General features: G+C 50.1%; 50 protein-coding genes (2 of these 50 running past the window's edge). 14 read left to right on the forward strand and 36 right to left on the reverse strand.

Annotation, left to right across the window (positions count from 1 at the left end; all coding sequences use genetic code 11):
- From carB to VC28_RS09805, 7 genes are all read right to left on the reverse strand, one after another.
- Positions 1-97, reverse strand: the beginning of a protein-coding gene (gene carB, locus VC28_RS09775) for a carbamoyl-phosphate synthase large subunit (protein ID WP_049630471.1). 3,125 nt of this gene lie to the left of the window's left edge; the window shows 97 of its 3,222 coding nt (coding positions 1-97); the start codon lies at positions 95-97; its stop codon lies off the left edge, out of view.
- Between the two features lie 11 nt (positions 98-108).
- Positions 109-1,323 carry a glutamine-hydrolyzing carbamoyl-phosphate synthase small subunit gene (gene carA / locus VC28_RS09780; RefSeq protein ID WP_231591700.1) on the reverse strand — a complete coding sequence of 405 codons (1,215 nt, stop codon included), beginning with the start codon at positions 1,321-1,323 and terminating at the stop codon, positions 109-111.
- 294 nt (positions 1,324-1,617) lie between these two features.
- Positions 1,618-2,583 carry an L-threonylcarbamoyladenylate synthase gene (locus VC28_RS09785; protein ID WP_049630472.1) on the reverse strand — a complete coding sequence of 322 codons (966 nt, stop codon included), beginning with the start codon at positions 2,581-2,583 and terminating at the stop codon, positions 1,618-1,620.
- Positions 2,584-2,597: 14 nt separating this feature from the next.
- Positions 2,598-3,437 (reverse strand): DUF6671 family protein, encoded by an 840-nt coding sequence (locus tag VC28_RS09790; protein ID WP_049630473.1) that lies wholly within the window; start codon positions 3,435-3,437, stop codon positions 2,598-2,600.
- Positions 3,437-4,360, reverse strand: coding sequence for a sulfate adenylyltransferase subunit CysD (gene cysD, locus VC28_RS09795; protein WP_049630474.1), 924 nt, complete (start codon positions 4,358-4,360; stop codon positions 3,437-3,439). Before cysD ends, VC28_RS09790 begins: the two co-directional genes overlap by 1 nt.
- Positions 4,357-6,894, reverse strand: a complete 2,538-nt coding sequence (locus VC28_RS09800; protein WP_049630475.1) for a DUF2309 domain-containing protein — start codon at positions 6,892-6,894, stop codon at positions 4,357-4,359. The genes cysD and VC28_RS09800 overlap by 4 nt, the downstream gene beginning before the upstream one ends.
- Positions 6,891-8,501 carry an NADH-quinone oxidoreductase subunit L gene (locus VC28_RS09805; protein ID WP_082191483.1) on the reverse strand — a complete coding sequence of 537 codons (1,611 nt, stop codon included), beginning with the start codon at positions 8,499-8,501 and terminating at the stop codon, positions 6,891-6,893. Before VC28_RS09805 ends, VC28_RS09800 begins: the two co-directional genes overlap by 4 nt.
- Positions 8,502-8,619: 118 nt before the next feature.
- Between VC28_RS09805 and VC28_RS09810 the strand changes: the two genes are divergently transcribed.
- The gene (locus VC28_RS09810; RefSeq protein ID WP_049630476.1) at positions 8,620-9,501 is read left to right on the forward strand and encodes a LysR family transcriptional regulator; all 882 of its coding nucleotides are present in this window, start codon (positions 8,620-8,622) and stop codon (positions 9,499-9,501) included.
- On the opposite strand, the gene VC28_RS09815 is transcribed toward VC28_RS09810, so the two are convergent.
- The 12 genes from VC28_RS09815 to nrdR all read right to left on the reverse strand — a co-directional run bounded on the left by VC28_RS09815 (position 9,491) and on the right by nrdR (position 18,718).
- On the reverse strand, positions 9,491-10,411 hold the full coding sequence (locus VC28_RS09815) for a DUF808 domain-containing protein (protein WP_049630477.1): 921 nt from the start codon (positions 10,409-10,411) through the stop codon (positions 9,491-9,493). The genes VC28_RS09810 and VC28_RS09815 overlap by 11 nt on opposite strands.
- A 55-nt stretch (positions 10,412-10,466) precedes the next feature.
- The gene (dapB, locus tag VC28_RS09820; RefSeq protein ID WP_049630478.1) at positions 10,467-11,270 is read right to left on the reverse strand and encodes a 4-hydroxy-tetrahydrodipicolinate reductase; all 804 of its coding nucleotides are present in this window, start codon (positions 11,268-11,270) and stop codon (positions 10,467-10,469) included.
- A gap of 47 nt (positions 11,271-11,317) precedes the next feature.
- Positions 11,318-11,920 (reverse strand): GTP cyclohydrolase II, encoded by a 603-nt coding sequence (ribA, locus tag VC28_RS09825; protein WP_049630479.1) that lies wholly within the window; start codon positions 11,918-11,920, stop codon positions 11,318-11,320.
- Positions 11,917-12,405, reverse strand: a complete 489-nt coding sequence (locus tag VC28_RS09830; protein ID WP_049630480.1) for a phosphatidylglycerophosphatase A family protein — start codon at positions 12,403-12,405, stop codon at positions 11,917-11,919. Before VC28_RS09830 ends, ribA begins: the two co-directional genes overlap by 4 nt.
- Before the next feature lie 67 nt (positions 12,406-12,472).
- Entirely contained in the window at positions 12,473-13,438 is a 966-nt protein-coding gene (gene thiL, locus VC28_RS09835) for a thiamine-phosphate kinase (RefSeq protein WP_049630481.1), read from the reverse strand.
- A 48-nt stretch (positions 13,439-13,486) separates the two neighbouring features.
- A complete protein-coding gene (gene nusB / locus VC28_RS09840) occupies positions 13,487-13,972 on the reverse strand; it encodes a transcription antitermination factor NusB (RefSeq protein WP_049630482.1) in 486 nt (161 codons plus the stop codon).
- An 82-nt stretch (positions 13,973-14,054) separates the two neighbouring features.
- Positions 14,055-14,525: a 6,7-dimethyl-8-ribityllumazine synthase gene (gene ribE, locus VC28_RS09845; RefSeq protein WP_049630483.1), complete on the reverse strand. Its 471-nt coding sequence runs from the start codon at positions 14,523-14,525 to the stop codon at positions 14,055-14,057.
- Between the two features lie 59 nt (positions 14,526-14,584).
- Positions 14,585-15,700 carry a bifunctional 3,4-dihydroxy-2-butanone-4-phosphate synthase/GTP cyclohydrolase II gene (gene ribBA / locus VC28_RS09850; protein WP_049630484.1) on the reverse strand — a complete coding sequence of 372 codons (1,116 nt, stop codon included), beginning with the start codon at positions 15,698-15,700 and terminating at the stop codon, positions 14,585-14,587.
- Between the two features lie 20 nt (positions 15,701-15,720).
- The gene (locus tag VC28_RS09855) at positions 15,721-16,377 is read right to left on the reverse strand and encodes a riboflavin synthase (RefSeq protein ID WP_049630485.1); all 657 of its coding nucleotides are present in this window, start codon (positions 16,375-16,377) and stop codon (positions 15,721-15,723) included.
- Between the two features lie 100 nt (positions 16,378-16,477).
- The gene (locus VC28_RS09860) at positions 16,478-17,053 is read right to left on the reverse strand and encodes an RDD family protein (RefSeq protein WP_049630486.1); all 576 of its coding nucleotides are present in this window, start codon (positions 17,051-17,053) and stop codon (positions 16,478-16,480) included.
- A gap of 16 nt (positions 17,054-17,069) precedes the next feature.
- Positions 17,070-18,194, reverse strand: a complete 1,125-nt coding sequence (gene ribD, locus VC28_RS09865) for a bifunctional diaminohydroxyphosphoribosylaminopyrimidine deaminase/5-amino-6-(5-phosphoribosylamino)uracil reductase RibD (protein WP_049630487.1) — start codon at positions 18,192-18,194, stop codon at positions 17,070-17,072.
- Between the two features lie 47 nt (positions 18,195-18,241).
- Positions 18,242-18,718, reverse strand: coding sequence for a transcriptional regulator NrdR (gene nrdR, locus VC28_RS09870; protein WP_049630488.1), 477 nt, complete (start codon positions 18,716-18,718; stop codon positions 18,242-18,244).
- Positions 18,719-18,868: 150 nt separating this feature from the next.
- Between nrdR and VC28_RS09875 the strand changes: the two genes are divergently transcribed.
- Complete coding sequence (locus VC28_RS09875; protein ID WP_049630489.1) at positions 18,869-19,906, forward strand: LacI family DNA-binding transcriptional regulator; 1,038 nt, start codon at positions 18,869-18,871, stop codon at positions 19,904-19,906.
- Positions 19,907-19,929: 23 nt separating this feature from the next.
- Here the strand turns inward: VC28_RS09875 and VC28_RS09880 are convergent, their stop codons facing one another.
- Both VC28_RS09880 and VC28_RS09885 read right to left on the reverse strand, forming a co-directional pair.
- On the reverse strand, positions 19,930-20,508 hold the full coding sequence (locus tag VC28_RS09880; protein WP_049630490.1) for a hypothetical protein: 579 nt from the start codon (positions 20,506-20,508) through the stop codon (positions 19,930-19,932).
- A 59-nt stretch (positions 20,509-20,567) separates the two neighbouring features.
- On the reverse strand, positions 20,568-21,020 hold the full coding sequence (locus VC28_RS09885) for a hypothetical protein (protein WP_049630491.1): 453 nt from the start codon (positions 21,018-21,020) through the stop codon (positions 20,568-20,570).
- A 135-nt stretch (positions 21,021-21,155) separates the two neighbouring features.
- Between VC28_RS09885 and VC28_RS09890 the strand changes: the two genes are divergently transcribed.
- Complete coding sequence (locus VC28_RS09890) at positions 21,156-21,452, forward strand: hypothetical protein (protein WP_156184315.1); 297 nt, start codon at positions 21,156-21,158, stop codon at positions 21,450-21,452.
- A 12-nt stretch (positions 21,453-21,464) separates the two neighbouring features.
- On the opposite strand, the gene VC28_RS09895 is transcribed toward VC28_RS09890, so the two are convergent.
- From VC28_RS09895 to VC28_RS09935, 9 genes are all read right to left on the reverse strand, one after another.
- Positions 21,465-21,899, reverse strand: a complete 435-nt coding sequence (locus VC28_RS09895) for a DUF3592 domain-containing protein (RefSeq protein WP_049630493.1) — start codon at positions 21,897-21,899, stop codon at positions 21,465-21,467.
- Positions 21,900-21,911: 12 nt separating this feature from the next.
- Positions 21,912-22,424 (reverse strand): hypothetical protein, encoded by a 513-nt coding sequence (locus tag VC28_RS09900; protein ID WP_049630494.1) that lies wholly within the window; start codon positions 22,422-22,424, stop codon positions 21,912-21,914.
- Between the two features lie 90 nt (positions 22,425-22,514).
- Positions 22,515-23,714 carry a glycoside hydrolase family 88/105 protein gene (locus tag VC28_RS09905; RefSeq protein ID WP_082191485.1) on the reverse strand — a complete coding sequence of 400 codons (1,200 nt, stop codon included), beginning with the start codon at positions 23,712-23,714 and terminating at the stop codon, positions 22,515-22,517.
- 207 nt (positions 23,715-23,921) lie between these two features.
- Complete coding sequence (locus VC28_RS09910) at positions 23,922-26,342, reverse strand: di-heme oxidoredictase family protein (protein ID WP_049630496.1); 2,421 nt, start codon at positions 26,340-26,342, stop codon at positions 23,922-23,924.
- A 309-nt stretch (positions 26,343-26,651) separates the two neighbouring features.
- Positions 26,652-28,952 (reverse strand): family 31 carbohydrate-binding protein, encoded by a 2,301-nt coding sequence (locus VC28_RS09915; protein WP_049630497.1) that lies wholly within the window; start codon positions 28,950-28,952, stop codon positions 26,652-26,654.
- Between the two features lie 120 nt (positions 28,953-29,072).
- On the reverse strand, positions 29,073-29,615 hold the full coding sequence (locus VC28_RS09920) for a helix-turn-helix domain-containing protein (RefSeq protein WP_049630498.1): 543 nt from the start codon (positions 29,613-29,615) through the stop codon (positions 29,073-29,075).
- Positions 29,616-29,736: 121 nt separating this feature from the next.
- Positions 29,737-31,062, reverse strand: coding sequence for a glycoside hydrolase family 26 protein (locus VC28_RS09925; protein WP_049630499.1), 1,326 nt, complete (start codon positions 31,060-31,062; stop codon positions 29,737-29,739).
- Positions 31,059-32,762, reverse strand: coding sequence for a glycoside hydrolase family 43 protein (locus VC28_RS09930; RefSeq protein WP_049630500.1), 1,704 nt, complete (start codon positions 32,760-32,762; stop codon positions 31,059-31,061). Before VC28_RS09930 ends, VC28_RS09925 begins: the two co-directional genes overlap by 4 nt.
- 153 nt (positions 32,763-32,915) lie before the next feature.
- On the reverse strand, positions 32,916-34,769 hold the full coding sequence (locus tag VC28_RS09935) for a sugar porter family MFS transporter (RefSeq protein ID WP_049630501.1): 1,854 nt from the start codon (positions 34,767-34,769) through the stop codon (positions 32,916-32,918).
- Positions 34,770-35,146: 377 nt separating this feature from the next.
- Between VC28_RS09935 and VC28_RS09940 the strand changes: the two genes are divergently transcribed.
- Both VC28_RS09940 and VC28_RS09945 read left to right on the forward strand, forming a co-directional pair.
- On the forward strand, positions 35,147-36,004 hold the full coding sequence (locus tag VC28_RS09940) for a transporter substrate-binding domain-containing protein (protein WP_231591704.1): 858 nt from the start codon (positions 35,147-35,149) through the stop codon (positions 36,002-36,004).
- A 151-nt stretch (positions 36,005-36,155) separates the two neighbouring features.
- Complete coding sequence (locus VC28_RS09945) at positions 36,156-36,887, forward strand: NHL repeat-containing protein (protein ID WP_049630502.1); 732 nt, start codon at positions 36,156-36,158, stop codon at positions 36,885-36,887.
- Here VC28_RS09945 and VC28_RS09950 read toward each other — a convergent pair.
- The 6 genes from VC28_RS09950 to glyA form a co-directional block, all read right to left on the reverse strand.
- The gene (locus tag VC28_RS09950; protein WP_049630503.1) at positions 36,875-38,344 is read right to left on the reverse strand and encodes a tryptophan halogenase family protein; all 1,470 of its coding nucleotides are present in this window, start codon (positions 38,342-38,344) and stop codon (positions 36,875-36,877) included. The genes VC28_RS09945 and VC28_RS09950 overlap by 13 nt on opposite strands.
- A gap of 94 nt (positions 38,345-38,438) precedes the next feature.
- Positions 38,439-41,393: a TonB-dependent receptor gene (locus VC28_RS09955; RefSeq protein WP_049630504.1), complete on the reverse strand. Its 2,955-nt coding sequence runs from the start codon at positions 41,391-41,393 to the stop codon at positions 38,439-38,441.
- A 222-nt stretch (positions 41,394-41,615) separates the two neighbouring features.
- Entirely contained in the window at positions 41,616-43,073 is a 1,458-nt protein-coding gene (locus VC28_RS09960; protein WP_049630505.1) for a sensor domain-containing diguanylate cyclase, read from the reverse strand.
- Between the two features lie 161 nt (positions 43,074-43,234).
- Positions 43,235-44,716: a M12 family metallo-peptidase gene (locus VC28_RS19305; protein WP_053094183.1), complete on the reverse strand. Its 1,482-nt coding sequence runs from the start codon at positions 44,714-44,716 to the stop codon at positions 43,235-43,237.
- Positions 44,717-44,875: 159 nt separating this feature from the next.
- The gene (locus VC28_RS09970; protein WP_049630506.1) at positions 44,876-45,589 is read right to left on the reverse strand and encodes a hypothetical protein; all 714 of its coding nucleotides are present in this window, start codon (positions 45,587-45,589) and stop codon (positions 44,876-44,878) included.
- 259 nt (positions 45,590-45,848) lie between these two features.
- A complete protein-coding gene (gene glyA, locus VC28_RS09975) occupies positions 45,849-47,114 on the reverse strand; it encodes a serine hydroxymethyltransferase (protein WP_049630507.1) in 1,266 nt (421 codons plus the stop codon).
- Positions 47,115-47,546: 432 nt separating this feature from the next.
- Between glyA and VC28_RS09980 the strand changes: the two genes are divergently transcribed.
- The 9 genes in view from VC28_RS09980 to VC28_RS10020 are tightly spaced (at most 43 nt apart) and all read left to right on the forward strand, a layout consistent with a single transcriptional unit that may run on beyond the window.
- The gene (locus VC28_RS09980; RefSeq protein WP_082191486.1) at positions 47,547-48,371 is read left to right on the forward strand and encodes a polysaccharide biosynthesis/export family protein; all 825 of its coding nucleotides are present in this window, start codon (positions 47,547-47,549) and stop codon (positions 48,369-48,371) included.
- Positions 48,372-48,401: 30 nt separating this feature from the next.
- A complete protein-coding gene (locus tag VC28_RS09985) occupies positions 48,402-49,814 on the forward strand; it encodes a Wzz/FepE/Etk N-terminal domain-containing protein (protein ID WP_082191487.1) in 1,413 nt (470 codons plus the stop codon).
- Positions 49,811-50,704, forward strand: a complete 894-nt coding sequence (locus VC28_RS09990; protein WP_082191488.1) for a polysaccharide biosynthesis tyrosine autokinase — start codon at positions 49,811-49,813, stop codon at positions 50,702-50,704. The genes VC28_RS09985 and VC28_RS09990 overlap by 4 nt, the downstream gene beginning before the upstream one ends.
- A 42-nt stretch (positions 50,705-50,746) precedes the next feature.
- Positions 50,747-52,066, forward strand: a complete 1,320-nt coding sequence (locus tag VC28_RS09995; RefSeq protein WP_053094184.1) for a hypothetical protein — start codon at positions 50,747-50,749, stop codon at positions 52,064-52,066.
- A gap of 3 nt (positions 52,067-52,069) precedes the next feature.
- A complete protein-coding gene (locus VC28_RS10000) occupies positions 52,070-53,200 on the forward strand; it encodes a glycosyltransferase family 4 protein (RefSeq protein WP_049630508.1) in 1,131 nt (376 codons plus the stop codon).
- Complete coding sequence (locus tag VC28_RS10005; RefSeq protein WP_049630509.1) at positions 53,197-54,252, forward strand: glycoside hydrolase family 5 protein; 1,056 nt, start codon at positions 53,197-53,199, stop codon at positions 54,250-54,252. The genes VC28_RS10000 and VC28_RS10005 overlap by 4 nt, the downstream gene beginning before the upstream one ends.
- A gap of 43 nt (positions 54,253-54,295) precedes the next feature.
- Positions 54,296-55,441 carry a GumK N-terminal domain-containing glycosyltransferase gene (locus VC28_RS10010; protein ID WP_049630510.1) on the forward strand — a complete coding sequence of 382 codons (1,146 nt, stop codon included), beginning with the start codon at positions 54,296-54,298 and terminating at the stop codon, positions 55,439-55,441.
- Complete coding sequence (locus VC28_RS10015; protein ID WP_049630511.1) at positions 55,441-56,205, forward strand: WecB/TagA/CpsF family glycosyltransferase; 765 nt, start codon at positions 55,441-55,443, stop codon at positions 56,203-56,205. Before VC28_RS10010 ends, VC28_RS10015 begins: the two co-directional genes overlap by 1 nt.
- 29 nt (positions 56,206-56,234) lie before the next feature.
- A protein-coding gene (locus VC28_RS10020; RefSeq protein WP_049630512.1) for a lipopolysaccharide biosynthesis protein crosses the window boundary here: on the forward strand, positions 56,235-57,671 show its 5' portion. The gene runs 57 nt beyond the window's last position; the window shows 1,437 of its 1,494 coding nt (coding positions 1-1,437); the start codon lies at positions 56,235-56,237; its stop codon lies off the right edge, out of view.

A 57,671-nucleotide genomic window follows, 5' to 3' on the forward strand; every position in this document is an offset into this window, starting at 1 on the left:
CTTGGGCGCCAGAGTAGTCGAACTCACAGGCCTGGCCGATAACAATCGGGCCGGCGCCGAGAATCAAAATACTGTTTATGTCGGTACGTTTTGGCATGTCGGCTCCGATTAAGACTTGCGGGCTTGCATCAATTCAATAAAGTGATCGAACAAAGTGTCGGCTTCGTGCGGGCCGGGGCTCGCTTCAGGGTGCCCCTGGAAGCTGAACGCAGGCTTGTCGGTGCGATGGATACCTTGCAGGGAACCATCAAACAGCGACTTGTGGGTCGCACGCAGATTGGCAGGCAAGCTGCTCTCTTCTACCGCAAAACCGTGGTTTTGTGCGGTGATCAATACACGCTGGGTGTCGAGATTTTGTACCGGATGGTTACCGCCATGGTGACCAAATTTCATCTTGATGGTTTTGGCACCCGATGCCAGCGCCAGCAATTGGTGACCGAGACAGATACCAAATACCGGAATATCGGTTTCAAGGAATGATTTGATCGCCTCGATGGCATAGGTACATGGCTCAGGATCGCCAGGGCCGTTAGAGAGGAAAATACCGTCTGGATTCATGGCCAATACTTCAGCCGCCGTCGTTTTAGCGGGAACGACGGTCAGGTCGCAACCGCGATCAGCCAACATGCGCAGGATGTTGCGCTTAACGCCGAAATCGTAAGCGACAACTTTGAATTTCTTAGTGCCCGTCAGAGCAGTGTGCCCCTCACCCAATTTCCAAGTACTTTCATTCCACTGGTAGGCTTTGCTTACTGTCACTTCTTTAGCTAGATCAAGACCTTTCAAACCGCCAAATGCTTTCGCCGCAGCCAAGGCTTTGGCCTCATCCACATCATCGCCCGCCATCAAGCAGCCGTTTTGCGCACCCTTGTCGCGCAACAAACGCGTCAGGCGACGGGTATCAATATCAGCGATACCAATTAGATTGCGTGCTTTAAGATAATCGGAAAGGTTTTCTGTGTTGCGGAAGTTGCTTGCCAGCAGTGGCAAATCGCGAATAACCAAACCAGTTGCCCAAATGCGTTCGCATTCTTCGTCTTCAGGGTTGGTACCGGTATTGCCGATATGGGGGTAAGTGAGAGTAACGATCTGTTGGGCATAGGATGGATCGGTAAGGATTTCCTGATAACCGGTGATGGCAGTGTTAAACACTACTTCACCAACAGATAAACCCTCGGCACCTATAGCGGTACCACGAAACACACTACCGTCGGCGAGGACCAGAATGGCCTTCTTCGGGGCGGATTCCTGAGTAGTCAAAACAACCTCCTGGGCTGGCTGGGTTTTGGCTTGAAAGCGGCTAGCTGCCAAACGTATTTCCATCAGACCTTTATATCTACGCCCGGTTCGAATTCACTTTCTTTGGGCTCAACAATCCGGTCGCATTGCTCCTTTATTAAGGGAATCAGCGCGATAAGTCGTTGTATATAAAGGCAAAATTAATCTGAATGCAAAACGTTTGGTTGTAAAAAAGCGAGATGAAACCCAAATCTCATCTCGCCTTTTTATGTTCTTGTGCGAACCATTTTGTATTTTTCTGCTGCCTGCCTTTTGGCTCGGCGCAATCTGGCTGCGAATTCTACGGGACTCACGCCAGCATGTCTATCAGAATTGCCATCAACTACGGCTCGCTCGCATCAGTCTGTCTGCAACATCGGACCACTCCTCTGTTGAGGGCGGCAGCTCGACCCATATCTCACGCACATTCAATTGGTCCGCCTCATACAGTGCGCGATACAGTAGCCGCGCATAAGAAGGCTTGTCGCTCGGCATAACCCGCGTCAGAGCAAAACTGAAATTTTCCCGATCTGCGTTCAGCGTCAGCAACATACGCGCAACAGGGTAGTTGGCATCTTGTTGTATCTCCTGTGCGGTTTTAAGACGCAGAGGTGTGCGGGGGCGATAGTGTTCCGGCATGTTACCAGGTACCGCGATGCTGTGCTGAAGCGGACAGGCGACCGGGCAACCAAGCGTTTCTGCCAGCTGCGTTGGGGTGATTGGCCCGGAGCGAAGTACACGTGGTTCATCGCCGGTCAAATCAACAATGGTGGACTCAATCCCCAATACGCATTCACCTCCGTCCAATACCGCGGCCAATTTCCCACCCATGGTAGCCATGACATGGGCAGCACTGGTTGGACTCAAGTGCTTGTGGGGATTTGCCGAAGGGGCGGCAAGCGAGAGATCACCGTATCTGAGCAGATTTAACAAAGCAGGATGTGCGGGCATCCGCAGGGCGATCGTATTCTTTCCCCCCGTAATGACTCCGTGCACTGAGTGCCGTTTTTCAAGCACTAACGTCAGTGGCCCCGGCCAGAATTGTTTGGCTAGTTCCCACGCCGATGTAGGAATACGCAGTGCCCAATCGTCAAGCTGCGCCATGTCGCCCAAGTGCACAATAAGCGGGTGATGGTCGGGCCTTTGCTTGGCCGTGAAAATTGCGCGCACAGCCTCAGGTTGACGCGCATCGGCCGCCAATCCATAGACAGTCTCGGTCGGCACTGCGACCAATTTCCCCCCGCGAAGCAACTGAACAGCCTGGGCCAGATCGCTTTCCACATTGGCATTCAACAATATCGTCATGAATCGCTACTCGATCAGGGATTACAAAGCGGACAGGTCGCCGGATCGGCATAAACCGCAGTTACCGGCGTAGACAGTCGATAACCGCAGCCTTTGCAGTGTGCAACACGGGCGCGCGCACTGTTGGTTGGGTAGCCACAATCACCGCAGGGTAAACCGGTTTCCGTCTGGTCAGGCCAAAAGCCCGGGAGCTCGCAAACACTGCACCGGCTATCCATTCGCGCCAACAAATTGGTTGTAGCACGGGCGATGGTATTCCTGCGCAAAGGCGATTGATGCGCACGCAAGTCATAGGCTATACGTAATTGCGGCGGAATTTGTTCACCGTACCACTGGGCAAGCTGCGCATCGGCATCGGCGCGCGAGGCAATTGCTTTGGCGATGCACCCTTCTCCAATCAGCATGACCCCCTGCCCTGCGGGCAAATCCGACCAAAACCGGGCAAACGCTTCGCTATCGCCATACTGACATTCCGAGACTGCCACCGGTTCTGCATGACAGCCCACAACAAACCAGTCGCCGCTGGCAGGCACACAAGCCACCAACTCCTGATTGATGACACTTAAGCCCCACAGTACAGAGCCAAAACTGCCTTCGCTGCCCAAGCCGAAATCGGCACCGGTCAACTCCACCGCTAACCGCGCTTTGCGCAGCGCACATTCAAGGGGCGACAGGCGGCGCTCTACTTCGCCACTAAAAGTACCCAGGCTATCGGTATCAAAAGCCGTGGTATTGGTCAGGTGAGCCTGCCAGCGCTCAGCCAGTAAAGGGGCGATGATAGGTGCCTTGTCATGCAGGCTCAGCAGGCCAAAATGCGCACCATGAAATGGTTCGATGTGCGGGTTGGATGACATCAGAAATAGCCCTCGCGCTTTTTCTTTTCCATAGAACCGACTTGGTCTTTATCCAGCATGCGCCCTTCCCGCTCGCTGGTTTTGCTCAGTAACAGTTCTTCGATAATCGCGCTCACATCAGCTGCGCCACTCAGCACTGCACCGGTTTGCGGATAACAGCCCAAAGTGCGACAGCGCACTTGCCGCACCGCGATGGAGTCGCGCTCGGCGGGGGTGAGAAACGGCAGCATGCGCTCGTCATCCAGAATAAACACCTGCCCCGACTCCTCGCTGATCCAGCTCTGGCGCGGCGCGGCAAAATAGAGCGACACCAGGTCAATATTCTCGCGCAGGATATAGAGCCAAATATCCAACTCCGTCCAGTTGGAGAGTGGAAACACGCGCACAGTCTCGCCGGGGTTTAGGCGGGTGTTATACAAATCCCACAGCTCGGGGCGCTGGTTTTTTGGGTCCCACCCCTGATGAGCATCACGCACCGAGAAGACACGCTCTTTGGCGCGGGATTTCTCCTCGTCGCGGCGCGCACCACCCAGCGCCGCATCGAACTTGTACTGGCGCAATGCCTGCTTGAGCGCCAGGGTTTTCATTTGGTCGTTGTACTTTACCGAGCCGGATAAAATCGGATGAACGCCCTGCGCCAGTGCCTCCTCATTAATATGTACCTTGAGCTTCAGTTTCAGGCGCTCTGCCAACTGATCGCGGAACCGTGCCATTTCAGCGAATTCCCAAGTGGTATCAATATGCAGCAAGGTAAAAGGAACAGGCGCAGGCCAGAATGCCTTGCGCGCCAGATGCAGCATGACCGTGGAATCCTTGCCAATGGAGTAGAACATGCAGGGGTTTTCAAAGCTCGCAGCCACTTCGCGCAAGATAGCAATTGCTTCAGCTTCAAGAGCTTGAAGATGAGTCATAGATCTGCTCATAAGCTGCCCCGCACTGAAGTCAGCGTTGATGTCAGTGTCGGCGCTGGATACTCATGTCTGGGCAACGCGTGCCATTGCCCACGGTAATAGCGGCTGATGCTGCGCTGCTCCCTGTCCCACTGGAAGAGGTAGAGCCAGTCATTGTTGATAAGCGCGGCAATATCCGGGTGGCGTTGGATAATCGCCGCAATCGCCTGCCGGGGCGCTGCCAGGTAGACATTCAGGCGCACCGGTTGATGACGCCAGTCTTTACCATCGTGCAGGGATTGCAGCGGCAGGCCGATGCGCAGATCGCCGCCGTTGCCCTCGAATACGCCCAGGTTGCCACCCACCACGTTATGCAGCAACTTGTTGCCACTGCCGTAATGCAGGTTGTCGGTCATGGAGGCGTAGTACTGCAGGTTGATCCACTGGGTGACCACCATGGGCGCGGTGATGATTAATTCGAGGGTCGCAAAATCCTTATCCGCCTGCCAGTGATAGTCGTGTAAAAAGGCGCGGCCGCCCAGATTCAGGCCGCGGGTCGCCGCCCGGGGGGCGACAATAAAGGCGGCGTTATTGGCCAAGCCCCACTCTGGCCGCAGCTGCGCCCAGTCGCGGGTGCGCTCGGCAAAGGCGCGCGCGCGGGCATCGGGCGTGGTAGCGCTAATCGCCATGGCACCGGCACGCTGCGCCCGCGCCCGCTCACTGGCCGCCTGCAACCAGCGCTGCCAGGTTTCTTCGGCAGCTTGGGCGGGCTCATCGGGTGCGGCAAACCACTCTATGTCATCGTTGGTGGTATTGTGCAAACAGGGAACAAAACGAGTCGCCGCAGGAATATGAATGCCCTGTGCCGCCAATGCTTCGCGCACCGGCGCGAGATTGAGGAAATAGGCCAACACGCGCACATTCACCTCGCCCGACTGCCCGCCGCAAGCACCGCAGTCCAAACCGGCCGCGAGCGGGTTATTGGCGGTGCAACTGCCATGGGCGACCAGTAACACCCGCGGAGCAAAGCCTTGGGTCAGCCCCATATGGCGCAGCACACCGGCAAGCAGATTGGCGATCTCTGGGGGCGATAGCGGTTCGCCAGCGCGCCACAATTCCCAGCCGCTGATATTGGCAAACTGGTTGAGCGGGTTGGCATCATGCTGGTAGCCAAAGCTCTGGGCGAGCAGGCGCAGACCATCCACTATGCCCTTGGCCTCCACCCAGCCGAAACTGGCGGCGGCCTGTGCGCCGGTATTGGCTTTGGCGCGCTTGCCCAGCAGCGGTTTGAGCTGGCGCTGCTGGCAACCGGCTTGCAACACCGGGCGCGCACTGAGAGCGGGCTGCAAGAGCGCCGGCAACTGCGGCCTCTGCAGGGGCGTCGCCATAGGTTGATAGGCGATGGGTAGGCCAAAAAAACCGGCAAAACCGAGGGTTTGGATATCTGGCGAGACCGATTCCAGCGCGCGGCGCATAGGCTCGGAGCGCACATCAATACAAAACACCGCCTGCAGCGCCGGCGCGAGGCTTGCACTAGCCTGCACCATAGTGGGTGTGAGCGGTTCAACGCGGGTGAGCTGCTGCGCAAACTGCGCCTGCTGGCTCAACTCCAGCGCGCGCTGCCATACCCAGAGGTACTGCTGACGCTGGTGGCACACCGCTTCACGCAACATAGCTTGCTGGAATTGCTCAATAAACTGCGCACGCACGGCGATATTTTGTTGCGCGGGTTGCGCCAGCCACCACCAGAGCGCCCACTCCCACGCGAGCCTCACGGCGAGCAAATCGCCCAAGCAATTCAAACCTTGGGCGTCAGTCGCTCCCTGCTGGGCGCTGCGAGCAAACACCGCCGCCCAGCCGTTAATGTCGAGCAGAAGCGCCAGACAGTATTTTTCAAACCCTGCCTCATCAATCACGCCCTGCTGTTGTAACTCGCTATACATATGGCTGATAACCGCCGCCGGGCTCTCTGGCAGGCTGAGGAAAAAGCCGTGCAGTTCAGGCGCTTCCATCAAAATCGCCAAGCCCGCGTCTTGCTGAATGATATCGCGCCAAAAGCTGTAAAAGCTGCCGGGCGCTTCCAGCGGTTTGGGGTGTCGCTCGGGGTAGCTGTAGAACAGGCCGCAAGATTGGCTGATCTGCTGGGTGATCTCGTCGCGCCAGGGCATTTTGGTGGCTTGGGCGGGCTGCTCATCCAGCCAATCGCTCAGGTTTTTCCACTGAGGCAAATGCTCCGGCTCGTTCAGGTAATCCACCAAGGCTTGGGGCGATGCCGCCACACCCAACTCACGCGCCGCCAGTATCAACTGCTCGGTGCTAATAGGTTCAGGAAACTGGCGACGGTAATAGGCCTTGGGCATGAGCAGGCGCACAGCGCGCAGGCTGGCCAAGCGCGCCGCCACTTGGCTCATGGGCGTGTCGCGCCAGTGCCACCAAGGGTTTACGGCGACGGTTTTATCGAGCGGCCAGACTGGCGCGATACGCGCGCTGGCGGCTTGGGCGGCGCGCAAGGCAAAGGCATCAAGCGCTAAGGCGGTGTTCGGCAAACGAGTAGCAAGCGCACTCATGATTTCACCTCGACATCAAGAAAAGAGGGTTGGGCGGCACCGGGGGTCAGGGTCACTGGCCACCAGCGCAGGGTGAAGCGGGTCATCCATTCATCCAGATACAAACCGGCGTTTAAGGCAATCCATAGGCGGCGAACTTGGGTATTGAGCGGCCAGCGCTGCAAGCTGTAACTCGCCAGCATAAGCACCAGCAACAGGCTGCAGACCCACAGATCCGCCCAGAGATTGGCTGCTCTGGGGGCAAGCTCCAACGCCTGCGCCAAACCGGTTTTAAGCGCGAGGTAAAGCGCGACCAAGGCCGCCGCCAACAGCAAGCCAGCCAGCATGGGGTGCCACCAGTGACGGGAGAGCGCCGCCTGTTGCGCCAGCCCTTGGGCAACCAGAGTGACAAGCGCGAGGGATAAAATCACCCAAGGCACCAGCGAGCCGCTGATCGCGTCACTACCGGCATTCGTCAATAAATAGCTCTGCGCCAACCAAACCAGCCCTGCTACCAGTGGCACCACCAGCAGCGTCGCACCCAGCCATTGAGTCAAACTCGGCAAACGCGCGCTGCCCAAGGCATCGCCCACTGACTGCTCCAACTGCTCATTCACCGCGCTACCGGCGGCCAAAAACGCGCGCGCTTTGTAGCAGGAGTGGGCGATCAGATGCAGCAGCGCCAATTCGTACAAACCGAGGGCGCACTCCACCAGCATTAACCCCATTTGTGCGCAGGTGGACCAAGCCAAGCGCACCTTGATGCTGATACGGGTAGTCATAATCAGCGCCGCGAGTACCGCCGATGGCCCCGCCACCAGCAGCAATAACCACTGGGCGGCCACCACTTGGCTGAGCAAGGGCGCAAATAACAGCAAGAGCACACCGCCCAAATTAATCACCCCGGCGTGAAGCAAAGCGGAGACTGGAGTGGGCGATTCCACCACCTGAATCAGCCAACCCTGCAGCGGCAACTGGGCGCATTTGAGCAGCGCCACCTGCGCCACACAGAGCGCCGCCAACATCAGCGGCCAGCTCAGTTGCTCGGCCCGCAGCTGGGCGATTTGCGCCATGATCTGTGACAAGGAGAAGCTATTGAATTGGCTATACAGCAGACCAATCGCGAGTGCTAACAGCAACTCGGAGGCGCGCGCGATAAGGAATTTTTTGTGCGCGGCCAAGAGTGCGCGCGGGCGATCCGGATAGAACAAGAGCAGCTGATTCAAACTCAGGCTGACACCGACCCAAGCCGCCCAAAACAGTACCAAATGATCTACCAGCAGCAGGGTTTGTACGGCGAGCAGGGTCAGCGTTAACCAGCGCAGAAAACGCGCGCCGTCGCTATCGCCTTGAAAGTTAGTGGCGGCATAGCGGTAGATAATCCAGCCCAAAAAGTTCACCAGCACTAACAGCGTTGCCTGCAGCACGCCCAAGCGCAGCAAACCGCTTTGCAATGGTTCCTCCAGTGCGATCAGCCATAAACCTGCAGTCAAAAGCAGGTTAAAACCTGCCGCGTGCGTTGCCAGCGCCCAACCCCAGCTGCGTGCCGCCATTGCGCTAATGAGCAGCGGTATTAACAACAGCGCCCAGAGCGCGACATTCCAAGAAACCAGATCATTGATTGTCATTATTTACCCCCGAGCGTTACGTATTGGGGCTATTTTGAGCTAGCTGAAACCATCGGTAAAATACATAATTATCAACGTATCGTTCACTTTTAACGAACAATAATCCGCAGGCATTGCTATGAGCAAACTCAATTACCATCACCTCTACTATTTCTGGCGCGTGGCCAAACAGGGCAACCTGACCAAAACCGCCGAGGCGCTGCATATTTCACAATCGGCACTCTCGGCGCAGATTCGCCAGCTGGAAGCGACTATGGGTGTGGAATTGTTTGTGCGTGAAGGCCGGCAACTGCGGCTAACCGAGAGCGGGCAAAGTGCGCTGGTGTATGCGGAGGAAATTTTTAAACGCGGTGAGGAATTGGAATCCTTATTGAGCAAGGGCATCCAGCCGGAACTGCTCACCGTGAGGATTGGTGTGCTCACAACCATGTCGCGGAATTTTGTGGAGAGTTTTATCGAGCCGCTGATTCGTCGCCCCAATACTAAATACATGTTGCACGCGCGCGGCCAAGTGAATTTGCTCAATGCGGTTGCAAACCACGAATTTGATTTAGCACTCACCAACATTCAGGTGCTGGGCACCAACAAGGAACTCTGGCAATGCCAACTACTTGCACGCCAACCCGTGGCGATTGTCGGCCCGCCCGACCTGCCGCTCGGCAAAGCCTTTTCCAGCCGCTACAAGGATCACGAATGGGTCGCGCCCGTCAGCGAAAGCCCGGTTCGCTCAGCGTTCGACAGCTTCTGCGCGCAACATCAATTCAAACCGCGCATAGTCGCCGAAGCCGATGACATGGCCATGCTGCGCCTGTTAGCGCGCGACACCGGCGCGCTGGCAGTAATGCCCAATGTGGTAGTAAAAGATGAATTGCAGCAGGGTCGGCTGGTGAACTACCTGACTCTGCCCAACGTGTATGAAAACTTCTATGCGGTAACGGTAAAACGCCAGATACAAAACCAACTAGTGAGCGAATTAATTAACAGCGCCATCAAAGCTTAGCGCTGCCTCGCTTGAAAAGCGTATGCAAGGGAGACCAACAAAGCAGCACAAACGCACCAATAAAAACACCTGCTATCCCATTCAGCAGCGATGAAGTCAGCCATCCAAGAGGCTCAGTTGCGTGAGCAGCTAACTCAATTGCATGATGGATAGGGGCGATGTTGTGAGTCACAATTCCACCGCCGACCATAAACATCGCTGCAGTACCCAGTATTGATAAAAACCTCATCAATTTCGGCGCAGCAGCAAGCAAGACATTACCAAAAAACTGGGCTGTGGCATTTTGTTTTTTACACAGATGCGCGCCCATATCATCCAACTTCACAATTAGCGCAACAAAACCATATACACCGATTGTCATTATGATGGCGATACTCACAACAACAGCAGCTTGCTTGGCAAAAGTGGCGGCAGCAACTGTTCCTAATGCGATAACAATAATTTCAGCAGAGAGAATAAAATCGGTGCGTACAGCGCCTTTAATTTTTTCTTTCTCAAAGGCCACCATGTCCACATCCGGGTTGGCGAGAGCCTCAATCAGTTCATGACGATGTTGTTTGTCTTTTTCTTTGGAGTGCAAAAATTTATGTGCCAGTTTTTCAAAACCCTCAAAGCACAAATAGGCACCGCCTATCATCAACAAAGGCACGATTAACCAAGGCACAAACGCGCTAATTAACAACGCGGCAGGAACCAGTATTAATTTATTGAGTGCTGACCCTTTTGCTACCGCCCACACCACGGGTAATTCACGTTCAGCGCGAATACCTTGTACTTGCTGCGCATTCAGGGCGAGATCATCGCCCAATACACCCGCCGTTTTTTTCGCAGCAACTTTGGTCATGACGGCCACGTCGTCCAGTACCGTGGCAATATCATCCAACAACGCAAGCAGACTGGCACCGGCCATACACGGTTCCTTTGTTTAACAGGTTTGAAGAAAGGCCTAACAGGTTTTGAAAAAGTTAACGCAGACCTAAAACATCTTGCATATCAAACAAGCCTGTTTTTTGTTGCTGCAGCCAAATCGCTGCGCGCACTGCGCCATTGGAAAATGCCAAACGGCTTGATGCTTTGTGAGTAATTTCAACACGCTCGCCATCGGCCATAAACATGACCGTGTGATCGCCCACAACATCGCCTCCGCGCACGGTGGCAAAACCGATGGTATCGCGCGGGCGCGCACCGATTTGCCCTTCGCGGCCATACACTGCCACTTTTTCCAAATCACGCTCCAATGCATTTGCCAGCACTTCGCCCATGCGCACTGCAGTGCCCGATGGTGAATCTACTTTATGGCGATGATGCGCTTCGTACACTTCCACATCGTAGTCATCACCCAAAACGCGTGCAGCAAGATCCAATAATTTAAAACACAGGTTCACGCCGGTCGAAAAATTCGCTGATAGCAAAAGTGGAATATGTGTTTGATAACTTAACAATTCCGCTTTTTCTGTTGCGCTGAATCCGGTGGTGCCAATCACAATGGGTTTGTTGTGTGCAGCGCAGAGTTTTACATTGTCCAAGGTCGCCGCAGGCGAACTAAAGTCAATCAGTACATCAAATTGATCAATAACTTCCGCGAGTGTGCCCACAATCTGCACCCCTAATTTACCGACATTACCCAACTCACCGGCATCCACACCAATCAATGAACTACCTGGGCGAACAATTGCAGCAGTCAAAGTGGTTTCAGGATTTTTATGGGTAGATTCGATCAACGCTTTACCCATACGGCCAGCAGCGCCAGCAATTGCAATTCGTGTCATTGTTTTTATCTCAACAAGAAATGATTTGAACAAGATGAACTAAAAATTTATTCATCATCTTCTGTATTAAATAAATGTCCCAGCTTACCTTTTTTGGTTTCGAGGTATTTGGCATTGTGCGGGTTGCGTCCGGTTTGATGCGGAATACGCTCAACCACGTTGATGCCCATATCCTGCAGTGCTTTTACTTTGCGCGGATTGTTGGTGAGCAACTTCAGGGCTTTGATATTCAAATGCTCAAGCATGGGTTTAAGAATCGAGTAATCGCGCATATCCGCACCAAAACCCAATTGCTCGTTCGCCTCTACCGTATCTGCCCCCTGATCTTGCAAATGATAGGCTTTGATTTTATTGAGCAGACCAATACCGCGCCCTTCCTGACGCAAATAAAAAATCACGCCGCGCCCCGCCAGCGCAATTTTGTGCATCGCCGCTTGTAATTGCGGACCGCAATCACAGCGCATACTAAACAGCGCATCGCCCGTCAGACATTCAGAATGCACGCGTGCAAGCAATGGCTCTTCGCTGGTGAGATCACCCATGGTGAGTACAACATGCTCTTTGTAATTTTCTTCATCACAAAAACCATGCATGACAAAAATACCCCAAGGGGTTGGCAATTTGGATGATTCTACATAAGTAACGGTCACAGGAACCTCACAGAAAACGCAATCAGCTGCAGTACTATCAGTGCGTAAACTCCGGCAAGCGCATCATCAATCATGATGCCAAAGCCACCGTGAACTTTTTTGTCCAGCCAGCTAATTGGCCAGGGTTTTACAATATCGAACACACGAAACAAAACAAAACCAATCACTATCCACATCCATCCTGCCGGTGCCATAAACATGGTAATCCAGAAACCGACAAATTCATCCCATACAATTCCGCCATGGTCATGTACGCCCAGTGCTTTGGATGAACGGTCACACCAAAACACACCCAACGCAAAAGTGACCAGTAACCACAGCAGGTATAGCGGCCATGTGAGGTCTTGAAGCAGCAACATAAATAATGGAATAGCGGCGAGTGTACCGAAAGTGCCGGGCGCTTTAGGCGCGAGCCCGCTACCAAAACCAAATGCAAACACATGGTAAGGATTGGCAAACACTTGTTTAAGGCTGGGTGTATTCATTGTTTAACACATATCATCAGCAGTACACCACTTCACATACCATTGAAAAAATAACAAATACGACGCATTAGAAATGCTGGTAGCCAGTTTTGGTTAATTCAAATGGCTGGCCTTCATATTCACAAATCACTTTGTTGCCAGCGACCATCTCACCAATAACCGTTGCCTGTAGTTTGCCTTGAGCAATTAACATGGCGATATCGGCCATTTTTTCAGGTGGTACGGTAAAGCAAAGCTCGTAATCATCACCACCGCTGAGTGCCCACTCCAATGCTTGCGGTACATTATTCAGCGATTGCAATGCAGGAGACAGAGGCACATTTTCTACATCGATTACCGCACCCAGATCGCTGGCATCACAAATGTGTTGCAAGTCAGCGACCAAGCCATCGGAAATATCCAACGCGCTGCTGGCAATTGTGCAAATCATCGCAGACTCAACCAAGCGTGGTGTAGGGCGATAAAAACGTTGCAACAAATAATCGGTGTGCTCATCAGCAAAGATGTGAGTCTTTTGGATTGCAGCCAACGCGGCAGCGCCGTCGCCAAGAGTGTTGGTGACCAAAATAAAATCGCCGATATTGGCACCATCACGCCGCAGCGCAGCACCCGGTGCAGTTGCGCCCATCACCTGGATTGTAATACTGAGCGGGCCTGAGGTTGTATCGCCACCCACCAACGCAATTTTATAGTCGCGCGCGCATGCAAATAATCCACGGCTAAAACTGCGCAGCCATTCTTCATCGGCGTGCGGTAACGTCAGCGCCAGCGTAAACCAAAGTGGCTCAGCACCCATTGCCGCAAGATCGCTTAAATTAGTCCGCAGTGCACGCTCAGCAATTAACTCCGGATCTGCATCTGTGGGAAAATGCACGCCCGCAACCAAAGTATCCACTGATACTGCCAATTGTTTTCCAACCGGAATATCCAATAGCGCGCAATCATCGCCAATGCCCAGCAATACACCTGCGGCAGGCTGCTCGGCTTGCTCGCGCTGGAAAAATTGTCGGATAAGCTGGAATTCGCCGGGCACAATAAAAAATAGTGATTAGTGAATGATAGACAATGGAACGCCAGTCAATTAACGGCTGCGTTCCGCTTTCACTTCGATGGCGCGCAGCACCAATGCAGTTTTATCAAGCACACCGTTGATAAATTTGTGGCTGTCTTCAGCACCAAATTTTTTCGCCAGAGATACGGCCTCATTGATGACCACTTTGTACGGCACATCAATACGAAATTTCAATTCATAAGTAGCCATACGCAGCAGCGCACGAGTGATGGGGTCCAACTCATCCAGTGAGCGATCAACCAAATAAGGTGTAAACAGCGCTTCAAGATCGCTTAAATGTTCAGGCACAGCGTGCAAAATTTCATGGAAGTATTCCACGTCTACTTTGCTCATATCATTGTCAGTGCGAAATTCCGCTTCGATCGCATTAATACTGGAACCTGCCATTTGCCATTGATAAAGCGCTTGCATTGCATAATGGCGAGCCATACGGCGGATCGCAGCGGTGTGGCCTTTTTGCGCAGAAGCTCCGGCTTGACCTGAAGAAGTAGTCATGAACAATTACCTGATAAAGAACTTGAATGCCCGCGTGCACGGGCATGACATAAAAATAACAACTGAAATTCAGTTTTTAAAACTAGATTTTGCCGAAGAGCGAAACCATTTCCAGCGCGGTTGATGCAGCCTCTACACCTTTGTTGCCCGCTTTGGTGCCAGAGCGCTCGATGGCTTGCTCAATGGAATCCACCGTCAATACACCAAAGGTTACCGGCACACCGTATTGCAAAGACACTTGCGCCAACCCTTTGGTGCATTCGCCTGCAACGTAATCAAAATGCGGAGTGCCGCCACGGATCACAGCACCCAATGCGATGATTGCATCGAATTCTTTTTTTGCTGCGATTTTTTGTGCCGTCAATGGAAACTCAAACGCACCCGGTGCGTAATAGATGGTGATGTTTTCATCTTTAATGCCATGACGACGCAAAGTGTCCAATGCACCGTCTTTTAAACTTTCCACAACAAAGCTGTTCCAACGGCTGACGATCAACGCATACTTACCGGCAGATGCAGAAAAATCACCTTCAATCACTTTGATATTGCTCATAATATTTTCTCAAAAATAATCAAACATCTTGTTCAACAATGCGGAGGGGCGATAACAAATCAATCGCCTTCCGGACAAATATATTCCACCACTTCCAAATCAAAACCCGAGAGGGCTGAATAACGCATTGGGGCGGACATCACCCGCATTTTGCGCACCCCCAGATCGCGCAAAATCTGCGAGCCGGTGCCGACTTGTTTGTAGAGCACTTCGGAACTGCGGCGCATTTGCTTACCGGATATCAGCCAGTCGATGCTGTCTTCCACTTCTGTAGTGGACTCATCGTGGCAAATCAGCAAAACAACGCCTTTTCCTTCTTCACTGACTTTGCGCAGTGCATCCTGATAGGTCCAGCTTTTGCCGCCCGCAACCGAGGTGCGCTTGAGGCTCAACACATCGCGCGCGATATCCATCACATGCACTCGCACCAGTGTTGGCTCGGCGTCGATTTCACCTTTGGTCATTACAAAGTGCAGGTCACCGCGCGCCAGATCGCGGTAGGTATGCAAATCAAAGTCGCCGTAAATCGTTTCCACCTTGCGGGTATTAATGCAGGCAACCGTCTTTTCTTTGGTGGCACGATAGTGAATAAGGTCGGCAATGGTACCGATTTTCAAGCCATGCTGCTCGGCAAATTGCTCAAGATCCGGCCTGCGCGCCATGGTGCCATCGGGGTTCATCACCTCAACAATGACCGCTGCCGGCTCAAAACCGGCCAGACGCGCCAGATCACAACCAGCCTCTGTGTGCCCCGCACGGCTCATCACGCCGCCAGGCTGTGCCATGAGCGGGAATATATGGCCGGGTTGGACGATATCGCTTGGCTTGGCATTAGCCCTTACCGCCGCGCGCACAGTAAGGGCGCGATCCGCTGCGGAAATCCCCGTACTGACCCCTTCAGCCGCTTCAATGGAGAGCGTGAAATTGGTGGTGTGCTGGGATTTGTTATCGCTCACCATCAGCGGTAAATCCAGTTGTTTGCAGCGCTCAGGGGTGAGCGTGAGGCAGATCAGGCCGCGCGCATAGGTCGCCATAAAGTTGATGTCTTCCGGGCGCACCTGCTCGGCAACCATAATCAGATCGCCTTCATTCTCGCGGTCTTCGTCATCCATCAGGATAACCATCTTGCCGTGGCGCAGGTCTTCGATCAGTTCTTCAATGGTATTAAGTTGCATAGGAAATCCCGAATTGCCAATTACATAAATCCATTCTTCGCCAAAAACTCCAGGGTGATGCCCTGCCCTTCGCTCTCTGCCGCTTTGTCACCGAGCATCAAACGCTCCAGATAACGGGCGAGCACATCGACTTCCAGATTGAGTTGGGTGCCTGTTTTGTAGCCATCCATAATCGTCCATTGCAAGGTATGGGGGACGATATTCAACTCAAACTCGGCTCCATCCACTTTGTTAACCGTAAGACTAGTACCATCCACGGTGATTGACCCTTTATGGGCGATATATTTTGCCAGTGATTTGGGCGCACGAATGCGGAAACGCTCCGAGCGGGCATCGGGGTGACGGCTCACCACCTCACCAACACCATCCACATGGCCGCTGACAATGTGGCCACCCAGGCGCGTTTGTGGTGTCAGCGCCTTCTCAAGGTTGACGCGCTGACCGACTTTCCAACCGGGCAAGGTGGTATTGTCCAGCGTCTCGCGCGAGACATCTGCCCAGTAACCATCACCCGGTAATTCAACCACAGTCAAACACACACCGTTGGTGGCGATGGAATCCCCCAGGCGCACGTCACCCAAATCCAGATTGTTAGTTTTGATGCGCAAGCGCAGGTCGCCATTTTTAGGCTGCAGGGCGACAACCTCGCCAATCGCTTCAATAATCCCGGTAAACATAATCTGCCTCGGCTCTGTGCGAGTAGTTAAACCACGTTGCTGTCTATAACAGGTGCTTTATAAGTAGTGCTGTAGAAAAAGTGGCGTAAACGATACGGTGTTAAACGATGATGCTGTTAGGCTTGCCCGTAACAGCAACAGGAATGCGCAAATCAATCACTTTGGTTTTGGCCAAGTGATCGTGGATACAGCGCTTGTCAGCGCGGAAAATAAACACGATATCCGCCAGGCGCAGCAGCAAACCAATCACCGGCACCATACCCATCAACCATTGCGATACATAACGCTGCAAGATCAACATCAGAAATAGAGGCTTTTGGTTATCCATGGTCACAATGGCAATACCCAGAATTCGCTTGCCGATGGTTTGGCCGAATTGATGCAGTAAAAAACCATGCAACAGGAAAAACGTGATAATCGGGGAAAACGCGAGCAAACGCTTGCTGGAATCCGGCAGGTTTTGCAGCTTTTGGATCATCTCGGCTTGCGCCGCTTCCATATCGTTTGATTGGGAAGGATCAAGGCCGAGGTACTGTAAAAAGAACACCAGCGCGACCATCATCAATACGGTATCAATCACAAACGCACCAAAGCGCTTGCCGTAAGAAGCGGTGTTATCCACGGCCGGTTGATGAGGCTGGAATTCAGGTTGGGAATCAGGGGTTTGATCGTTCACAAATTTACCTTCACGACTAGTATTCAGTATCCGGCACGGCGGTGATGCGCCAATCGCGGCCAACGGCGCGGATATCGTTGATCTTTAACGAAAGCGATGCCGACATGGTCTCTAACGGCAAGCCAAACAAAGGGCGCGCATGACTACCGAGCAGTTTGGGAGCCATGTAGATAATGATTTCATCCAGCAGGCCGCGACGTAAAAAACTGCCTGCGAGCGTAGCACCGGCCTCCACCAGAACTTCATTGCATTGGCGCAGGGCGAGTTCGCGCAAGAGCGCTTGCAAGTCGATGCGGCCATCTTTAGCGGGCAGTGCGATCAGCTCGACAAAATCTGGCCAGCCACTTAACAGTGCCGCATCCACTTGCCCGTTATGCACCAACAATATGGGGGTCGCTTGCTTGAACATCAATGCGTTGCGCGGTGTGCGCAGCTGTGAATCCAGAATCACTCGCAACGGTTGTTTGGCCGCTGCGGCTTCCGCATTGGGCAAACCCAATTCATCAACCCGCACAGTGAGTGAGGCATTGTCCTGCAGGATGGAATCTACACCAGAAATAATCGCACACGAGCGGGCACGCAAACGCTGTACATCGGCACGTGCTTTGGGGCCAGTAATCCACTTGCTTTCACCGGACTCCATCGCCGTACGGCCATCAAGGCTCATCGCCATTTTGCAGCGTACATAGGGCAGCTTGCGCTCCATACGACGGATAAAACCCGGGTTTAATGCGCGCGCATCGTTTTCCAGTACCGGACCATCCACCACAATGCCCGCTGTGCGCAAAATTTCGATACCACGGCCAGACACCAGCGGATTGGGATCCTCCATCGCATACACCACGCGGCTCACACCGGCATCCACCAAAGCCTGCGAACAAGGGCCCGTACGACCGTGATGACTGCAAGGCTCAAGGCTCACATACGCCGTCGCACCGCGTGCGTTATCACCTGCTGCTAGTAGAGCATTCGCTTCAGCGTGAGGTTCACCTGCGCGCTCATGCCAACCCTCTGCAATGACCTGGCCGTCTTTTACCAGCACACAGCCCACACGCGGATTGGGCATGGTGGTGTAAAGGCCGCGCTCCGCAAGGCGGAAAGCGCGCGCCATAAAATCAACATCAGCTGCAGTAATAGCCATTGGGGGAAAATCGTTGGTTAAAAGAAGGCGGTATTTTGCACCGCAGGTTATTGCTTGGTCTGCTCTGTTTCAGGCTGCTGCTCAAGGCGATCAATTTCCTGCCGGAACTCGTTCAAATCCTTGAAACGGCGATACACAGATGCGAAACGCACATAAGCAACTTCATCGAGTTTTTGCAGCTGCTCCATCACTTTTTCACCCACCAACAACGCTTTCACTTCACGCTCGCCGGTCGCCTGTAAAAAGTGCTTGATGTGGTTGATAGCAGACTCGATCGCCTCAATGCTGACCGGGCGTTTTTCCAATGCGCGCAGCAAACCGGCGCGGAGTTTGTTTTCATCAAAAGGTTCGCGGGTGCCGTTTTGTTTGATGATGCGCGGCATCACCAATTCCGCCACCTCGAAGGTAGTAAAACGTTCATGGCAGGATAAACACTCGCGGCGACGGCGAACTTGATCGCCCTCTGCCACCAAACGAGAATCGATAACTTTGGTATCTTCCGCGCTACAAAACGGACAATGCATGATCAGCAGCCCCAGCGATGGTTAAAGTGGGCGCATACTAGCACAAAATGCGGGATTTTCGCCCCATACTCCATAGCCCTCGCCGCATGAGTGTGATACAAAGCCAAGCATTACTTAATCCGATTCCAGCCTGCCCTATCCATAAAAAATATGAGCAAACCGCCCTCCGCCAGTAAAGCCAAAAACACCACCATGAAAGAAGTCGCCGCCCTAGCCGATGTCTCTTTAATGACGGTATCGCGCGTGCTTAACAAAGACCCTAAGGTCAGCGAAGAAACACGCAATCGGGTAATGGCAGCGGTAGAGAAATTAAATTATCGCGTGAACGTTTCTGCGCGCAGTCTTTCCGGCACACAATCCTATTTAATGGGTTTTTTGTACGATAACTCGCTCGGGAGTTTTATCAGCGAATATTTGATTGGCACACTCAAGCGCTGCAATGAGTTGGGCTATCAATTGGTCATTGAGCAGTGCCCCTATCAGGAATCCAACCTCGAACAACACATTAAACACCTCTGCAATCGCTACGATTTGGATGGCGTTATCATCCCGCCCCCACTGAGCGATGACTTACCCTTATTAAATGCGCTGGATAAAGCCGGCTTGCGCTATGTACGTGTAGGCCCCGGCCTTGAATTGGATCGTTCGTCTTACGTCACCATTAACGATTACCGCGCAACATTTGAAATGACCGAGCTGTTAATCCAGCGCGGCCATAAACATATCGGCTTTATTAAAGGCGATGCGCACCAAGGCGTAAGCGATTCGCGCTTTAAAGGTTATTGCGATGCAATTAAAAAACATCAACTCAATTTGAATGATGATTTCATCGCTGAAGGTAATTTCAGTTTCAGCTCGGGAATGGTTGCCGCAGAAAAATTATTGCAACACCAGGCACTGACCGCCATCTTCGCCAGTAACGACGATATGGCCGCTGCCGTTGTCGCAGTCGCGCACCGCAAACACATCGAGATCCCCCAACAACTCGCTGTCGCCGGCTTCGACGATACCAACATCGCGACCACCATCTGGCCACAACTCACCACTGTGCAACAGCCCATTAAAAATATGGCAATTGCAGCGGTGGATTTGTTAATCGAGAAAATTAAAGCAGATACATTGCTGGATATTAAAGTAAAAAATAATCGTGTATTGGATTACACGATTATTGAAAGGGAATCGGTTTAAGTTTTTATTTAGCTGAGTCAGAATTACTGCTTTAACTCACTTTTCCAAGCAATTTCAGTTGCGATTTGGTGCAACGCTTTGTTGGTGCATTCTATATAGAGATACTCTCCGCCATAGATTCCGATCGTTGAACGGACGTACTCATTCTCGCCACTCCAAGTAAGCCCCGATTGAGAGGTTTGTTTGTATGCAATCCCATACAACTTTCCCCACTCTTCATGGAGTTGAGCGATCTCGTTTTTGGTCTTCTCCAGAACCGAAGTGCGGTACACCTCATCACTCAATAACGTCTTATCGCTGATTAACTGCCTGAACCCGACGATTGAGTGCACCGCTTTGCGATCCCGATTTGACCAATAAACGTAATCGGGAAAATGCTCCATGGGAGACGGTACCGCCACTTGAAAACTCCGACGTACATTGCCTGCACCTACTCCTCCCTGAAAGTAGAATTCTTTAACATCTTTTGCTTGGCGTGGAACGGGATTGCCAAATTTGAATCCGAAGGCTTCGTCTTTTGTACACGCAATGCCGAGTGAAGGTGCGAGGAATATACTCCCCAACAGGAAGCCTCCCGCAAGTGTTGCAACGATATTCTTCATTTACTTACTCCACACAGATGGTTTTCTGCTGCAACACTGATGGCATCTTATACATTTATCTAATTACATATTCTATGCGCCGCACCATTAATTTTATGGTACTGCTCGAAGTGGCATTTTTTACTAGTTCCGAGATCCTCAATTTTTATTTCAGCATCTCGCTTACCCGCGATCATATTAGCGTTAACCGTATAAGTATGGCCTTTATCAACCGTGATCTTGACTGCTTTTGTAGTATCAAAAGCGCCCAATGGGTTGATATATAGTATCTCTAGCTCGTAAGCACCTGGTTCCAGCTCAACTGAAAGAGGAACACCTGCACCATTTCGAGATGGCAGCTGCTTTCCATTAATTTTTTTAAACAAGATAAACTCTTTATCATGCAGCCCCCAAACTACCGCTTTATTAGAGGATGCCGAGCCTGAAGTTTGAAAGGAATATGGTTCGTACACAGGAATAAGACCACACCCTGAAAGCGCTGTCAGTATTATTAACGTAACCGCATGTCTCATCTATTTTTCTCCTAATCAATAATTGATCCCCTTAACCTGCCTTCATTCTGTCAAATTGCAAAAGCAGTTTCCAATTCTATCGCCATTGAAATCACAAAAACCATCTCAATATTGAAGCTCACAAGGAACTTCAATGTGAGCATAGGCGTTATGAGCAACAGCAATTACATTCTTTTGGGAATAACCTTAACGTTTTTCGCGCTCGTTTTTATTGGCAACGCCTACATAAAGTATTTACGCAGCAAACGGCATAACACTGAGCTGTGGGGGACTATTTTTGAGGGGATAACCAACAAGCTTGTTGATCTGGATGCGATTAAAAAGCCTGAGGTTTTTATTGAAAAGAAAGCCAAAAGAAATGGTTTGGGAAAAGATGACGAGCAATACGCTCAGGAAAATGAAAACCCTGAAAAGCAAAATAATCAGGGTTAAAACGTATTTAAATCAGGCGGTTCTGCGCCAAATTACAAAGGCGATCCACACAAACCCCACAGAAAACACCAACGCGATAAAATGGCTTTTGGCAAAGCCAACTTCCAGCACGGCTAAATTGTAATTATTGGGATCGACATAAACCCGTACCACCCGCCCTTTCTTTAATTCCTGTTTCGGGCGACTAATGCCGTAACCTATTTGTGTTCCCTTGTATTTATTGCCGTTAATTTCGTAGGAATACTCCAGCCAAGCGCCGCCAAAATAATTTAAGCTTCGGCGCATTTCAGTGGTGACAACACCTTCATGCACATCCCACTTTGCAGCAGCATTACTTCTGAGCATGTTGCTTACACCAAACAAAAACAGCATGCCCGCAGCAAGAATACCCAAGCCGAAAAACAAGGAACGTAAACGTTGGTATTTTTTCTCTATTTCGGGATTCACGTAATAACATTCCTAACTTGCAAAACGAAGCATGTGATATGCACAGGCACGAGACTTTAAAATTAAAAACGCAGATAATAGTAGCTCTACACCTGTAGCTACCATACTTGATATATTTTCAGACCCAAAGTGAAAATTCCCAACCACACCACTATCGTGACTATTTGCCAGTTTCCAGAGAGTCATCCAATACACAGAATCTATTATTCCATTAAATAAAAAAAACAATCCTATTACTGACACCAACACAGCAAGCGCGGATTTCACAGAAATGGGCTCAACCAATTGATCCATTTCTGGCTTTATCAAAGCATTTGCAATTAACATCGGGAACATCCACAGAAAACTAGCTGCAACAACAGGCAATACGGTTGAAGCAATAGCAAAGCTCCAGGTGGATATAGGAATTTGATTACCCAAATCAAATATTAAAGAAAAGATAAATGATGAATTCTTCACCCCATATAGAAATAAAATTACCGAAAACAATCTAACTGCGATTGCTAAATAGTGAGTTGATTTCATAAATTTTCCTTACAAAAGCTATCCAAAGTGGTTTTAATAACCGAAAGATTACTCACTCTTTCTATAAAGAGTGAGCACATCAATAACCACTTACAACTGACTCACTTCCGATGCCGCCAACAACAGCGCACCTACGCCATACAACTGCGTATCTTCCGGTAATATTTTTTCTGGGGATGCACCGACTTGTTGTACCCAGCCAAGCTTGCCGGATTCATTGACTGTAGACGCTAAACCTCTCCAGCCAGATGTAACCGCAGGCAAATAATCATCGCGATTTAATAATCCGTTATTGATTCCCCATGCAAGGCCGAAGGTCATAAAACCGGTACCACTGGTTTCAGGAACATTGAACTCATCTTTATCCAATAAGGATGAAGGCCAAAAACCGTTGGGTTGTTGCAGTTTTACCAAGCTCGCTGCCATAGTTTTAAACAGGTTTTCGTATTTTTGTTTGCGTGGATCATTAGCTGGAATTTGTTCTATCAACAATGGCAAACCAGCAAACACCCAACCGTTTCCACGACTCCAGAATATTTTTTTATCGTTTTTACTGCGACGCTCAAAGAAGCGGCCATCGCGATAAAACAGGTGCTCTTGTTTATCAAATAAATAGTCGATAGTCGCTTGGTATTCTTCATCCACATAATTTAAATATGCGGGATCTCCGGTTAACTTGCCCACCGCAGCCCATACTGGCGGCGCCATAAATAAGGCATCGCACCAACACCAGCGGCGCTGGCAAGTAGCTTCACCTTCACCTGTTGGGTCTGATGTGTATTCAAGACTATGAGTTGCGCGATTTGCCATGATTTTTTTAAAGACTTTTTGCGTTGGCGCGACCAGTGTTAAATCATTTTTTCGCGCAGCAACTGCAGCGTAGGTATAACCAATCACCTGATCATCCGCATGCCAATCTTTTTCGCCGATTTTCCATATATTCGCCTCACCTTTTGCAACCAGAGCCTGTAAATAATCCGGATTGCTGGTGTGCTCTGCCCAACGGGTCAAGCCGACAAAAAACGCCCCCTGAATCCAGCCATGTGGATTTTCGGTATGGTCGCGAAAGGTTCGCACATAATCAAAATTTTCCATGTGCGCTAACTGCCAATCCGCAGCGCGATTAGCAACCGCAGTAATATCGGAAGTACTGGGAAGGGTTAGTTGGTCTTTTGATGTTTCACTTGTTTGGTTATTCGGGGTCATTACACAACCACTCAATAACGTAACAAGGCCGGTAAAGAATGAAAGGGATAACAATAGCGAATATCGGGGTAATAGCGTTCTCATCCAGGTCTCCTACGGAAAAATCCAGTCTGTTTATTGTTATGTCAGGTCTTTTAATTTTTGTTGTGCAGAAATCCTAATAGATGACCATGATAAACAGAAGGACTTTACCGAGCTTTACCTACCTGCAGCGCCAAACAACAGAAGAAAACAAAAAAGGCAGCCGAAGCTGCCTAACATGCAAATCACTGATTGTAAAAAAACCGCTATTTACAATTGCTGCAAGTAATTGATCAATGCCTGACGGTTGGTTGCCGATGCCGCGTTGTAATTTGCCTTGGCGGTTGCCGCGTCACCATTGTGGCGACTGATCGCAGCCTCCAAGGTGGTGGATGCACCATCGTGCATTAGCGAAAAACTGCTGGCATTGCCAGAGCGAACATAACCACTCAACCCAACACCCCATAAAGGAGCGGTGCGGAATTCACCTTCGCCTAAATCGTGGAGCAACAAATCGGTGTAAGGGTGAATCGTTTGGTTGCTCAACTCTGGGAAGCTCGCATCCACACCGGTAGTGACCGTCATTTTGTGGCAACCACCGCAACCCATATTGATAAATTGTTGATGACCTGCATGAGTGGTGAGATTAGTGCGCGGTACAGGTACGGATAATAATTTCAAATAAGTGACCAACTGATCCAAGCGTTGATCAGAAATTTCCTGTGGGCCAAAACCGGAGAAGCTACTGCCTACACCCATATCATTTTTTAATGCTTTGGCAACTTGATGACGCAAGCTCACTGTTTCTGCACGCCATCCGTAACGGCCAATTTGTTGCTGGCCATTTACCGTTACACGATTAACGCGACCACCATTTTGCGCGGCCCAACCTTCAATAGTCGCATCGGGAATTGCACCTAACAAACCCAATCCAATCATTTTGGGGGGCACAACATTTTGGCCTGTTTGCATATTGCCCGATGCATTTAATGTGTGGCATCCGGTGCAGGTTGGTTGAATAGGATTGGTAGCGAGATTCGCCAGTTCCGACATGGGCAAATTACCGCCCTGCGCTTGTGGCCCCGGCATAAATTGTTCAAGGTGACTGCCGTTAATCATATTGGTGTGCAATATACGGCGCCCCATTAACCAATCAGCAATATGGTTTGCGCCGATATTGTAAGCGTGCTGCATGTAAGCAAAACGTTGCTGTACTCCACCGGTAGCGGATAATTGTGGCACAGTGGTATTGCCACCGAGTTTTGCAAAACTGTCATTTACATTTAACGGGCCAATGGCGGAATCGCGATTGTTTACCGTGAAACCTTCACCTAACACATATTTAAATGTTTGACCGTAGTAATTGACGTTATCGCCGGTTAATTGCGCGCGATCAAAATTGATAGTGGTTTCGAATTCAATTTGCGCACCATGCTCAAACGGGCGATTAATATGTTGCCAGCGCTGCATGACGGCACGCCATTTGGTCGCGGCGGTGCGCTGCGCTTGTGTTGCATTACATGCGGGAACTACAGTTCCGTTCGGCAACACAATATCCATCACATAACCGTATTCAAAATTGGTTTCATCACCATAGTATTTGTGATAACGCCAGTTCGGCACCTGCTGGTTACAACTTTTGGTTGCGCCGGATGAATCGGTCATTGCTGCAGGTACAGCGCCGGTTAATGTCACCACTACACAAGCTTCTGTTGTACCGCAGGCAGCTTGCCGTTGTGATGCGGCTTCTGCACGGGTGTAATCGCGCAGCTCAACATAACCAAAACGCCCCACCCAATATTCAATATTAAAATTATTAAAATCATTGCCGCTTAATTCATGGCGCACGCGATAGCGTTCAGCAAAATTGGAAATAAGCACACCATTTTCTAAACGGGTTGATGCAGCAGGCAATTCATTCGAACTTGAGTTAGCAACAGAGCTTGCTGGTGCAGCGCTTGAACTTGAACGAGAAGAGCTTGCCGGTGTTGATGATGGAGCAACTGATGATGCTGGCGCTTGCGGTGTTCTGGTTACGCGTGCACTTGTTTTTTCACCGGCGCTGTTGATGGCAGTAACCGTGAAGTCATACGCGAAGCCATTGTTTAATCCACCTACATTAATACTAGTTCCGGTTGTTGTTAATACGGAATTTAATGCACCTGTTGCAAAACCATAATTAATGCGATAACTGGTTGCATTGGCAACTGCGCTCCAACTCAATGCAACGCTAGCGTTACCAGCGGTTGCATTGATAACTGGCGCGCTTGCGGGCAAAGCAACTGAAGATGCAGAAGAAGATGAGCCAGTGTTCGCGCAGTTATAGCTGTAGAAACTGGTATCTGTTGGGCCGGGTAGCCAGTCTACTCTACTGTAGTTACCTTGCACACGCAGCGTAAACTGATCGCCGGTGTCGCATTGCAAATTGGTGGTGTAAACGTAGCGCCAGTAACCATTGGCTAAACTGGTTTCGGTTGCGCCGCTGATGGTGGTGTAGGAGTAACTGCCATTTTCATAAGCGGTTAACCACATACCGCCGGTTTTGCGTTCGCTGAAGGTGTAATCAAGCACAATTTTATTTTGCGCATTTTTACTCGCACTAATTCCGGTTGTTTGTGCATATACATTATTTAGCAACACCAGGCTGCTAATAACACTTCCATATGCGAATAGGGTTTTTAATTTATTCATTTATTCGCCTCATTAGTTTTTCGTTTTTTAGAATTCAAGATGAAATTCGCTATTCCCTTCGGGATGTACGGTCTGAGACCGTATGCAGCATGGATGCTGCATTCGAGCCTACATGGACGTATTTACGGCGAGTCTCAGATTGTGTGTCCCGAAGGAAATCTGCACTCACTATCGAGCCAGATGAACCACGATATTCATTCATGGACACGCCGTGAACCCATCCATGGGGGCTCGATGCACACGTCCTGTGTGCATACGGTCCATGAACAAATACCGAGGTTCATCTTCAAGATCGTGAAAACATTCGAATCACGGTAAAACACACTGATTAGTAAACGTTTTGGTTTGCTGCCCCGTTGTGTATTGACCGGGAGCTGGTGTTTGTTGCACTTTAAATTCCACTTGATAACTTTGGCCGAGCACACCGCTTACGCTGCGACGGTAGTAACCATTGGTTAAAGTCCCTGCACGGCAATCACCGTTCAAACACAAATAATTCCAGGTCGCTGACCAACCATTATTTTTGTGGTACAGCACCATGGTGTTGTTATTGCTGTAAGCAATTCCAAAATCACCGCACGCACTTGCAGTTGAAGAAGCAACTGATGAAACAGCAACAGAAGATGCAACCGATGAACGGCTGGATGAACTCACCACAGGCGTTGATGATGCAATCGCCGATGAAGCAGCCGCACCATTAGCACAGGGCGATGCCGCTAACCCCTCACCGGGTTTGATATTGCTGGCGGTTGCAATACATTGCGAGGTTGCGTTGTCTTGCACTTTAAACTCCAGCGAATAAGCCGTGTTGGCATTCACCGTTGCAGTGCGCTCCCAGCGCGATCCATTTTTTGTTGCTGGGCGGCAATCGCCGTTCAAACACAAATATACCCAGCTCGCCGTTTGGTTACCCACATTGTGGTAAAGCACACCGTTGCTTTGTAAACCAAATACATAGCTGCCACCCACTGGCGCTTGTGGTGTTGCACTTACACGCGCACTGGTTTTTTCACCGGCGCTGTTAATCGCCGTTACCGTAAAATCGTAAGCATAACCATTGGTTAATCCACTCACTGTTGCGCTAGTGCCGCTGGTAGTTTGGGTTGAGGTTAATGCACCGGTCGAAAAACCATAATTGATGCGATAACTGGTCGCGTTAGCAATGGCATTCCAACTCACACTCACACTCGCATTGCCAGCGGTTGCGGTAGCTTGTGGTGCTGCAGTTGGGGGAACAGAGACAGAGGACGCTGCTGATGATGCAACAGAAGAAGCAACTGAGCTTGCAACCGAAGACGCAGTGCCGCCAATGGGGCTACCGGCATGGGCATAAAATGTTTTCGCCATTTCGGTTTTGAAATTGCTCATCACTTGCGAATTCGCTTGAATACTGGTGATGCCCCAATAACCCGCTGCGCAAGAAGCTGCACCCGGCGCGCAATACCAACGACCTTGCGATTGCCAGTCAGTATTGATGTAGGCCACTGCGCGCAAGTGATCGCGGTTGTCAAAAATCCATTGGAAATAATCAGTAAAAAAAGCATTCCATGCCGCTTGGCCACTCGCAAAATTTTGCGTGTTTTGGCGCGCAGCGGTGCAAGAGTAATTTAAATTGCGTAGATCAAATGCTTGTGGTGCCGATTCAGCGATCATCGCTGGTTTTCCGTGCGTACGCGCAAAGGTCATTAGTGCATTTTGCAAAGCGCGCGGCGTGGTGTCTGGCACTGTCCAAGGCTTGGAACCATCCTGACAGGACCACTGATAACTCAAATAATTACTGCCAGCAAAAAAAGAAATACCAATCCAATCTACATAGGCATCACCGGGATACCAGCTTTCATAATGTGCCGCCGGGTTGGGTGATACTTGATAACCATACGCAGGATCACCATCGTCCGGATAAGTTGCCGCTTGCCATACAGTCGCAACATTGGTTGCGCCTAATTGATCGATACGTGTTGCAATCCAGCGATAGGCATTTTTATAAAAGGTTTGATTGTAGCAATTCCAGGGGCCATCAAATTCGTAGCCAATACGCAAATACACCGGGCGACCACTGGCTTTAAAATAATTAATCATGCGATCCATTGCATAACGCCATTGGTAGGATAGCGATGCAGGATCGGTAGCACTGCCGACATCGGCATCACCGGTACCGGCAATGGCACGCAGCGGTTGGTTGCTGCAATTCGCCCACTCATCGGATAAATACAAACCCACTGCGAGTGCGACTTTATTATTGTTTGCGAGCAAGTCGTAATCGCCCAGTGTCTCAGCAAAATTCACTTCACCGTTGTTGTTATCCACCGGTGGGCCTTCGATACCACTCACATACATGGTCGCGTTAGCCGGTGCCGAATTGGCATGAGTCGCTTTGGGCAAAACTGATACATACAAAGTAACGCCGCCAGGTTTTGGCAAGGTTGCATGGGCAGGGTTGGTGAGCACGTCAGTTTTATAAGCGCGCAAGGTGCTAGTGTCCTGTCCCATTAAAAACAACACCTTGTTGTTTGCAGGCAAATTGACAGCGTTAGCTTCAATGGCGGCATGGGATGAAAAGCTAACCAAGCTGCCTAATAGCAGCCCGGTAAGGCGTAGTAGGTTTTTCATGTTGGAATCCTGTATGAATTAGATTTATGTCACAGGGATTTGTAACCCATACAGAAAAACCGATTTTTTCTACAAGATACAGTTCGATGTTTAGCTAAACAAAAAGTAGAACTACATACACTATGTGATTGAGCGATGTTTTAATCTATATTCCGCTGGCGTTATTCCTTCTTGTTTTTTAAACAAGGTAAAAAAAGTAGAGCGACTTGAAAAGCCAACTGACTCATAAACTTCCTGCACACTTTTTCCTGCCCACTCAGAGCTAATCAATCGCTCTTTTGCCGCCATCAATCGGTATTGATTAATAAATTCAAAGTAGTTTTGATGAAACTGTGTTCTAAGCAATAAGGACAATTGCTTTACAGGTATATCCAGAAACTGCGCCAAGCGCTCAATATTCAGCTGTGGACGCGCGTAAAGTTGCTGCGTTCGAATCTGTTCGTCTATGCTGTTTTTTAACTGTGAAAAATCAACAAATATTTTAGTCTTGGCCGTTTCGCCAATCAGACTATTTTCAACAGCAGTCGCTTCCGAGGATTTAGATAACGCTAATTTTCGCCGAGAAGAGAAATACCAATAGATCGCGCCAGATGAAATTATCCATAAGAGAATTACTTCATATAGGGTAAAGCGCAATTCATTCAGAAAGCTGAAGAAGTTCATGTTACTGATCCAATGATAATGGCCTTATCGCTATTGTTATTAAGGCGCTACTGGACATCCATGACGGGGTTTTCCAAGGTCCATGCCAGAAGTCATTACGACTTCTGGCATGGATTTTTAATTATTTTTTAACACCATTCACATAAACAGAATGAGAAATTTCTTCTTTAAATTTTTTCAAGATATAAGGGTTTGCCTGTACACGGCTATCCGCCCAATAGCCTTGATTACAATCCTTGGCACCTGCAGTTGAATTAGGTGCGCAATACCACATGCCTTGGCTGTGCCAGTTGGTGTTGATATAGGCAACCGCGCGAATCACATCCTTGTTGGCATGAATGTAATCAAACCAATCGGCATACCAGCTATTCCAAATGTCTTCTGCAGTAATTGGTTTAACGCGATTGGTAAAAATACAACCTGTGGTGAGCTGTGAATTACTAAAACCGACCGGCGCTGCCTCGGCGATCATCACTGGTTTTTTATGGTTGCGGGCAAATGCCAGTAGGCGATCCTGTTGCGAGCGCGGCGTTACTACAGGCGTAAACCATTCGGGGTTTAATGCATCACAAGTCCATTGATAGTCGCGATAGGTATCGCCATAGAAAGTAGAAAGCGAAACCCAATCCACCACATCATCACCGGGATAGAATTTCTCTAAATGATTTGTTTCAGTGACTTGATAAATACCTTGATTGCGCGGCCATGCCGCCGATTGCCAAACGGTTGCAATATTATTTGCCGCCAATGCATTGATGCGGGATTTAATAAAACGATATGCCGCTTTATAGGCTTCAGGCTCGTAGCAGTTCCAGGGGCCGTCAAACTCGTAACCAATACGCAAGAAAACTTCACGTTTGGAGCCTTTTAAAAACAGTAATAATTTATCCACTTGCTGGCGATAATCCGCCACGTCTTTTTCACTGACGCCCTCGCCAATCATCCCGGCAATTGCGCGCGTGGGAATTTGTTTGCAGCCCGCATGAACGTCGGTAATATCCAAACCAACTGCCAAGGCGGCATCGGGAAACTCTTTTAGTGATTTGGAAAAATTAATCATGCCGGCACCATAATCGGTATCGCTGGTGATACCCGCAAGGCTACCCTGATTGGCACTATTGGAAATTTTGGTGTACAGCGTAATGCCCGCAGGCCTGGGAAGCTCTGCATCTTTTTCCAATGCCTCTTTGCGATACTCCGTCAAAGTCTCGCTATCCTGCCCCATAAATAATGCGATTTTATTATCGGCAGGCAAGTTGCGTGTATCGACAAACGCTACTGCTGCACTGCTGTTTAGATTCTGATTAATGGTGGCGGCCTGCTGCACCGCTGCATCTTCATCTGAAGACTTCTGAATGGTGGAGGAGCAAGCCGTTATCAGCGAAACACCGCCAATTAACAAGCACAACCCTTCCCACGAAAAAAACGTTTTTTTATTGGATTTCATACACCTTGCTCCGATACCTGATGATATTCGTCGTTATGATTTAACTGATCTGCGTTGTCAGGGATGCTAAATTCGCGATAGTTAAACCAATCGAAATCAGCATGCAGTTTCATTCCACTTAAATCCTGGCAACAAATTCCTACAAAGGCACCGGTAAACGCGGGGCGGTAACGATCGCTCATCTCGCGCACGTGGTCATCCGATAAAATACTACCATCCATTACCGGCCCTACTTTTTTCCAAGCTTTAGCATTTTCAGAGTCTATTCTTTCATTATCACAGCTTTCTGCATTAGAGTAATAAAACTGTACATCGCTTTGGTGCCATTCAACTTTTAACAAAATCTCACCATAAGGCGGCAAAATAATGGGCGTTTGCAGTGGCTCAGCAACGACAAAATTATCGCAATTGATCAGGTGTAATTCGCGCTGTCCTGTCAACTCATTACAGGAAATATACAAATACAAATAATGGCCAGTATTGTAGTAACACACCAAACCTGCGAGCTGCTGGAAATTTTTAGGCGAAAAATCAATCTTGCAGCTGGCTTCAATATCGAACGCCTGTACACGACGCGCAATCAAACTTTGTTCACGGGTAGAGCTGAGCGACTCGCGCCCTTTCAAGCGAACAAATCCTTTACGCTCACTCAAACTTAACCATTGCTCTGTTACGGGAACACGCAAACTTTGCCACTGGGGCGATAGTGTTTGGGCGGTAAAATTATCCAGCTCCGCGATCGGCCTTACAGAAAATTCCTTCAGCCCCGGGGCAGGAACTTGCAGGCGCGTTGTTTTTTGATTAGTGACGGGATACAACCAGTCGTCATCACGCCATTCCATTTGTTCAATCACCGTTTCACGCCCAAGCGTACAACGCCCGCGTGCCGATAATGGCCTCCCCGCCAAGTACACGGCGTACCATTGGTCATGCTGTGTACACACCAAATCAGCATGACCGGTTTTTTGTAAGGGTGCATCCGGATAATTGCGTGCAGAAATAATCGGGTTTTGCGGGTGCAACTCATACGGCCCGACAATATCGCGCGAGCGCGCCATAGTCACTGCATGACCGTATTCGGTACCACCTTCGGCAGTAATCAGGTAATACCAACCGTTGTGCTGATAAATATGCGGCCCTTCGGTAAAACCTAGTTCAGAGCCTGCAAAAATATGTTTCACCTCACCCACTAACTTTTGTTGCAGCGGATCGTATTCTTGCAGCTGGATGCCACCAAAAAATTTTCCAGCGCGATGATCCAACATCATATTGGTGAGCCATTTTTTGCCATTAGTGTCATGAAAGAGTGAGGCATCAAACCCACGCGACATTAAAAAGACCGGCTCGGACCAAGGACCGTGAATGGAGGGCGCAGTCACCAGGTAATTAGGTGTGTCTTTCCAGACACCATCAAATGAGCCCACATTGCTGTACACCAAATAAAACAAACCATCGCAATGGCTCAAGCAAGGTGCCCATACGCCACAAGAGTCTGGGGCACCGCGCATATCCAGTTGCGATGGACGATCAAGTACCTGCCCTAACAACTGCCAATTTTTTAAATCGCGCGAATGGTGAATTTGCACACCGGGAAACCATTCAAAGGTTGACGTGGCGATGTAATAGTCATCGCCCACACGCACAATACTGGGGTCGGGATTAAACCCACGCAGGATTGGATTTTGAATTATTCCATTCATACAACAACCTTGATCAACATTTTTAAACTCAGTATCTGTCGAATAAAGATTGGTGTTCGTTTAGAAACCGTATGAGGCATGGATGCCGAATCGAGCCTACAGGGATGTATTTACGGCGTGTTTCTAAATGAACACCAATCTTTATCTATGCGATTAATGTCCACGAACCAAACTGGATTCCAATTGCTCCAGCGTTTTACCTTTGGTTTCGGGAATAAACCTGACTGCCAATATGAAACACAACACCATAGCGATGGCGTAGAGCAAGTAGGTTACGGTGGAGCCGAACACTTCCAACTGCCACGGAAATAAACTGGCCACGGCAAAACTGGTACTGGCATTGAGCACACCGGCCGTTGAAATACCAATCGCACGTAAATGATTTGGGAAAATTTCCGCCAACATGGTCCAGGTGACCGGCCCCAATGAAATTGAAAATCCGGCAATAAAACCCAGCAAACCAATCAATACCGCAAGCGAATTAATAGAAATAGCCGTTTTCAGTAACAGCGATTGATAACCGCTAAAATCCTGCCGGATTTTCGCCTGTAACTGCTCATCCGTTGTAGCACTGTAAGCGGTTTGATTGTTTTCTTGTGATGCAAGCTGCACGACATTAAATAGCGCTGTTTTTATTGCAGAAAAATACTCTACTTCACTGCCGAAGGTTTGCCCCGCAATGGACTGCAACGCCTGTGCAAGCAGATCTATTTTTTGCTGCTGGGTGGCGATGTCCGGCGCATTTAACGGAAGACTCATTAATAGGGTGTCGCCTTGGTAAAATTGCACCGTGTCGCCTGCAATTTCAATGCGATCTTTTTGGTAGACATCCGGGTTTTGGTTAGCCGCTTCCGTTACCAGCCCTTGATGAAATAACTCCGTACGAATATCCGCAATTGAACTCGCTTCTAATTGGTAGCGCGCCTGATAGAAAGAAAAACTCGCAAGCCCCAACGACAGAGCCATAATCGCCGTGCCCATGATCAACAATAATTTGCGCCCGAGCTTATCGATCAACACCATCGCAATTAATGTAGTAAAAACAAATACCGCGCCCAAGATAATGGTTTGCAAAAATGCACTGTCGCGCCCTACTCCCGATGTTTCAAACACCATGGGCGCATAATAAAGTACAGAATTAATGCCAGAGAGCTGCTGGAAAGCGGCCAGCGCGAAAGCGATCAGTAAAATGCGGCGCATGGGTTTGGAAAACAATTGAGCCATTTCTGCACGCAGGGATTTTCGCTGTGTTTTGTTCGATAAATCCTGCTGTAAATTGTGTTTGATGCTGGCAATTTCTTCAGCCGCTGCACTTGCGCCGCGCAAGCGCGTTAACACCAGCAATGCTTCTTGCTCGCGCCCGCGCACCATTAACCAACGCGGGCTTTCGGGAATTACAATCAGTAGCAACAAATAAGCGGCGGCCGGGAAAAAACCAACACCCAGCATCCAGCGCCAATTCAGTTCCGGGTTTTGTACCCACTGCAAAATAAAATAATTGGAAAAGTAAGCCGCAAAAATGCCAAGCACAATATTAAGTTGGTTGATCGACACCAATTTTCCACGCTGTGCCGCCGGTGCAATTTCAGCGATGTATACCGGCGCGATCAAAATAGCGATGCCCACACCGATACCGGCAATAATTTTGGCGATGATAAAAATCGCAATGTGATGGGCAAATGCAGTCCCTAATGCAGCGATGGCAAAAAACACCCCGGTAATGACCAGCGCCCGTTTTCGCCCCAGCCAATCACCCAAATAGCCCGCAATCAGGTTGCCAAAAATACTGCCCAAAATAATGGCACCGGATGAAAAACCCAGTAAAAACGCATCGTCATAGATTTCAAGGGAAACGCGATAGAACGGGATTGCACCGGAATTGACGGTACCATCAAAACCCAGCAGGAAACCACCCAGCGCGACGATCAGCGCGAGCAATACCGGATACCAGCTGCTTGCTGCTGCGGGAGTGGCAGGATTGAGCTGGCCGGATACAGGACCCGTCATATTTACCTCTTCTATTGTTATTAGCGTCTAATCAATACGGCTTCACACCGCCAATTTCGACTGGATGAATCTAATTTCCAGTTGACAATTGGCTCAACTGAAATTAATGTTAACGTTAACGTGATCGAAACTCAAGGCGTTTTGAGAAATTCTTATTCCTTGGTTGCTTGATCCGCTGTTTCGTCACGTTAGTTTTGCCAAGTGGTTGTTATGTAGTTTCTGTATCCAGGACGAGGCCTTGCGCCTCATTGCTTTTGCGGGTCACTTCGCTTCTGTTGCGACCCGCTTTTTTCTCGGGATTTACTTAACAGAATTGACTGACAGCAACAAAAGAAACTCGCAGCCCTACAATAACGAATAACTGCAGAGGTGTAATGATGAGCCGTAATCCTACCGGCCTATTGATATTACTAACAATGATTCTCACCCTTGAGAGCCATGCCCAAACCCGACTGCACACACCCGCCTTAATCAATGACAATGACCGCTACGCTTTTGCTATGGCAACACTGGCATTAAGTTATGTTGATAAAAATATTCAACTACAAGCAGACTCCAGTGAAGAAAAAACCTTGCCGCGCGTAATGAGCGAAATAGACTCAGGCCAGCTCGATATATTTTGGACAGCAACCGACAAAGACAAGGAGCAGGATTTTTTGCCCGTACGTATACCTTTATATAAAGGCATGTTCGGCTATCGGATTTTTATTATTCACAAGAACAATCAATATAAATTTAATGCAATCAACAACCTTTCCGATTTGAAATCTATTTCACTAGGACAAGGCCGCACCTGGGCAGATACCAGTATTCTGGAAGCAAATGGTTTACATGTAGTGAAAGTGAGTAAATTCCCCAGTTTGCTCTATATGGTGGATGGACAACGCTTTGATGCTTTTCCTCGCGGCATCCATGAACCCTGGGGAGAGATTGCTTCGCACTCGCAATTGCAGTTGGCCGTTGAACAACGATTGATGCTTAGCTACAAAATGCCGTTTTACTTATTCGTACATAAAAATAACCGCACACTCGCACAGCAATTGGAAACGGGTTTAAACCAGGCAATCGCCGATGGCAGTTTTGATAAACTTTTTTACGCTGAACCCGGTGTACAAAAAGTATTGCAGTTTGCAAACTTAAAAAACCGCACCCTGATTGAATTACAAAACCCTTACCTCACACCGGAAACTCCTGTTAACCGACCGGAGCTTTGGTTGGATATCGCTAAATTTTAAATACAACCACGAGCCAATCATGCGTACTTATCTTTCATTGTGTCTCGGTATTGCAACACTTTTATGCAGCATTAGCTGCAAACAATCCACAGTGAGCACCCCACCCCAACTACCAAAGCTGATACCGCTGTGGACTACGCATGACTTACCTATGCCAGAATCCGTCGTACTGGTTAAAGGGGAAACCGAATACTTATTGGTATCGCTTATTGATGGCGACCCAACCCAAAAGGATGGCAAAGGCGGGATTGCACAAATAGGGCTGGACGGAAATATCATTAACCTGCAATGGTACAAGGGTTTAAACGCGCCGAAAGGTATGGCACTTTCCGGCAATGAATTATGGGTAAGCGATATAGATCGATTACTAGTGATTGATATCAACAGCCGAAAACTGTTGCGGCAAATTGCTATTTCTGGAGCGCAGTTTTTAAATGATGTGGCGATTGATGCGCAAGGCCGTGTCTATGTATCGGATACGTTTACCCATACCGTCTACCGCTTACACCAAGGTGATTTGGCAATTTACGCACAAAATATCCAAGCCGCTAATGGCCTGTTACCGCAACAGGATGGCTTACTTATCGCCGCAAATGACAAGTTGCTTTATATAGATCACAACAAAAAAATCCGCACAATTACACAACAGTTATTTCCCGAGGCCGATGGAGTACAACCGTGGAAAAAAAATTCCTATCTGTTAACTAGCTGGAAAGGAATGTTGTATTTGGTTGATCAACATAACACTTACTTACTGTGGAACGCGCAAGCTGAAAATAATTACACCGCCGATATTCTTGTGGATTCAGAAACAAGCCTGTTAGTCGTTCCAGGCTTGTTTAATAACACCTTGCGCGCTTATCGCCTTGATTATTTGCAATAGTGCTCAACATACTCCTCATGCGAGGATAAAATCGCCAGCGTGTAATCAATATTCTTGCTGATCTGTTGTAAGAATGTCTGCAACTCTTCTTTACTCATGGTATCCACTAATGGGTGATGATGCTTCGGCATTAACCCCTGCCCTATCATGACTTGCTGCCATGAATCATCAAACAATTCATTACCATCGCGAAATACCCGACCGGTTTCTTTAAATAATTGAATACGGTGGCGCAGGGATTCCGGAACTTCCATAGTGCGACAATAGCGCCAGAACTCGGAGTCATTTCGCTCGGTGACGTGGTAATGCAAAATAATAAAATCGCGGATATGGGCAATATCAAATTCAGCTTGACGATTGAACTCATCAATATCGCTTTGCACTACACCACCAGCCGGAAACATGCGCAGGAAGCGAATAATATTTTGCTGGATCAAATGAATACTGGTGGATTCCAATGGTTCCAAAAAGCCGCTCGATAACCCCACCGCAAGGCAGTTTTTATTCCACTGTTTTAAACGACGGCCAGTGCGGAATTTAATTACCCGTGGCGCATTAAGCGGTTCACCATCAATATTGTTTAGCAAAAGTTTTTTTGCAGATTCATCATCCAGATATTGACTGCAATAGACCAAACCGTTGCCAACCCGATGCTGTAAGGGAATACGCCACTGCCAACCAGCGGTGCGCGCAATTGATCGGGTGTAAGGAACAGGAGCCGATGTCGATTCGGTTTGTACAGCGATGGCACTATCGCATGGCAACCAATGCGACCAATCCTCGTAACCGGTATGCAGGGCTTGCTCCATTAACAGCGCACGAAAGCCGGTACAGTCGATAAAAAAATCGGCCTCCAGGCGCGCGCCTGATTCGAGCGTAATTGCCTCAATAAACCCATTGGATTCAGCGGTAGAAACATGGCTGATTTTTCCTTCTACACGCCGAACACCAAAGCCCTCACTGAATTTGCGTAAATATTTTGCGTATAGGCTCGCATCCAAATGAAAGGCATAATTCAACCCATTATTCGGTAAATGGGAAAACAAATGCTCTTCTGCAGCACGGCGCTCAAGGCAATAGTGGCCAAATTCTTCCGCAATTCCCAACTCCTTTCCGCGCAACCAGAAATGTTGGAATCCCGCAGCCCAACAATCTTTTCCGGTTACACCAAACGCGTGCAAATATTTATGGTTTAACTGGCGCCAGTTTTCAAACTGGATGCCCAATTTAAAGGTGGCGTTGGTTTCGCGCATAAATTCGCGCTCATTAATTTCCAACAATTTGTGAAAAAACACCATAGTGGGAATAGTCGCCTCGCCAACGCCTACGGTGCCAATCTCATCTGATTCAATTAACGTAATCTTGACCGCTTTGCCTAATAGCTTCCCTAATGCTGCAGCAGCCATCCACCCGGCAGTACCACCGCCAGCGATAATAATATTTTCTATTTTTTTCATAGCAATTCCAGGGTTTATTTATTTTTATCAGTTTTCTAATAAAAAACGGCCACAGAGTGTGTGGCCGTTTCCTTAGCGTTACAGCAATTACCGATTAAAACTTGTAGCGCGCGCCGATGTTAAAGCGTGGCCCGGTTTGTACTGCAGCAATCACCATATTTTCATGGCGGCCGCGAGCACGGGTGGTTTCATCAGTGATATTAATGCCCTCAGCAAACACACTGAGGTTTTCATTAATTTCGTAGCTGACATTCACATCGATCTGACCATAAGCTTCTACGTAAATCGGGTTGCGCTCGCCATTGCCATCGAAAGTGGAATTGAGAAATTCATCGCGCCAGTTATAGGCGATACGCGCCTGGAATCCATCTTTATCATAGAAACCAATCAGGTTGGCTGAATCACTCAAACCCAACAAGGCAAACTGGTTAACAACGCCTTCACCTTTGTTGGTGTTGTAGTTGTCATAGCTAATGTCGCCATTGACAGTAGTGACGTTGAACATGCCACCAAAACCACTTTCACCAAACAAATGTTGTACCGCAAATTCCCAACCATCAATTGAGGCTTCTTTTTGGTTGAACGGTGCAATGATGGTGAATTGCGTTAACGCATCACCTTGTGATGCATCGCCAACAATCGGCGCACCACCACTTTGTGCAAGCAGATAATTCAGTATCGCTAACGCATCTGACGAACCGGTAGCTGCAGCAGCCGCAGCGTATCTATCGCCTTGTGCAGGATGTGCCAAATTGAAAATAGTCGATTGATAACTGTCGTTACCGATAAAATTTTCAACATTTTTTTTGTAATAACCCAGCGACACATAACTACCTTCAGCGTAATACCACTCGGCAGAAATATCGAAGTTGGTGGATTCAAACGGATTTAGATCCGGGTTGCCAGAATTACCAGTACCGCCATTAAAACGCACTGGCTGATTGATGGTCACACCACCTTGAATATCGCTGTAATTCGGGCGTGCAATGGTCACGCTGTAAGATGCACGTGCAACTACATCTTCCATCAGCTCAATATCGAAATCGACATTAGGCAACCAGTTGTCATATTCACCGGGCAATTCGGTAAAGGTAGAGCCTTGCGCGATTGGGGTAAATTCGTTTGCTGCAGCCCACACCAGCGAGGTGTAATTCGGTACTAAGGCTTTGGCAGTAATTTCAGTTTCTTCGTAGCGCACACCTACACCCAAATTCACTGGCATAGTGCCCCAATCCCACCCGAGATTGGTTTGTACATAAGCAGCTGATTGCTCTTCCAAGGCACGGCGATCAGTAGAATATTCTGGATTTGAGCAAAGTTTTGGTTGCGCACCGCAGTAATAAAATTGCGCTGAGGTATCGCCATATTTTAACGACGCTGCGGCGATGGCATCACTAAAGCCATGAAAATCTACCGCGTAGTAATGCGGCTCAAGATTAGGATTATTGGAGCCCGAAATACTGTCAAATTCGTTCGCCAGATTTTTCTGGGTAAACAAATTATCGGCAAAATCTTCAGCAACACCATACCCGCCCCAAGTATCGCGCTGTGCATTGGAGAAGGCTGAGCGGTTACTGTTGTCGGTTAATGAAATACCGGCTTCAATGCTTTTCAACAAACTATTATCGAATTCATATTTGGCATCGAGTTTGGTTTGTTCAATTTCAGACAGCATGTAGCTGTTGCGGAAACTGGTTCCTGACGATTGGAATTTGCTCGCATCAAGCCCCTTCCCATCAAGATAAGTAATATCCATCACCGGGAAATCTTGCGAATAATCCACAGTGGTAGATGCGCGATTGAAATGCACTGCAGTCACTACGTTGTTGGTACCACGCCAATCTTTTGCACCGGCTTCTGCATCAGAATCGTGATAATCGAGCACCAATGTCAATTGATCGGTTGGTTGCCATTTCACATTCAAACCAACAGAGTTACCTTCGTTGATGGTACCCCAGTTACCGACACCCATTCCGATATCTGCCTGGCTTGCATCGCTATAGACGATAGGACCAACCACTGAGCCAACCTGATTGGTGCCTTGGGTGTATTCACCACCGGTGGGCAAACCGTTAAACCAGGCAGACAGTTCCTGACGGCGTTGCTCTACATCCTGCTCGTAATAGGTGTAATCCGCGGTGGCAGTAATGGTCTCTGTTGGTGCCCACTGCAGGGTCAACTGGCCATTGGTACGTTTGCGCTGCATATCGTTAATGCTGTACAACAAATTGCGCGGTACAGAATACACATCTTTTTCTTGCGGGCGATTTTCAAAACTGCCGTCAGAAGGCAGCGAGCCCCAATCGCCAGCAGTACCGGCGATGGTGTACCAGCCACTGCTGGTTTCTGCTGCGTTATATCCGCTATCGCGCTCCTGATACGAGCCTGTCAAGGCAACACCAAACGTGCCTTCTGCGAAAGTCGTACTGAAAATACCGGAGACTTCGGGAGTGAGATCCGAACCGGTGCGATTGGATTGGTCGTTCACCGCCTTCACACCAACCGATGCCAGGGTTTCACCCACTTCCAACGGCTTTGCGGTTTTGATATTGATCAGCGCACCTATACCGCCGGTGGATAAATTCGCACGGCCGGTTTTGTGAATGTCTACGCCCGCCACACTTTCTGCAGCGAGGTTATCAAACAAAAATGAACGCGAGTTGGATGCAGAAGTCGCCTCCAAACTGGCTGCCGGCATTTGGCGACCATTCAAAGTAATCACGTTATAGTCAGAGCCAAAACCGCGCACGGTCACACGGCTACCTTCGCCGTTATTGCGATCAATGGAAACGCCGGTGATACGCTGCAAGGATTCCGCGAGGTTGGTATCGGGCATCTTGCCGATATCTTCTGCTGAAATTGCATCAACTACGCCCGCGCTATTGCGTTTGACATCCATCGATTGCACCAGCGATCCGCGGATACCGGTGACAACCACTTCTTCAACTTGCCCTTCATCCTGCGCCATTGCCAGATTGCCGGACATGCCGCCCACTAAGGCTGCAATGGTGGAGCAGAGCACTCTCCGCTTCATGGTGAGGTGTTTCATTATCTTATTCCCCTGGTGTTGTTATCTGTTTAAACGATAAACAGCACCCCGGTTCCATCAACCAGCCTTGCATAGCAATAGCAGATGAAACAGGCACTGTTAATTCGATCACGTTAACGTTAACATTCGACCATCAAATTAGCAACATGGAAAATAATTATAAAAACCAAGGAAGGTTATAACCGATTGGCACTCAATCCATCAAATGCCATGTGCGGCGCGTTATTGCAGGGTTTCAACCCGATTACGACCACCGGATTTCGCCAGATACAAGGCGCGATCAGCGCGGGCAAAGAAATGAACTAAGGTCTCTACCCCACCAAATTCCGCCACCCCAAAGCTGCCGGTGATCTGCAGGGTTTTATTACCTAATTGGAATTGCTCTGCTGCCATGACTTCGCGTAATTTTTCTGCAACTCCTTGCGCGGCATCGAGCGAGGTTTGTTTTAGCAAAATCAAAAATTCTTCACCACCCCAGCGACATAGCACATCGCCATTGCGCAAACTATTTTCAAGCAGCCGTGCAACACGCATGATCACCCTGTCACCCGTCAGGTGGCCGTGACTGTCGTTAATATTTTTGAAATGATCGATATCGAGCAGAATCATCGATAGTGGTGTTTTTGCCCGATGTGCTTCATGCACGGCTTGCTCAAACATCAATTCAAAAGCATGGCGGTTGAGTAATCCAGTGAGCGAATCGGTTGCTGCAACGTTTTCCAAGCGACGCTGAAAACGGTTGACGCTATACAAACACAGCAACAACACCAAGGCAGTCACCAATGCACTGATTGCAATATTCCCCACAAAAACTTGCTGTACTTTGGCAATTTCAGCATCTTCGGTTTGTTCAACCACCAGATACCAATTGAACTCAGGAATATAACGTGAGCTGAGCATAATTTTGCCCGCTTCATTTTCATATTCCAGATTGGTGGGCTGGGTATTTTTATTGATAATTTTATCGGCAATTGTCGTGATGCCAGGTAATTCATGGATAGAACCTTTGTGCAATTCCCCTGTCTTCGCCGAGACAATAATGTCCCCCTGGTCATTCACAAAATAGACCCTGCGATTAAAGCGTTTCTGGATATCGTCAATCACACGAGCGAGGGATTCCAAAGGAACACCGATTCCCGTTGCACCGATAAAATTTCCTTCGTAATCAAATACGCGATAATTAATAAATACTGTCACAGTATCGTTATTGGCCAGATCCACATCCAGATTCATTTCGTAAGCGTGTTTCATATCGCGTACGCGAAAAAACCAGGTATCGCGCGGTTCGGTTTCTTTTACGGTTTTGAGAATACCTTGGGGATAATAATAATGGCGGGTTTTATCCGAGACCAAAAAACTGCTGACCGCGCTGTATTCTTGCTTCACTTCATTTAAATAGCGCGTAATTTGCGATGCATCTTGTTCGCCGGACAAAATCCAGTCGCGCACAAATGTGTCGCTGGCCATTAATGATGAGATAAACGTAGGGCGCAGCACATCGCGCTGGATTTCTGAATAGATATTATCGCCTGTCAGGGGTAGCCCCTGGTCGATGATCGAATGGCGGATTTGATCGCGGGATACCCAATAGCTGGCCAAACTGGTGGCAAGGAAACCCATGATCAAAATTGCACCTAACCACACCAGCAAACTGTATTTCTTCCAAAACACACTGAACATCAATCAACTTCCTGCCTCTAATTTTCAGGAAGTCTAGCAGAGCATTCCGCTACAAACCCGATTGTTTTATCGGGCCGATAATAAAAAGCCCGGCCTAAGCCGGGCAAAAGACAGACCCAAACAGACAATCAACTTTCAACGGACTCATCAAACGATAAAGGTCACACAGTACACTTACAGGCTTTAAGTGCTGCCTTATATTCAAGCTCCAATGCTTTCAAGGTTGCCAAGGCTGTCGCAGCTGCAGTTGTCAGCCCCGCGGTTTTCGCTTTCTCGGCGGTTGTTGCTGCAACAGCGGTGTTATAGGTAGCAGTTGCTGTATTCACCGCTTGTGTTGCTGGAGCAATCAGCTGCTGCGCCGTGTTGGCCTCGGCAAGTGCCGCAGTAATTTGTTCGATCAATGTGTTGTACTTGGTCACCAGATTATTGTAGGCCGTTAATTTGGCAGACTTGGTTGTTGCGGTTGCTGAATTGTAGGCGGTCAACGCCGTATTCAATTGGGTAACCAGTGGATCAACTTTGGCGACTAGCCCATTGTATTTGGCAACGGCTTTTTCATAGGTTTTAGTGGCAGTAGTCAGGCTTCTTGTCGCGGCAGTCAGATTGGTTTTGGCCGTTCTTTCTGCTGTGGTTTTTTCTGCAATGGCAACTTTATTGGCAGCCACTGCCGCAGCAGCGGACGAATGCGCAGCGCGTGCAACTTCCACTTTATTTTTCAACACTGCTGCATCGGAATTACTCACACTGCTTGCAGAACTTGATGATTTGCTGGACGATTTATTGGAAGAAGGCGCTGCGCTGGAACTGGATTTTGATGACGATGATGCAGCACTCGATGCAGGCGCACCCGCGTAAAAATTGGCGATTTGCGGCCCGGTAATATTGAGCGCATAACGCGCATCAGCACCGCTGGTTGTGTTATTGCGATCAACACCGCAGGGTTGGTTTTTACAGGTCACTAAATCCGGATTGGAAAATTTGTAAACTTTGCCATCCCAGTAGTCCACGTTGAATTCATTCTGATAGGCCATCACAGTTGTAAATGAATTAACAACACCATACCCCAATGCGTAATGCAATACGCCACCAACACCATCCTGTTTGCGCGAATGTTTTAAACCCATGTTATGGCCAAGCTCGTGGGCAGTGACAAAATCGCCGCAAGAATTAATCGCCACATGGGAAAACATATAGGCTTTGTGGCCAGCACTCATGGTGCCATTACTGCCACCTACCCAGGCAACACCACAACTGCCGTGAATTTGTTTGTAGGGGCGATACAAAATCACCATATCGGCTTTTGCTTGTTCACGCGCGGCAGCAACGCCACTGAAGGCTGCATCCTGATTGAAGGTGATCGCATTCAATGCCGTTTCAGCAGCATTGTCATCGGTGTAACTGACCTTCATGGTTTTAGCAACGCGCACTTCAAGATCGACACCACTATCGGCGTAAATTTGATTGGTAACTTGGAAGATTTGATTGATACGAGTGGTAGGATCGCCACCGTAAAGTGCTGCAGCACCATCGGTATAAACCACTAATACATCGATTGCTGTCGATGCCGCCAATGCGGGAAAGGTTAACGCAGATAAAATAATTGCAGCGGTAGAACGAACCACTTTTTGTACGAAAGTTTTCATAAAAGTTTCTCTGTTGACTTTACTAAAAACCCTCCGTGATTAACAAAAGATGGAACCCATTTTCCAAATTTCGATGCGCATCCATTAAAGCCAAACCGCACTAACCGCTATGTTTTTTTACTCATTACCATCTGCCCCCAATAAAATATTTTGTTTGTATTACTCATGATCATGCGCATGAGGAATTTCAAGATAATCGTTTTTTCCCGGCTCCGATAATTCAAACTCGGAAGGGTTTTTATACACCCAACCACTACCGTTCACTGACTCCAGCGTGTAACTGCCTTGCGGTGTGGTGATGGTGGCAAATACTGAATTGCCGCCATAAGTCATCACCACCGGATATTCATCGCCATGGCCTTCCAAGTACCCGCGCCAGCTGTAATCCCCGTTGGGATTTTCATGGCTGGATGCCACCTTGGCGACCAATTCACTTCCGCCTGGCAACATCAATTTCACTTGCTCGCCCACACCGGGATACGCGGGGGAATCCATATCCACACTCACCGGTTCATAATCCACTACTGCATCCGGCAGGGGAATCGCAGGGGAAACCTGCGGGTCGGCCTGCCAGGCATTTGTCGCTGTGCTTGTGTCCAAAACCGTGCCTGTGTCAGACGTTGTCGCCTTTGCTTGCATCGCCGCTTGCCCAATCAGGGCATCCTGCGCTTGCTGCAGTGCAGCTTCGGCATTTACCAACGCATCAGGATCAAGCGAAAGCTGGGCAACGGGCGCAGGCTGTAGTTCTTGCAAGCGCTCGTCGGGCTGCAATATATGGCTATTACGGGAGACCTGATACAACACCAGCAATACGGCAACCACAACAAACACCCAGTAGATGCGCTTTAGGTTGCTACCGGAACTGCGTGACATACAGGCATCCTGATCAATAATTCACCTGTATAAAATTAAGACAAAGACCGAAAATTAGCCAGTTTTTATTACCTTAAGTGAAAAAATAATCTAATTTTTATTTATTTTTAAAAATAAAATTATTAAAAATCAGAATAAAGTAATTAAACGAGTTTTTCTTAGCTGATGAAAACGATGAACAGCAGACAATAAAGATGAATAACGGACAATAAAAAAGGCAGCCGGTCAGGCTGCCTTTTTTATTGCGCTAATCTTGCGATTAGTTAGCGTAAACCGGGAAGGTTTTGCACAGATCAGCAACCTTGCCTCTAACCTGGTCGATCGCTGCGTCGGCATTACCTGCTTCCAGTGCATCGAAAATATCGCAGATCCAGTGGGTCAGTTGCACACACTCGGCTTCTTTGAAGCCGCGGGTAGTGATTGCCGGAGTACCTACGCGGATACCTGAGGTCACAAACGGTGAACGTGGGTCGTTAGGTACGGCGTTTTTGTTCACAGTGATGTGCGCTTTGCCCAGTGCTTCGTCGGCATCTTTACCTGAGTAGGATTTGCCGATCAGATCAACCAACATCAGGTGGTTTTCAGTACCGCCAGAAACAATTTTGATACCGCGCTCAAGGAAGGTTTTAGCCATCGCCTTGGCATTCACCACGACTTGTTGTTGGTAAGCCTTGTATTCAGGAGTCATGGCTTCTTTGAAGCTGACCGCTTTAGCAGCGATCACATGCATCAAAGGACCACCCTGACCGCCAGGGAAAACAGCCGAGTTCAACTTCTTCTCGATCTCTTCGTTGGCTTTGGCAAGGATGATACCGCCACGTGGACCGCGCAGGGTTTTGTGGGTGGTAGAGGTGGTTACGTCAGCGATTTGCACCGGATTAGGGTACAGGCCAGCAGCGACCAAACCAGCAACGTGAGCCATGTCTACCATCAGGTAAGCGCCTACTTTATCGGCGATATCGCGGAAGCGTTGCCAATCCAATACTTGTGAGTAGGCTGAAAAACCGGCAACGATCATTTTTGGCTTGTGCTCAACCGCCAAGCGCTCGATCTCTTCGTAATCAACCAAACCGGTTTCCGGATTTAGACCATATTGCACAGAATTGTAAATTTTACCCGAGAAGTTCACTTTGGCACCGTGAGTCAGGTGACCGCCGTGAGCCAAGCTCATACCTAATACGGTATCGCCCGGTGCACAAAGCGCAGCGTAAACCGCAGTGTTGGCTTGTGAGCCCGAGTGAGGTTGTACGTTGGCGTAATCGGCACCGAACAGTTGCTTGGCGCGCTCAATTGCCAACGCTTCTGACTGGTCAACATACTCACAGCCACCGTAGTAACGCTTGCCCGGATAACCTTCGGCGTACTTGTTGGTAAGCTTGGTACCTTGCGCCGCCATAACCAACGGGCTGGTGTAGTTTTCAGACGCAATCAGCTCGATATGCTCTTCCTGACGGCGACCTTCATTTTCAATAGAAGCCCAGATGTCGGGATCAAAAGAAGCAAGCGTTTGGTTTTTATCAAACATAGGTAGTTCCTGTGGAAAGTCCTGAGTTGACCAGCAAGCCAGAAATGGCCGCCGTGTTAATGGGAAGGGGAGAAAGATAGGCGCGCATTGTACACCAGCCGCACAAATGCCTTCCACGCAAAAAACTCATCCCCAGCATCAATTCCATTCATGCAGATAACAATTTCTCCCTATAGGGACGGCAGAAATCGCACCAATAGCGTGCAAAAAAGCAAGATTTTGAGAAATGGAGACAGGGATTCTCCACGCCATATCTACATTTACACGCCATTTTTTGAGGGTGAATCTGGCCTGTCACACAGATTTATCTTTTTTTTAGCATGCTTTAGCCAATTAGGCCTCGCTTTTGCAGTGTTTGGCGTGATCTTCCTTATTCAACAGCCTCTGGTCTGACAGCTTCCGGGCTGACCAGTTTTTTATTAAGGACAACACATGTCATCGGGATTTTCCAAATGGTTCGCTGGACTGGGTGTGGTAATCGCCGCACTTGGTGCGCCAGTACTAGCACAAACTGCACACCATAATCTTGCCAGCTACACCATCGGTGCTGGCGATGAAATACGCATTACCGTCTACGGCCAGCCGGAGCTGGCCGCCGAAACCCAGGTCAGTGCCGATGGTATGGTCATGATTCCACTCTTGGGCAATTTGCCTATCGCCGGAAAAACCAGTGCAGATGCAGCCGCCTTGATCGCTAGCCGCTACGAAGCAGGCAATGTGTTGAAAAACGCCCAGGTCAACCTGTTAGTCACCAAGTATCGCAGTCAGGTTGTTGCCATTCTGGGCAAGGTGAATAACCCCGGCAAACTGGTGTTGGAAGGGCCGACCAGCCTCACCCAGGCGCTGGCATGGGCGGGCGGCATTTCGCCCTCGGGCAGTGAGCGGATTGTGCTGATGCGCATTACCCGCGAAGGCAAGCAGGAGCGTATCGAGTACGACCTGCAACAGCTGCTGCATCAGGAAAACGAATTGTTGCCTACCGTCTGGCTCAGGAATGGCGACACGATTTACGTGCCCAACGCTGGTCGCTTTTATTTAAACGGTGAGGTTCACACACCCGGTATGTATCCACTTGACCGCCCGCTGAGCGTACGTCAGGCGTTGAGTGCTGGCGGAGGCCCAACCGCGCGTGCCAGCGAAAACAGTGTGAAGTTATTCCGTCAACATGAGAACGGCGCGGTAAAAGAGTTAAAAGCCAAACCCGATGATCAGGTACAAGACGGTGATGTACTGGTCGTTAAGGAAAGCCTTTTCTAAAGGGACGCGTTTTAAAACAGGAGCGATAAGATGAACCTCACCACCCTGATTGGTATTTTGCTCGCCCGCAAGTGGGTGATTGTTATCACCTGCGCATTGGCATTGGCCGGTGCGCTGCTGCTGACCCTGCTCACGCCCAAATCGTTTACCGCTACGACTGACCTGTTGGTTGACAGCCGGGGGGTAGATCCGATTAGCGGGCAGGCTCAACCCGGGCGAATTACCACCGGTTATCTGGCAACCCAGGCGGATGTGATCCGCAGCCGCAATGTCGCCACGAAAGTGATTGCCGACCTGGCACTGGAGAAAAATCCCGCCATTATCAAAGCCATCAAATTAAGTGGCGATGCTGCTGGCGACCAGCGTCGCATTCTCGCGTTTCTCGCACAGGGCTTAGGAGTAACGCCCAAACGCGATAGCAGCGTGCTGACCATCAGCTTCCAGGCACAAAACCCTGAACTGGCGGCAGACATTGCCAATGCGTTTGCCCAAGCCTACATGATCACCAACCTGGAGCTGCGCATTGAACCTGCCAAGCAAACCAGCCAGTGGTACAACCAGCAGTTGACCGGACTGCGCGATGAACTGATTGAAAAACAAAATGCCCTGTCCAGTTATCAGGAAGAGCACAACATTTTGGCCTCATCGGATCGGCTGGATCTGGAGTCCGCCAAGCTTGCGGATTTGTCGTCGATGCTGATCGCAGTACAAAGCGAGCGTTTGAACTCCCAAAGCCGCAGCGACCAGATTGCCAATGCCAAAACCGGGGATTTCAAAAGCCGGGCCATGGATAACCCACAGGTACAAAGTCTGGCGGCCGATTTAGCCCAGGCCCAGGCACGCTTGGGTGAAGTGGCGCGCCAGGTGGGCGAAAACCACCCCCAATATCGTCAGGCGCTAAGTGAAGTCGATACACTCAAAAAGCAAATGAACCTGATGATCGATGTCATCACCGGCAGCTTGCAGTCGTCGGTTGAGCTCGCCATCGCCCGGGAAGAACAACTCAAAGCAGAGCTGGCCAACCAGAAAGAACTGGTGCTGCAACTGAGCCGCAACCGCAACCAACTTGCGCTGCTCAAGCAAGAGGCCGATAACGCCCAGGCCGCTTACGATGCTGCACTGGCGCGCAGCGCCCAGTCGCGTCTTGAAAGCCAGATCGCTACCACCGATGTCGCCGTGCTAAACAGCGCCCTCACTCCCTCGCGGCCAACATCGCCCAAACCCGCCATGACCCTGGTGCTCGCTTGCGTTGCGGGGCTACTACTGGGTACCGCGATTGCCCTTGGCTGGGAATGGCTGGATCAGCGCATCCGTCACCCCTATGACCTCGAACAAGAGCTGGGCTTGGCCGTGCTTGCCTATATTCCCCATGAAGGTTCAAGCGCGCGCGCCACAACCGGCATTTTCAAGAAAGCGGGTATTTTTAAGGAGGCAACATCATGAATGATCTTGCACAGCGCATGACCGCCAACGCGATTCACAGTGACCCGCTTCATACGACCATCAACACCCACCAAATGGGGCCCATGTTGGTCGCTATGGGCAAACTAAGCCCCAAGGATTTGGCACAGATTCTGGCGACCCAAAAAAAGCTGGGTATACGTTTTGGTGAAGCCGCGCTCAGTTTGGGACTGGTGAATGAAGACGACATCAAGACCATTCTGGCCGAACAATTTTCCTACACCAAAACGCCCGCCGCATCGAGCAAACTGGATCACCGCTTGAGTGCATTGTTCCAGCCCGATAGCCGTCAAGCGGAGGCCTTGCGCAACTTGCGCAGCGAATTGATGCTGCGCTATTTCAACCCCAAGCCGCACAGCTCATTGACACTGATCAGTGCCGAGGATGCCCAGGGCTCGGCACTGACCGCCGCCAATCTGGCGGTCAGTTTTGCGCAACTGGGACTGCGCACATTGTTGGTTGATACCAACCTGCGTGCACCGCAACTCAATACTGTATTTAACTTGCCAGAGAATCTGCCGGGGCTATCGGATTGGATTGCCAACCGCACCTCGGTAGCACCAATCAACATCGATGCAGTGCGTTCGCTCTGGGTGCTGCCCGCCGGAACGCGCGCGCCCAATCCGCAGGAATTGCTGTCGGGTAAACACTATCAGGAACTACTTGATGCCTTGACGCAGGGTTTCGATATCACCCTGCTCAGCACTGCGCCTATGGATTCCAACCGCGATGCCCAGATTGTCGCTGCGCAATCGGGAGCGGCTTTGTTGCTGGTACGCCAGCACCAGACCAAAACCCGGACACTCAGCGCAATTTGCCAGCGGTTGCGCGAGTTGGGGGTGCGTCTACTGGGATCGGCTTTGCTGGGTTAACGCTGAATACCCGTGACGATGTTGATGTAGGGAAAGGTTCAGATGAACAATTCAATAGCCAGTATGCCCACGAGCAAGCAACTGTCGCAGCCTGCCAACGCCTTGGGCGCAGACGCTGGCCGCGAGCAGTTATGGGTGACAGGTGTATTGCTTGCCGCAGTGGTTTATCAGGCCGTGCTATGCCTGATGAATACGGTTGGACTGCACACCTCAGTGGCGATTGTCGGGCTGACCGAAGTGTTGATCATGCTTGCCTGCGTGCCCCTGTTGATGCGCCGGTTACTGCCGGGGCTCATCATGATCGCACTCCTGGCCGGCGCTTATTTTTGTATTGCCGCACTGGCCAGCGGCTGGCTCAACCCGAAAACCTTCCGCGACCTGATTATCCCCCTGTGCTTCTTCTGGTTTGGCTGCAACATCGGCCGCCCCGAAGTGATCGACCGCGCGCTGCCGCCCATTATTCTGGTGGTGATCGCATTAGGGCTTTTTGAGCTGCTGATGCTCGATACCTATACCCGCTATTTCGATATTTTCAGCTACTACGTCAGCACCGGTAACCTTGCACCGATCACCGATTACGTACGCGATAGTAAATTGCAGCTCAATGGTACCCGCCCCGAAGGAATTGGCCGCACCTTGTTACCCGGATTGCTGGGCAACCACCGCGTATCGTCAGTATTTCTGGAGCCGGTATCGCTAGGGAATTTCGCCACCATTGTTGCGGCATGGGGCTTCAGCCGCGATGGAAAAAAGTGGCGCGAATCGGTCTTTTTTGTGGGCTCTGCAATAGTGATGATTATCCTGTGCGATTCCCGCTTCGCTCTTCTGCTATTGCCACTGATGCTCGCAACGCGTTTGCTGCTGCGAGGCTCCCTGCTCAACCTTTGTGTGCTCGCACCATTTGTGGCTGCCGCTATGGTGTTGTTGGTTGGCGCAACCAGCGAACACCATGGCGATGATCTTATGGGCCGCTTGACCGTGAGTGGATTGTCGCTGTTGGAGTTTGATACTGACCTGCTGTTTGCTTTTGCCATACCGCCCTATTTTGGTGATATGGGTTACGCCTATGTCATAGCGGGTTTCGGGTTGCCCGTGTGTTTGTTGCTGTGGCTCAGCCTGTGGTTACAACCGTTGCCGGATGAACGCAGCCGTCGTTTCCGCGCGCTTGCCTCGCTTTATATGGCACTGATTTTAGGTGTTAGCGGAACATCGCTTTTTGCATTCAAAACCTCGGCACTGCTGTGGTGCATGCTCGGTTGTATGGTGCAAAACCCAGCACCGCGCCGCACCAGCACTGCTACCAGCACAAGTACTCTTTCCACCGCTCCCGCAGCCCCTACTTTTTTGCATACCAGGAGGTAGCCCATGTCGATCAGCGTGACTCATGTGGTACGTCAATATTTGCCTTCAATCGGCGGGATGGAAGAAGTGGTGCGCAATATCGCCCGCCACCAGTTGCGCTCCGGCCACAAGGCAACGCGCATCGTTACGCTCGACCGGTTATTCCGCAACACCGATGAGCCACTGCCTGCGCAGGAGTCGATTGATGGCGTAGAGGTGATTCGGCTGCCCTACAAAGGCTCCAGCCGTTATCCACTCTGCCCTGCAGTACTCAAACATCTGGGCGATAGCGATGTCATCCATGTCCATGGGGTGGACTTCTTTTACGATTTCCTCGCCGCCACCAAGTGGTTGCACAAACGTCCGTTGGTGCTCTCTACCCATGGCGGTTTTTTTCATACCGATTTTGCCTCGCGCGCCAAGCAGGCCTATTTCAAAACCATTACCCGTCTTTCATCCAATGCCTACAGCAAAGTGGTCGCCACCAGTGCTAACGATGGCCATCTGTTCAGCCAGATCATGGGGGAGCGCAAACTACAGGTCATTGAAAATGGGGTAGACATTGAAAAGTACGCCAATCAGGCCGCCAGTGCGTTGCAGCCCAGCATTGTGTATTTCGGTCGCTGGTCAGTGAACAAAGGGTTGCTACCGGCACTTGAGCTGTTTGCCGCCCTGCACCGCAAAAACCCGCAATGGCGCTTCGCCATCGCCGGGCGCGAATACGACCACAGTGCGGAAGAACTGCTCCAGCACATTGAATGGTTGGGTTTGAAAGAGGCCGTACAGTTGGTTGCCAACCCCAGCGATGAAGAAATACGCCGCCTGATCCGGCAGGCCAGTTACTTCCTGTGTTTGTCTCGTCACGAGGGGTTTGGCATCGCCCCGATTGAAGCGATGAGCGCGGGGCTAACGCCCATACTGAGCGATATACCACCGTTCCGCCGGTTGGTTGAAGAATCCCGTCTTGGCTTTCTGACTCCATTGGATACAGCACCGACTGCCGCCGTAAACAACCTGCTCAGCCTGCATGAAGAAGGCGAAGACAGCTACCAGCTGCGCCGTGCAGAAGCGATGGATTTTGCGCGGCGCTACGCCTGGCCCGAGGTGGCTGACCGCTATCTGGAACTCTACCAACAGGTGAGACGGCGGCCATGAGCAGGCTCCAGGCATTGCTATTGAGCATCGTTTTGCCAGCACTGGCCTCTGGCACAAGCTGGGCGGGCTGCCTGGATAAAACCCGGCTCACCGGCGTGAATCTCGCGGGTGCCGAGTTCAATACCAAAAAACTGCCGGGCGTTGTGTTTAAGGATTACATCTATCCCAACAGCAAAGAGATCACCTACATCGCCGCCCAGGGTGCCAACATCATTCGCCTGCCGTTTCGCTGGGAACGCTTGCAACCAAGCCTTGGGGGCAGTTTTGATGCCGCTGAACTCAAGCGCATCCAAACTGTGGTAGAGCAGGCACAACAGAATGATCTGTGCGTGCTGCTGGATGTCCATAACTACGCCAAATACTACGCAGATCCCATTACTACGCCGCAAGCGCAGGAGGCTTTTGTCCAGCTATGGGTACGGCTGGCAGAGCAATTGAACAACCCCGATTATGTTGCCTTGGGGCTGATGAATGAACCGGCGCATATCCCGCTGGCGACTTGGGCAGCATTGGCGAAACGCACGCTGGCGGCCTTGCGCGCGGCTGGCTCCACCCACTTGGTGATGGTCGGAGGTGGTAGCTGGAACGGATTACATAGCTGGTTTCATAAACACGATGGGCTCTCTAACGCCGAAGCATTCGCAGGGCTGAAAGATCCACTCAAGCGCAGCGTGATTGAAGTACATCAATATGCCGACACCTACTACTCCGGTATGGCGCAGGACTGCTATCCCCCCGACCACTTTAATGCGCGCTTTGAACGCATTGGCCAATGGGCACAGGAAAACGGGCTGACATTATTCCTTGGCGAATTTGGTATGGCGGCAACCGAAGGCTGCATGCAAACCCTGGAACGCTTTCTGCAGTTGATGAAAGGCAACGAGTGGAAAGGCTGGAGTTACTGGGCCGCCGGTAGTTGGTGGGGCACTTATCCCTTTGCACTCAACACCAACGCCGATACCCCATCGCCCCAGTGGGCACCATTGAAAAACCAGTTTTATCGCGGTGATGACCTGAGCCCGCCACAGGCTCCCGGTGAAGCACCGCAATGAATGTTCAAGATCACAGATACCGGGACACGTTAAGGAGTTATCTATGAACCCAACCGAATCGATGGCTGGCCATACCAAGCCCGTTTTTTTGGTGCTTTCCGCGCACGATTACCGTTCGCCGCGCCGCGCCAATATCCACTTTATAACCCGCGAGCTGGCCAAGCTGGGCACTACGCGCTTTTTCTCCCTGCGCTACAGCAAGTTGTCCCGCTACACCCACGATCCACGCCTGTCGCTTGATAGTGAAGCCAACAAAATAGGCGTTTTCCAGGGCGTGGAGTGTTACTTGTGGAAAACCTTGTACCACCCGTTCAACACCCGTCGCAGCTGGCTGCGGCCGATCGAAAACCTGATGTACGCGCTCTACAGCCGTGGCCGCAACCCGGTCTTGCGCCGCTGGATCAAAGAAGCTGACGTGATCTTGCTGGAAAGCGGGGTTGCGCCGATCTTCTTCGACTTGATTAAACGCCTCAACCCGAGCGCGAAAGTGCTGTACCGCGCATCCGATGCGCTCGATACCATCAATGTAGCCGACTATGTGAACGAAGCGTTTGCACAGGCCGCACCACAAATGGACACCATCGCCCTGCCCTCCAAAGCTCTGGCCGATGGCATTCCCAGCCGCCACAATCTGGCGTTTGTACCCCATGGAATCGACCACGCCGTTGCCGAGCAAGCCGACCCCTCGCCCTACCGTGAAGGCATACATGCAGTGTCGGTCGGCTCGATGTTGTTCGATCCGGAATTTTTTGTGCTGGCCTCGCGCCGTTTTCCGCACATTCACTTCCACATTATTGGCTGCGGCCAACCTGCCCATCCGGATTACGGCCCCAATGTGCATCTGTATGGCGAAATGCCGTTTGCCCAAACGCTGCCCTATATCAAACATGCGCAGTTGGGAATTGCGCCCTATTCCAGCGTCAACCTGCCGGTTTATCTGCGCGATACCTCCATGAAGCTGATCCAGTATGCGTTTTTCGGCGTGCCCGCAATTTGCCCACATTTTATTGCTGCGGATTACACCAATCGCTTCGGCTATGACCTGGGTGATGCAGATTCCATCGCCGCGGCTATTGAGCGGGCATTGCACCCCACCCAACCGATACGCACCCAACCCGTGCTCAATTGGCAACAGGTCGCCGAGCGCATGCTCAGCCCACGCACCTTCACCGATACGGAGATGGCGTGATGAACACTGCACTCCATTACGACACAGGTAATGACCGTATCGCGCTGGGTGGCTTTAGCTTGCTGCGCACCACCGGCCCGCAACTAATGGAGAAGTTGCACAGAAGGCTGAATCAGGGCGAGCAGACCGCCTTGTTTTTTGCCAACACCAACTTCATTGTCCAATGCCAGGGGCTGCAAGCGGGTATGGTGAAAGACACACTTGTCATCAACGATGGTATAGGCGTGGATATCGCCACTTGGCTAGTACATCGCACCCGCTTTCCAGAGAATCTCAACGGCACCGATTTCACCCCAGCGTTTTTGCAATCCCTCGGGTCACAGGGGAAAGTCTTTCTGTTTGGCGGCAAACCAGGTGTTGCACAGCGCGCCGCAGACACCCTGCGCACCCAATTCGGGGTTACTGTAGTGGGCACCTGCGATGGTTACGGACAAGCGACCGATACCGACCAACTGGTTGAACAGATCAATGCCAGTGGTGCAAACGTCCTGTTGGTAGCGATGGGCAACCCTTTGCAAGAGCGCTGGATCCTGCAACAGCGCCATCGCCTGCAACCGACACTGCTGTTTGGTATTGGCGCGCTGCTGGATTTTCTCGCAGGCGATAAAGCCCGCGCGCCCGAGTGGGTGAGGCGCTTCCGTTTGGAATGGTGCTACCGCTTGTGCCTTGAACCAGCGCGGCTGGCGCGTCGCTATACTCTGGACATTGGCCGCTTTCTCGCCCTTTGCCTGCGCACCGGCAAACGCCTTGATACTGGACACTGATTAATGACGATAGGCAGTTCAAAAACGCTATGAGCCTGAAGAAGAGTTTTGGAAAAAGCACGCTATGGATGAGTGCAGCCGCAAGCGGTAACAGTGTTATCAGTTTTGTTATTTTTATTATTCTCTCGCGCTTGCTCGCGCCCGAGGATATTGGTTTGGTTGCTTTTGCATTGATCGTGGTTGAACTGGGCAAAATCCTTGTCAACGCCGGTCTGCCGCAAGCGATAGTGCGCCACCCGGAATGGGACGAACATTACGCTGCAACCTGCTTTTATCTCAATTTATTGTTGGCGGCGCTGGTAACCGCAATGGTGTTTTTTATTGCCGCACCGGTGATCGCGTACTACTACGACACGCGCGCAGAATTGTTGGTGCAAGTGCTCTGCATTATTTTCCTGCTGGAAGGTGTTAAAGCAGTACATGAAGGGAAACTCAAACGCGAATTTAATTTCCGCGCTATCGCATTTCGCACCGTTATCAGCAGTTTACTCGCAGGTTGTCTGGGTGTGTTTTTGGCATTTCAAGGTTACGGCGTATGGGCGCTGGTCGCACAACAATTACTGAGCCATGCCTTGATTACCCTGCTCACCATAATTAATGCACGGTGGATGCCCGACTGGCATTTCTCTTTTGTTTATGCGCGCGCCCAACTCGGCTTTTCAACTCCGTTGGCACTGGCGCAAATGATCGGCAACCTTGCCAATGCGGTGTACGACATTTTGATTGGCGTGATATTGGGATCGGCAGCACTGGGATTTTTTCGTGTGGGCGGCCGGGCGCTGTTTATCCTTCAGGAAATTGTGATCAAGCCCTTCGAACAAACATTAATGCCTGCACTCGCCCGCTTGAATGCGCGCGATGCCCAAGCGGAAGCCACACTCAGGGTTATACGTGTAAGCGCCTACTTTACCTTTCCGATTTTTTTTGGTGCCGCAGCCTTGGGACCTGAATTTATTGAACTCGCGTTCACAGCCAAATGGGCGCAAAGCGGCCAAATCATGACTTTTCTGGCGCTGGGGATAGCACCCATGGTGATTGGCTATCAGGTGAATGCAGCATTAGCTACCAGCGGTCATTCAAAACGGGTCATGCAGGTTACCAGCATCAATTTTGTTCTTAACTGCATACTCGGTGTACTTCTGGTGCCTTATGGGGTTGTCATAGCCGCTGCAGGGTTTGCACTGCGCAGCTATCTGGGTATCTTTTTTAATATGTGGTTTTTCAAACACGCGTTTGGTGTCAGCGTTGGCCGCCAACTGGGCACGGTTGCCCCTACGTTTTTTGCAGCACTGATGATGTTCGCGGTTGTACTTTGTATCAAATACCTTGTGCTGCCGGGCGATATGCATTTGGGGGTGCGAGTGTTGCTACTGGCTGGTGTGGGATGTGTGTCCTACACACTGATCATGTCCTGTATTTTCCGGCAGGAAACCAAACACTTCCTCGGTGAAAGCGCCGCTATGGCT

The organism is Cellvibrio sp. pealriver, assembly GCF_001183545.1.
GTDB lineage: Bacteria > Pseudomonadota > Gammaproteobacteria > Pseudomonadales > Cellvibrionaceae > Cellvibrio.

What these genes read in the sequence shown, in the direction of transcription:
- carA (WP_231591700.1), bottom strand. Translation starts at nt 1,323, where the DNA reads ATGGAAATACGTTTGGCAGCTAGCCGCTTTCAAGCCAAAACCCAGCCA.
- VC28_RS09785 (WP_049630472.1), bottom strand. Translation starts at nt 2,583, where the DNA reads ATGACGATATTGTTGAATGCCAATGTGGAAAGCGATCTGGCCCAGGCT.
- VC28_RS09790 (WP_049630473.1), bottom strand. Translation starts at nt 3,437, where the DNA reads ATGTCATCCAACCCGCACATCGAACCATTTCATGGTGCGCATTTTGGC.
- cysD (WP_049630474.1), bottom strand. Translation starts at nt 4,360, where the DNA reads ATGAGCAGATCTATGACTCATCTTCAAGCTCTTGAAGCTGAAGCAATT.
- VC28_RS09800 (WP_049630475.1), bottom strand. Translation starts at nt 6,894, where the DNA reads ATGAGTGCGCTTGCTACTCGTTTGCCGAACACCGCCTTAGCGCTTGAT.
- VC28_RS09805 (WP_082191483.1), bottom strand. Translation starts at nt 8,501, where the DNA reads ATGACAATCAATGATCTGGTTTCTTGGAATGTCGCGCTCTGGGCGCTG.
- VC28_RS09810 (WP_049630476.1), top strand. Translation starts at nt 8,620, where the DNA reads ATGAGCAAACTCAATTACCATCACCTCTACTATTTCTGGCGCGTGGCC.
- VC28_RS09815 (WP_049630477.1), bottom strand. Translation starts at nt 10,411, where the DNA reads ATGGCCGGTGCCAGTCTGCTTGCGTTGTTGGATGATATTGCCACGGTA.
- dapB (WP_049630478.1), bottom strand. Translation starts at nt 11,270, where the DNA reads ATGACACGAATTGCAATTGCTGGCGCTGCTGGCCGTATGGGTAAAGCG.
- VC28_RS09830 (WP_049630480.1), bottom strand. Translation starts at nt 12,405, where the DNA reads ATGAATACACCCAGCCTTAAACAAGTGTTTGCCAATCCTTACCATGTG.
- nusB (WP_049630482.1), bottom strand. Translation starts at nt 13,972, where the DNA reads ATGACTACTTCTTCAGGTCAAGCCGGAGCTTCTGCGCAAAAAGGCCAC.
- ribE (WP_049630483.1), bottom strand. Translation starts at nt 14,525, where the DNA reads ATGAGCAATATCAAAGTGATTGAAGGTGATTTTTCTGCATCTGCCGGT.
- ribBA (WP_049630484.1), bottom strand. Translation starts at nt 15,700, where the DNA reads ATGCAACTTAATACCATTGAAGAACTGATCGAAGACCTGCGCCACGGC.
- VC28_RS09855 (WP_049630485.1), bottom strand. Translation starts at nt 16,377, where the DNA reads ATGTTTACCGGGATTATTGAAGCGATTGGCGAGGTTGTCGCCCTGCAG.
- ribD (WP_049630487.1), bottom strand. Translation starts at nt 18,194, where the DNA reads ATGGCTATTACTGCAGCTGATGTTGATTTTATGGCGCGCGCTTTCCGC.
- nrdR (WP_049630488.1), bottom strand. Translation starts at nt 18,718, where the DNA reads ATGCATTGTCCGTTTTGTAGCGCGGAAGATACCAAAGTTATCGATTCT.
- VC28_RS09875 (WP_049630489.1), top strand. Translation starts at nt 18,869, where the DNA reads ATGAGCAAACCGCCCTCCGCCAGTAAAGCCAAAAACACCACCATGAAA.
- VC28_RS09880 (WP_049630490.1), bottom strand. Translation starts at nt 20,508, where the DNA reads ATGAAGAATATCGTTGCAACACTTGCGGGAGGCTTCCTGTTGGGGAGT.
- VC28_RS09885 (WP_049630491.1), bottom strand. Translation starts at nt 21,020, where the DNA reads ATGAGACATGCGGTTACGTTAATAATACTGACAGCGCTTTCAGGGTGT.
- VC28_RS09900 (WP_049630494.1), bottom strand. Translation starts at nt 22,424, where the DNA reads ATGAAATCAACTCACTATTTAGCAATCGCAGTTAGATTGTTTTCGGTA.
- VC28_RS09905 (WP_082191485.1), bottom strand. Translation starts at nt 23,714, where the DNA reads ATGAGAACGCTATTACCCCGATATTCGCTATTGTTATCCCTTTCATTC.
- VC28_RS09910 (WP_049630496.1), bottom strand. Translation starts at nt 26,342, where the DNA reads ATGAATAAATTAAAAACCCTATTCGCATATGGAAGTGTTATTAGCAGC.
- VC28_RS09915 (WP_049630497.1), bottom strand. Translation starts at nt 28,952, where the DNA reads ATGAAAAACCTACTACGCCTTACCGGGCTGCTATTAGGCAGCTTGGTT.
- VC28_RS09920 (WP_049630498.1), bottom strand. Translation starts at nt 29,615, where the DNA reads ATGAACTTCTTCAGCTTTCTGAATGAATTGCGCTTTACCCTATATGAA.
- VC28_RS09925 (WP_049630499.1), bottom strand. Translation starts at nt 31,062, where the DNA reads ATGAAATCCAATAAAAAAACGTTTTTTTCGTGGGAAGGGTTGTGCTTG.
- VC28_RS09930 (WP_049630500.1), bottom strand. Translation starts at nt 32,762, where the DNA reads ATGAATGGAATAATTCAAAATCCAATCCTGCGTGGGTTTAATCCCGAC.
- VC28_RS09935 (WP_049630501.1), bottom strand. Translation starts at nt 34,769, where the DNA reads ATGACGGGTCCTGTATCCGGCCAGCTCAATCCTGCCACTCCCGCAGCA.
- VC28_RS09940 (WP_231591704.1), top strand. Translation starts at nt 35,147, where the DNA reads ATGAGCCGTAATCCTACCGGCCTATTGATATTACTAACAATGATTCTC.
- VC28_RS09945 (WP_049630502.1), top strand. Translation starts at nt 36,156, where the DNA reads ATGCCAGAATCCGTCGTACTGGTTAAAGGGGAAACCGAATACTTATTG.
- VC28_RS09950 (WP_049630503.1), bottom strand. Translation starts at nt 38,344, where the DNA reads ATGAAAAAAATAGAAAATATTATTATCGCTGGCGGTGGTACTGCCGGG.
- VC28_RS09955 (WP_049630504.1), bottom strand. Translation starts at nt 41,393, where the DNA reads ATGAAACACCTCACCATGAAGCGGAGAGTGCTCTGCTCCACCATTGCA.
- VC28_RS09960 (WP_049630505.1), bottom strand. Translation starts at nt 43,073, where the DNA reads ATGTTCAGTGTGTTTTGGAAGAAATACAGTTTGCTGGTGTGGTTAGGT.
- VC28_RS19305 (WP_053094183.1), bottom strand. Translation starts at nt 44,716, where the DNA reads ATGAAAACTTTCGTACAAAAAGTGGTTCGTTCTACCGCTGCAATTATT.
- VC28_RS09970 (WP_049630506.1), bottom strand. Translation starts at nt 45,589, where the DNA reads ATGTCACGCAGTTCCGGTAGCAACCTAAAGCGCATCTACTGGGTGTTT.
- glyA (WP_049630507.1), bottom strand. Translation starts at nt 47,114, where the DNA reads ATGTTTGATAAAAACCAAACGCTTGCTTCTTTTGATCCCGACATCTGG.
- VC28_RS09980 (WP_082191486.1), top strand. Translation starts at nt 47,547, where the DNA reads ATGTCATCGGGATTTTCCAAATGGTTCGCTGGACTGGGTGTGGTAATC.
- VC28_RS09985 (WP_082191487.1), top strand. Translation starts at nt 48,402, where the DNA reads ATGAACCTCACCACCCTGATTGGTATTTTGCTCGCCCGCAAGTGGGTG.
- VC28_RS09990 (WP_082191488.1), top strand. Translation starts at nt 49,811, where the DNA reads ATGAATGATCTTGCACAGCGCATGACCGCCAACGCGATTCACAGTGAC.
- VC28_RS09995 (WP_053094184.1), top strand. Translation starts at nt 50,747, where the DNA reads ATGAACAATTCAATAGCCAGTATGCCCACGAGCAAGCAACTGTCGCAG.
- VC28_RS10000 (WP_049630508.1), top strand. Translation starts at nt 52,070, where the DNA reads ATGTCGATCAGCGTGACTCATGTGGTACGTCAATATTTGCCTTCAATC.
- VC28_RS10005 (WP_049630509.1), top strand. Translation starts at nt 53,197, where the DNA reads ATGAGCAGGCTCCAGGCATTGCTATTGAGCATCGTTTTGCCAGCACTG.
- VC28_RS10010 (WP_049630510.1), top strand. Translation starts at nt 54,296, where the DNA reads ATGAACCCAACCGAATCGATGGCTGGCCATACCAAGCCCGTTTTTTTG.
- VC28_RS10015 (WP_049630511.1), top strand. Translation starts at nt 55,441, where the DNA reads ATGAACACTGCACTCCATTACGACACAGGTAATGACCGTATCGCGCTG.